This is a genomic window from Streptomyces sp. YKOK-I1, assembly GCF_054660435.1.
On the sequence record NZ_BAAGDR010000001.1, the window covers coordinates 3,116,069 to 3,172,517 of the forward strand.

Consider the following 56,449-nt stretch of genomic DNA (forward strand, 5'->3'; position numbering starts at 1 on the left):
GGAACGTGATCAAGACGCTGTGGGGCAACGCCTGGGACGAGCTGTTCCGGCTCGACACCACCGGCGCGCTGGTACGCCGGCTGCGCGAGGTGCCGGACGCCCAGGTGCAGACGTACCAGACCCGCGACGCGGCCTACATCCGCCAGGACTTCTTCGGCAAGGACCCGGCGCTCGTCGAGATGGCGAAGCTGCTGTCCGACGACAAGATCCTCGAGTGCTTCCACCTCTCGCGCGGTGGTCACGAGGCGCGCAAGGTCTACGCCGCCTACAAGGCCGCCGTCGAGTTCAAGGGCGCGCCGACCGTGATCCTGGCCCAGACGGTCAAGGGCCACACCCTCGGCGAGGGCTTCGCGTCCAAGAACGCCAACCACCAGATGAAGAAGCTGTCGGTGGACGAGTTCAAGGCGATGCGCGACCTGCTCGAACTGCCCATCAGGGACAGCGACTTCACCGACGGCGTGGTGCCCTACGGCCACCCGGGCGCCGACTCCCCCGAGGTCCGCTACCTCCAGGAGCGCCGCGCGGCCCTCGGCGGCCCGGCCCCGGCCCGCCGGGTGCACCCGCTGGCCCCGCTGCCCGCCCCCGCCGAGAAGGCGTTCGCCTCCTTCGACAAGGGTTCCGGCTCCCAGAACGTGGCCACCACCATGGCCTTCGTCCGTCTGATCAAGGACCTGGTCAGGGACAAGGAGACCGGGAAGCGCTGGGTGCCGATCGTCCCGGACGAGGCGCGCACCTTCGGCATGGAGTCGCTGTTCCCCTCGCTGGGCATCTACTCGCCCAAGGGCCAGACGTACGAGCCGGTCGACCGCGACCAGCTGATGTACTACAAGGAGGCCAAGAACGGCCAGATCCTCAACGAGGGGATCACCGAGGCCGGTTCGATGGCCGACTTCATCGCCGCGTCCACCGCGTACTCCACGCACGGTGAGGCGATGATCCCGTTCTACATCTTCTACTCGATGTTCGGCTGGCAGCGCACTGCCGACCAGATGTGGCAGCTCGGCGACCAGCTCGGCCGCGGCTTCCTCGTCGGCGCCACCGCGGGCCGTACGACGCTGACGGGCGAGGGTCTCCAGCACGCCGACGGCCACTCCCCGGTCATCGCCGCGACCAACCCGGCCGCGCTGACCTACGACCCGGCCTTCGCGTACGAGATCGCCGTGATCGTCAAGGACGGTCTGCGCCGGATGTACGGCGAGGCCGCCCCGGGTGAGGACCCGAACGTCTTCTACTACCTCACGGTCTACAACGAGCCGCTGCCGCAGCCCGCGAAGCCGGCCGGTCCCGGCATCGACGAGGGTGTCGTCAAGGGCCTGTACCGCTTCAACACGGCGGAGTCGGCGGGCCTGTCCCCGGCGGCGAACGCCCCGCGCGTCCAGCTGCTGGGCTCCGGTACGGCGATCCACTGGACGCTTCAGGCGCAGCGGCTGCTGGCCGAGGAGTGGGGCGTGGCCGCCGACGTGTGGTCCGCGACCTCCTGGTCCGAGCTGCGCCGGGACGCGCTGGAGGCCGACGCGGCGCTGCTGCGCGGCGAGGAGCGCATCCCGTACCTCCGGCAGGCGCTGCACGGCGCCGAGGGCCCGGTGCTCGCGGTCTCCGACTACATGCGTCAGGTCCCGGACCAGATCGCGCAGTGGGTGGAGCAGGACTGGTCCTCGCTCGGCGCGGACGGCTTCGGTCTCTCCGACACCCGTGAGGGGGCGCGCCGCCACTTCGGCGTGGACGCGCAGTCGGTGGTCGTCGCGGCGCTGGCCCAGCTGGCCCGGCGCGGCGAGGTCAAGGCCACCGCGGTGAAGGAGGCGCGCGAGCGCTACGGCCTGTAGCAGCCGGGGGCCGTCGTAGGTCACGGTTTAGGGAAGGGGTGTGCGGCGACCGCCGTACGCCCCTTTCCGGTGCGCGGGCCCCGGCATCATGACCGTATGCGCGCTGCCCGCCTCATCAAGATGGTGCTGCTCCTGCAGTCCCGCCCCGCCATGACCGGCGCCGAGCTGGCGCGGGAGCTGGAGGTGTCCGAGCGGACCGTCACCCGGGACGCGCAGGCGCTGTCGGAGGCGGGCGTCCCGGTGTACGCGGAGCGGGGGCGGGCCGGCGGCTACCGGCTGGTCGGCGGGTACCGGACGGGGCTGACCGGGCTGGCCCGCAGCGAGGCGGAGGCGCTGTTCCTGAGCGGGGTGCCGGGGGCGCTGCGGGAGATGGGTCTGGAGGACGCCGCCTCGGCGGCCCGGCTGAAGGTGTCCGCCGCACTGCTGCCCTCGCTGCGGGACGCCCCGAAGGCGGCGGCGCAGCGGTTCCATCTGGACGCGCCCGCGTGGTTCCGCGAGCCGGAGACCCCCGGGGCGCTGGCGGTGCTCGCGGAGGCGGTGTGGGACGACCGGTGTGTGCGGGCGCGCTACCGGCGCGGGGAGGGTGAGGTCGAGCGGGAGCTGGAGCCGTACGGGCTCGTGCTGAAGGCGGGGGTCTGGTACCTGTGCGCGCGGGTGGGCGGCACCGGGGCCTTCCGGACGTACCGTATCGACCGGTTCGTCGGGATCGACGATCTGAAGGATCGTTTCAGCCGGGACGAGGACTTCGATCTGCCGGGGTTCTGGGGCGAGCAGGCGGAGCGGTTCGCGCGCTCGATCCTGCGCGCCGAGGTCGTCGTACGGCTGTCGGAGGCCGGACTGCGCGCGCTGACGCACGCCGTGGATCCGGTGGCCGCCCGGGACGCGCTGGCGACGGCCGGGGAACCCGACGCCCGGGGCTGGGTGACGCTGACCCTGCGGGTGGAGTCGGAGCACGTGGCGCACACGCAGCTCACCGGGCTCGGCGCCGAGGCCGAGGTGGTCTCCCCCGATTCCCTGCGGCGGCGGTTCGCCGAGGACGCGGGACGACTGGCGGAGTTGTACGGGCAAGCGTGACAATCCCCGGCACTCCGGGTGCGCCACACCCCCGCAGGCACGATGCTTGGACCCGTGATGGACGAGTTGGAGTTCTGGGAGCTGGTGGACGCCTCCCGTACGGCCGCGGAGGGCGACCCCGAGGAGCAGGCCGACCTGCTCGTGGAGCGGCTGGTCCGGCTGGACCCGGAGTCCGTGCTCGACTTCGCCCGGCACTTCGAGTCCCGCTACAACCGCGCCTACACCTGGGACCTGTGGGGCGCCGCGTGGGTGCTGCTCGACGGGGCGAGCGACGACGCCTTCGACTTCTTCCGGTGCTGGCTGATCGGGCAGGGCCGGGAGACCTTCGAGGGCGCGGTGCACGATCCGGACACCCTGGCGGAGCTGCTGGAGGAGTTCGACGAGGAGATCGACGGGGACGGGGAGGAGCTCGGGTACGCGGCCGACGAGGCCTACGAGCAGCTCACCGGGACCGTCGCGCCGGACCTCGGCATCGAGCCCGCGCCGTCCGAACCCGAGGGCACGCCCGTCGACTTCGAGAACGAGGGGGCGCTCGCCGAGCGCTATCCCCGGCTGTGGGGCCGCTTCAAGGAGTGAGGGACCGGTCCGTCGGCCGGTGTCACACGCCCGTCCTGCGGCGGGTGCTGTCCGTCGGGATGTACGCCTGCGTCTGGTCGGCGCGCACCGCGTGGTGCAGCGGGGCCTTGTTGGCCTGTTCGAGGGCGGACGCGGTGACGGCGGCCGGGCCCAGGACCACGGCGGTGACGGCGCACAGGACCGCCCAGGGACCGCGGGCCTTCCTGGTCCAGCCGGCGGTGGTGTGCTCGCTCGCGTGACTGCTGTTCATCGTCCCCGCCTCCGGTCGGTCTCTCTTGTGTTGTCCATGACGGTAGGCGGCGGGGATGGGAGAACCCTGAATCCTGCCTAAGGCGTTCCTGTGAGCGTCCCCGAGGGTGCTGTGACGGCCGCCCGGCCCTGGAGCCGCGCGGCCGCGGCCCGGATCTCGGGCAGGCGGGCGGTGAGGGCGGCGCCGGGACAGCTCGTCATGTAGCCGTCGTTGTGGCCGGCCAGGGCGGGCAGGGTGGCGGTGGTGCCGGCCGCGTACCGGCTGAGGCTGTTGCTGGAGGTGAGGCGGGCCATGGTGCGCGGGTCGACGTCGGCGAGGCCGAGCTTCCAGGCGGCCAGTGCGGCGATCGCGTCGACCATCGGCTGCGGGACGGGCACCCCGGCGGTGAACGTGCCGAGGGCGGCGATCCCGGCGGTGCGGTGGTTGAAGCCCTGGGTGTGGGCGCCGGTGACGGGGCGGTCGATCCCGCCCGCGCGGCCCTCGTAGATGGTGCCGCAGCGGTCGACGAGGAAGTTGTAGCCGATGTCGTCCCAGTCGCGGGCGCCGGTCTGGCCCGTGTACAGGTAGCGGATGATGCGGGGCGCGTCGGCGCAGTCGTAGCCGTTGGGCGAGTCGGTGTGGTGGACGAAGACCGCGACGACCTTGTCGTCGTAGCGCGGCGGCGGCTGCGGGCGCAGGGTGCGGGCGTCGAGCCAGGCGGTGCGGGGCACGATCGGCGGCCGGACCGCGGTGTGCGCGGGCTCCGCCGTGCTGCGGGCCGGGGTGGGCAGCCCGGCCCGGGCGGCCGGCCGGGCCGTGGTGAGGTGGTCGGCGCCGCCCGTGCACAGCACCAGGGCGGTGACGGCGGCGAACCCCGGCAGACAGCCCAGCAGCGCGAGGAGCGACCCCGGTATCCGCGCCGGGCGCCGTCCTCGTCGCGTTCCCCGGCCCCCGCGCGGGGCCGGTCGAAGGGCGCACATGGACCCACTGTCGGCCGGTTCCGTCCCGCCCGCGATGTGTGCTGTGCCACCTGGTGGAACCATCGTCCCCGTCCACGGCGTTTTCCGGGGTGCACGCACGCGGGGCCGATCGTGTTCAGCCACGCTCGCGTGCGGCTGATCACTGGGCCCGTCCCCCACGTACTGAAGGGTCCTAGAGAAAGGCGGCCCCGTGGACCTGCTCGACATCCTGCTGGCGTTGGTGATCCTCGCCTACGCCGGCTCCGGCTATCGGCGCGGACTGGTGGCGGGCTGTGTCTCGCTCGCCGGGTTCGTCGGCGGGGCGGTGGTCGGTGTGTGGGTGCTGCCATGGGTGATGAAGCTGGTGACGCCGGGGACCACGGCGGCGACGGTGGCCGCGGTGTTCACGGTCCTGGTGCCGGCGGCGTTCGGGCACGAGCTGGCGGGGCGGCTCGCGCTGCGGCTGCGGCGCGAGCTGGACCGGGGGCCGCTGAGGGTGGCGGACGGGATCGGCGGGGCCGTCGCGAACGCGGTGGCGGTGCTGATCGTGGCGTGGGTGGCGGCGAGCGTGCTGGGCGCGTCGCCCTCCTCGCCGGTGGTGACGTCGTCGATCCGGGACTCCAAGCTGCTGGGCGCGGTGCAGGACGCCATGCCGGACACCACCCCGGCCTGGTTCTCCAACGCCACGTCCGCGCTCACCCAGGCGGGCTTCCCGCAGGTCTTCAACCCGTTCGAGAACGAGTCGACGGCCGAGGTGGCCAAGCCCAGCGGCGACAGCGTGACGGCGAGCGCGACCAACGCGGCGAAGCTGAGCACGGTGAAGATCGAGGGGTCCGCGGGCGACCAGGGCCGCGAGGGCAGCGGGTTCGTGTACGCGCACGAGCATGTGATGACCAACGCGCACGTGGTGGCCGGCATCGACCACCCGAGCGTGCGGGTGGGCGGGGTGGGTGCCTCGTACGACGCGACGGTAGTGCTCTTCGACGCGAACAAGGACGTGGCCGTGCTGTACGTGCCGCAGCTGCGCGCCCCCGTGCTGCGCTTCGACGACTCGGCGGAGCGGGGCGACGAGGCGGTCGTGGCGGGCTATCCGCAGGACGGCGACCTCAATCTCCAGGCGGCGACGGTCGCGAACCGGGTGAAGGCGACCGGCCGGAACATCTACAACGACTCGACCGTGACCCGTGAGATCTACTCGATCCGCTCGACGGTCCGCCCCGGCAACTCCGGCGGGCCGCTGCTCACCACCTCCGGCGAGGTGTACGGGGTGGTCTTCGCGCAGTCCACGTCCGACAAGGAGACGGGGTATGTGCTGACGGCGGCGGAGGTGTCCGAGGACGCGGCGCGGGCCGCGAAGGCCACGGCGGCGGTGGACACGGGTGAGCTGACGAGCTGATTGCGTGTTCGGGTGCGGCGCCGTGGGGGCTGGTCGCGCCCCGCGGCGGAGCCGCATATCAGATACAGCCCCGCCGCCCCTGGGAGGGCGGCGGGCGCCTGCACGGCGGGACTCGTCGGCGACGGCGAGGCCCTGTATCTGCCGTTCGTGCGCGGTGTCAGCGAGCAAGGTCGGCGGCACCAGGCGGATTTGACGCCCTCACCTGCCCGAGGTCGGTCTTACACGGCCTCCGCAGGCCTGACTTCCCGCCCGTCCGGCGGTAGGTCCCACAACTCCGCTGTCGGACAAGGCGATCCTCACCATGCCGCTGCACCCCTCCGGGCCACTACCGACAGGATGCCCTACACCTCCACCCTGAAGGGCGGAGCACTGGGCAAGTGTTCGGTAGCTGAGGACACGGTCGCCGTGTTCGGCCACCAGATGGTCCTCGGGGCGGTGGCGGGCCCCAGGCCACGCATGGCGGGGCCCGACGGGGGTTTTACGCCGTTGCCCGGCAGGATGACTCCATGCAGAAGGAACGTGTGCGAATCGCGGTGGCCGGCGCTTCCGGTCTCATCGGAAGCGCCCTGGTGCGGTCCCTGACGGCCGACGGGCACGAGGTGGTCCGGCTGGTGCGGCACGCGCCCCGGGGCGCGGACGAGGTGCGCTGGGACCCCGAGCGGGGGCAGGTGGACGCGGCGGGGCTCACCGGGTGCGCGGCCGTGGTCAACCTGGCGGGCGCCGGGGTCGGGGACCGGCGGTGGACGGAGGACTACAAGCGGCGCATCCACGACAGCCGGGTGCACGCCACGGCGGGGCTCGCCCGCGCGATCGCCTCGCTCGACGAGCCGCCGCGGGTGTTCGTCAACGGCAGCGCGATGGGCATCTACGGCGAGACCGGCGAGCGGGTCGTGGACGAGGACGCGCCCGCCGGCACGGGCTTCCTGCCGGAGCTGTGCGTGGAGTGGGAGGCCGCCGCGGCGCCCGCCGGACAGGCCGGGGTACGGACGGTCTTCACCCGGACCGGGCTGGTCGTGGCGCGCGGCGGCGGGGCCTGGGGGAAGCTGTTCCCGCTGTTCCGGGCGGGCCTCGGCGGGCGGATGGGCGACGGCCGGCAGTACTGGTCCTTCATCGCGCTGCACGACGAGGTCGCGGCGATCCGGTACCTGATGGACCGTGACGAGCTGTCGGGTCCGTTCAATCTGACCGCGCCCGAGCCGCTGACGAACCGTGAGATCACCGAGGCGATGGGGCGGGTGCTGCGGCGGCCGACGCTGTTCCCGGTGCCGGCGCCGGTGCTGCGCACGGTGCTGGGCGAGATGGCCGGGGACGTCCTGGGCAGCGCACGGGTGGTGCCGAAGCGGCTGCTGGAGTCCGGGTTCACCTTCGCGTTCCCGGGGATCGAGGACGCCGTGCGTGCGGCGTGAGAGGGCTCGTACGGCGGTGTGCGACCGGGTGTGCCCACCTGCGACGACCGTATGCGACCGCCGTGCGACCGTGCCCTGTCCATGCGCGACTGTCCCTGACCGTTCCCGGCCCTAACCTCGATCCGAACTCGGGCATCCCGGAAGCCAGTTGGGGGCATGACGTCTCCACCGGCCGCGCAAACCTCGAGGAGGGGCACGTGCTTGAGCCCGCGTACCAGGCAGACGTCGTCGTCGTGGGAGCCGGAGTCGCCGGACTCTCCGCCGCACATCGGCTGACCAGCGCAGGAATTACGACCGCGGTCCTGGAGGCCGCCGATTGCGTCGGCGGCCGCATGTCGACCGAGAAGGTCGACGGCTTCCGGCTCGACCGCATCGGCCAGCTGCTGTCCACGGCCTACCCCGAACTGGGCCTGACCCCGGGGCTCGACGCGCTCGTGCTGCGTCCCTTCGCCCCCGGAGTCCTGCTGCACAGCGACGGGCGCCATCACCGGGCCGGCGCGCAGGCGGGCGCGGGGAGCGCGAGGGGCGCACTCCATGCTGTACGCGCCCTGGCGAGCGCCCCTCGGCCCGGTGCGCTGCCCCGGCCGCGCACGGCCGCCGCCCGGTCGGTGCCGCTGCCCGGCGGACGGGGCGTGCCGTTGCCCGGCTCCCGCTCGGGCGGGCCCTGGCAGTCCGTCCCGCCGCCCCGGGTGCGGCCCGGCGCTCCGCTGGGCACGGCCGTGGACCAGGCCCGGCTGGGCGCCGCCCTCACCCGGATCGCGGCCACCCCCGCCGAACGGCTGCTGCGCCGCCCGGAGTCGGCGGCGGCCGAGGCCCTCGCCGCGCGCGGGCTGCCCGCCCGCACGATCGACGGGTTCCTGCGCCCGCTGCTCGCCGCACTGCTGTGCGACCCGGACCTCACCACCTCCAGCCGCTGTGCGGACCTCGCGCTGCGCGCATTCGCGGCGGGCCGGCTCTGTGTGCCGGAGGGCGGCGCCGAGGTGCTGCCGGAGCTGCTCGCCCGGACGCTGCCGCCGGGCGTGGTGCACACCGGGGTGCGGGTCACCTCGGTCTCCACGACCTCGGTGACCACCGCCGAACACGGCGTGTTCCGCTGCCGCGCGGTCCTGGTGGCCACCGACGCGCGCACCGCGGCCGAGCTGCTGCCCGGTCTGCGGGTGCCGGACTTCCACCCGGTGACGGTGGTCCACCACACCACGGACGAGCCCCCGGCGACCGGCGGGTCCCTGCTGCTGGACGCCGACCGCGGCGGCCCGGTCGCGCACACGACGGTGACCAGCGCGGTCGACCCCTCGCGGGCGCCCGAGGGCCGCGCCCTGATCTCCTCCACCGTCCTCGGCACCCCGCCCGACGGCGTCGACACCGCCGTACGGATGCATCTCGCACGGCTGTACGGCGCCTCGACCGCGCGGTGGGAGACGCTCGCCGTCCACCACACGGCCGAGGCCGTGCCCGCGATGCGCCCGCCGCACGATCTGCGGCGGGCGGTACGGCTCCTGGCGGGGCTGTACGTGTGCGGGGACCACCGGGACACCAGCACGGTCCAGGGGGCGCTGCACTCCGCCCATCGGGCGGCTGCGGCGATTCTGTCCGATCTGGGGGCGGGTGGGTCCATACACCGGGCTGATCCGGTGCGGGGCGCTGCCGCTGAGGCTGCTTGAGGTCGTTGTTCGAGTGCGGCAGCGTGGGGGCTCATCGCGCAGTTCCCCGCGCCCCCAAAAGGCAGTTCCGCGCGCCCCCGAAAAACGGGCGCGTCAGCCCAGCGCTGACACCTTGTCGCGGTAGGTCCTCGCCGGGGCCGCGTCGCGGTACGGCTCCAGTCTGCGTTCGAAGTCCCTGACGTACTCCAGCGCGCGGACCGAGCGCATCTCCGCCGCCTGGATCGCCGCCTCGGCGGCCAGGTGGCAGGCCTGGTCGAGTTCACCGAGGCCCAGGCGGGCGGTGGCGAGGACGACGCGGCAGAACAGGCGGCTCCGGGCGTAGGCGGCGGGGCGCAGCTGGAGGGAGCGTTCGGCGTGCTGCGCCGCGGCCCGGAACTGCTGGAGGTCGCGGTGGCAGTGCCCGAACTCGTCGGCCAGCTGGCCCTCGTCGAAGTACCGCGCCCAGTGCGGCACCTCGTCGCCCGGGCGGGCCGCCTCCAGGGCCCGCTCGGCCCGCACCAGCGCGGCCGTGCCGGCCCGCACCTCGCCGAGCACCCCGTGTCCGCGCGCCTCGGCCGCGTGCAGCAGGGCCTGGACGGTCGGCGGGGCTCCGCCGCCGATGCCCTGCTGGGCGACCCGGGCGAGCTGGACGGCCTCCCGGCCGTGCCCGAGGTAGACGGCCTGGCGGCTCATGGTGACCAGGACGTAGGAGCCGTAGGCGCGGTCCCCGGCCGCCTGGGCCAGGCGCAGGGACTGCACGAAGTAGCGCTGGGCGAGGCCGTGCGCGGCGATGTCGAAGGAGGTCCAGCCGGCCAGCCGGGTGAGGTCGGCGGCGGCGCCGAAGAGCCGGCGGCCGGTCTGCTCGCCGTAGGTCCCGCGCAGCATGGGCTCGCACTCGTGCTCCAGGTAGCGCACGAGGGCCTGGCGGGCGTGACCGCCGCCGTACATGTCGTCGAGGGTGCGGAACAGCTCGCCGACCGAGCGCAGGGCGGAGATGTCGCCACCGGTGACCCGCTGGCCGGGGCCGCGTTCGGCGCCCTGCCCGCGCTGGCGGGGGACGGCGATCTGCGGGACGGCGGGCAGCAGCGGCCCGCCGGGTTTCGTCACCGCCGCCCGGGGGAGTGCCGGGCGGCTCTGGACCGGTACCCGGGGGGCCGTCTCGGCACAGCGGGCCACCTTCTCGTCGGCCCGGCCGATCAGCCAGTCTCGGCTCGGGACGACGAGTCCGGCCGGGGTGAAGGCGATCTTGCGGAGTTCGGCGTGGCTGCCGGAGTCCTTGCGCCACAGGCCGCCGACGATGTCGATGGCCTCCTCGGGGGTGCCGGCGAACTCCAGCCCCGCGTACACCGGGGCGCACGCGTCCAGGCCGAGGTCCTGGGCGGTGAGGCGGCGGCCGAGGCGGCGGGTGAACACCTCGGCGATCAGGGCCGGGGTGGTGCCCCGGGGCTGCTGGCCGCGCAGCCACCGGGTGACGGAGGTCTTGTCGTATCTGAGGTCCAGTCCGTGTTCGAGGCCCAGCTGATCGACGCGACGGGCCAGACCCGCGTTGGAGAACCCTGCTTCTGCGATGAGCGCGGCGAGCTGGCGGTTGGGAGTGCGCTGCGCGGGTCGTTCCGTCATCTGCGGTGCGGTCTCCTGCCTCCCGGGCCTCCGACGTGCCCGGATGAAGTGCCCTGAGGGCTGTGATCAGGTCTGATGCCTCGTGAACGGCGCGAATGTAGCGGAGCGTAAGCAGCCGGTCGCACATCTCGACCCGCATTCATCCGATCGTGTGAGGATTGGCCGTGCGGCTGACGCGGGGGGCGCGGACGTACAGTGGCGTGGGCGCGTTTCGTGCCTTACGACCTTCCAGGGAGGCGCTTGCCGTGAGTGAGTTGCGGTTCGTCCGTATGGGTTTCGGGGCCGAGGCCGTGGAGTACCGGGAGGCCTGGGACGAGCAGCGCCGGGTGCACGCGGCCCGGTTCGCCGGCGAGATCCCCGACACCGTGCTGCTTCTCGAACACCCGCCCGTCTACACGGCCGGCCGGCGCACGGCCGACAACGAGCGCCCCCTCGACGGCACCCCGGTCGTCGACGTGGACCGCGGCGGCAAGATCACCTGGCACGGCCCCGGCCAGCTGGTCGGCTACCCCATCCAGCAGCTCCCCCGCCCGGTGGACGTGGTGGCGCACCTGCGCCGGCTGGAGGAGGCGATGATCCGCGTCTGCGCGGAGTTCGGCGTCGAGACCAGCCGGGTGGAGGGCCGCGCCGGCGTCTGGGTGCTGGGCGACCCGGTGGAACAGCGCCCCGCGGTGGGCGGGCTCTCCCTCGACTTCGACCCCCGGCTGACCGACGACGAGTTCGACCCCCGGCTCAACGGCCCGGAGTACGCCCCCTCCAACGCCGGCCAGCGCCGTGAGGACCGCAAGATCTGCGCCATGGGCGTCCGGGTCGCCAAGGGCGTGACCATGCACGGCTTCGCCCTGAACGTGAACCCGGACACGTCCAGCTTCGACAAGATCATCCCCTGCGGCATCCGGGACGCCGGTGTCACCTCCCTGGCGTACGAACTGGGCCGCGAGGTCACCATCGACGAGGTCCTGCCGGTCGCCGAGCGCCATCTGGCGGAGGTCCTGGGCCACGCGGACCTGAAGCCGCGCGTCGTCGAGCCGGCGACCGCCTGAGGCGTGTAGGCCGGAATGGACCCGGGGTCCGTCGGGTTGGCCTGACGGCAGGGCTCAGTAAACACGGGCGTACCCTGGTGTGCGCCGAGGAATCGAAGTCACAGGGAGCCGGTCGTGTCCGCAGTCACCCCCGACGGACGCAAGATGCTGCGCCTGGAGGTCCGCAACAGCCAGACCCCCATCGAGCGCAAGCCCGAGTGGATCAAGACCCGGGCGAAAATGGGCCCCGAGTACACCGCCATGCAGAAGCTCGTGAAGAGCGAGGGACTGCACACCGTGTGCCAGGAGGCCGGCTGCCCCAACATCTACGAGTGCTGGGAGGACCGCGAGGCGACCTTCCTCATCGGCGGCGACCAGTGCACGCGGCGCTGCGACTTCTGCCAGATCGACACCGGCAAGCCCGAGGCGCTGGACCGTGACGAGCCCCGCCGGGTCGGTGAGTCCGTGGTCACCATGGACCTGAACTACGCCACCATCACGGGTGTCGCCCGCGACGACCTGGAGGACGGCGGGGCCTGGCTGTACGCCGAGACGGTCCGCCAGATCCACGAGCAGACGGCGTCCCGTGAGGCCGGCCGCACCAAGGTCGAGCTGCTCGCCCCCGACTTCAACGCCGTGCCGGAGCTGCTGGCGGAGGTCTTCGCCTCCCGCCCCGAGGTCTTCGCGCACAACGTCGAGACGGTCCCGCGGATCTTCAAGCGGATCCGCCCCGGCTTCCGCTACGAGCGCTCGCTGCAGGTCATCACCGCGGCCCGCGACTACGGCCTGGTCACCAAGTCGAACCTGATCCTCGGCATGGGCGAGACCCGCGAGGAGGTCAGCGAGGCGCTGAAGCAGCTGCACGAGGCGGGCTGCGAGCTGATCACCATCACGCAGTACCTGCGCCCCTCCGTGCGCCACCACCCCGTGGAGCGCTGGGTCAAGCCGCAGGAGTTCGTGGAGCTGAAGGAGGAGGCCGAGCAGCTCGGTTTCTCCGGGGTGATGTCGGGTCCGCTGGTGCGCTCCTCGTACCGCGCGGGCCGGCTGTACCAGATGGCCGTCGAGAAGCGTGGCGCCTACATCGCCTCGCAGGCCGTGTGACCTGGGCGACAGTCGCCGACCGCCTTGCGCCGTACGGGCGTCGGGCAAGCGTGTGAACTCGCGCACAAGGTACTACTGGCCGGTAACGGCCGAAACGACGCGGTCCCGACCGTCCTCGCAGCTGAGGGCCCCGGTCGGGACCGCGTCGGCGTTCCCCGGCCGCGCAAGGCCCCGCATCAAGGCTTCATTGGCGTTTGACCGGTCGGTCACGCCCTGGTAACACCGAACAGTGACGCTGGTGTCACACCTCGTAGATTCCCACCCCAACCTGCCCGAGGGGGACCTTCCCATGCAGGCCGCGCCCGTTCGCGCCACAGCGATCCCGTCCTTCACCACCGCCCTGCGCGCCGTCGAGTCGCTGCTCCTGAGCAGCGGACAGCGCACCGCCCGCCGCAACGCCTGGACCTCCGTGCTCGAGGACCGCCGCCGCGCCAAGGACCGGGTCGAGGCGCAGCGCGTCCTCGAAGCGGTCACCTCCGCCCGCACCTCCTGACCCACCGCTCCACCGACTCCCCACCCCACATCCCCTCCCGGACACTGCCGTCGTCGGCACTTCCGGGGCCACGTAGACTTCCTGGCATGGCGAGAAGTGACAGCGCGGCGGACGCCGCGAACCCCGGGCGACTGAAGCAGATCGCCCTGACGTACAAGATGACCCGCAAGGCCGACAAGACGATCGGTCTGGTGCTCGCGGGCGTCTTCATCCTCATCCTCGGTGTCTTTCTCGCGATCGGTTTCCTGATCGGCCACCCGGTCTACCTGGGCATCCTCGGCTTCCTGCTCGCCTTCCTCGGGACGGCGATCGTGTTCGGCCGACGGGCCGAGCGGGCCGCGTTCGGCCAGATGGAGGGCCAGCCGGGCGCTGCGGCGGCCGTGCTCGACAACGTCGGCCGCGGCTGGACGACGACCCCCGCGGTGGCGATGAACCGCAGCCAGGACGTGGTGCACCGGGCCGTCGGCAAGGCCGGCATCGTCCTGGTCGCCGAGGGCAACCCGAACCGGGTGAAGAGCCTCCTGGCCGCCGAGAAGAAGAAGATGAACCGCATCGTCGCGGACGTCCCGGTGCACGACGTGATCGTCGGCACGGGCGAGGGCCAGACCGAGCTGAAGAAGCTGCGGACCACCCTGCTGAAGTACCCGCGCGTCCTCTCCGGACCGCAGGTCACCGCGACCAACGACCGGCTGCGCGCCATGGGCGACCTGATGAGCAACATGCCGCTCCCGAAGGGGCCCATGCCCAAGGGGATGCGCCTGCCGAAGGGCGGAAAGGCCCGCTGAGCCGACTCCGGCTCATCCTTCCTGTACGACGAGGGGGGCGCCCGGTGATCACCGGGCGCCCCCCTCGTCCTCGTCGTATGCCTGCCGCCGTTCCCGCCGGATCTAGATCCGCACCTCGACCGTGCGGGCCAGCCGGTCGTGCAGGCCCCGGCCGTCGCGGTCCCAGATCAGGGCCGGGAGGGCGAGGCAGAGCAGCAGCGTGCGGATCGCCGAGCGCAGCGGCTTGACGGTGCCGGTGTCCAGCGACACCACCCGCAGACCGAAGATCCGCTTGCCCGGAGTGAAGCCGAGCGTACCCACCGTGAGCAGGCTCACCACCAGGAAGACCAGCAGGGTCCAGTTGCTGGTGGAGGGGGTGTAGCCGTCGGTGATCAAGCTGTATGCGATCAGCAGGCACAGACCCCAGTCCACGGCGAGTGCGCCGAGACGCCGGCCGGGGCGGGCGATCGAACCCGGTCCCTCCTCCGGGAGGCCCAGTTGTTCGCCCCTGTATCCGAAGTCGACACCGGCTTCCTCCGCGGCCGCGCGAGGGCCCGAGAGCCACGATCCGATTGCTTCCCTCTTGTCCACGCGTCCACGGTACTGCCCCCGTTTCGCGATGCGGACAGGTGGGTGATTCGGACGGAGTCCGGTTAACTTGTGCGAAACAAATGGGTCACGCCCGAGAAATCACGCGTCCCTAGGGTCGAGGACAGCGTGTGCCACCGCACTGGCCGCACGAACGAACTACCACCCCGGCTCGACGGCCGGGAGTAGGAGGAGCTGGATGTTCCAGAACGCCGACGAGGCCAAGAAGTTCATCGCGGACGAGGACGTCAAGTTCGTCGACGTCCGCTTCTGCGACCTGCCGGGCGTCATGCAGCACTTCACGCTGCCCGTCGAGGCGTTCGACCCGGACGAGGAGCTGGCGTTCGACGGTTCGTCGATCCGCGGCTTCCAGGCCATCCACGAGTCCGACATGGCCCTGCGCGCCGACCTGTCGACCGCGCGGGTGGACCCCTTCCGCCGCGACAAGACGGTCAACATCAACTTCTTCATCCACGACCCGATCACGGGCGAGCAGTACTCCCGTGACCCGCGCAACGTGGCGAAGAAGGCGGAGGCCTACCTGGCGTCGACCGGGATCGCCGACACCGCCTACTTCGGTCCCGAGGCCGAGTTCTACGTGTTCGACAGCGTGCGCTTCAAGACCTCGGAGAACGAGTCCTTCTACCACATCGACTCCGAGGCCGGCGCCTGGAACACCGGTGCGATCGAGGACAACCGCGGGTACAAGGTCCGCTACAAGGGCGGCTACTTCCCGACCCCGCCGGTCGACCACTTCGCCGACCTGCGTGCCGAGATCTCCCTGGAGCTGGCCGCCTCCGGCCTCCAGGTCGAGCGCCAGCACCACGAGGTGGGCACCGCCGGCCAGGCCGAGATCAACTACAAGTTCAACACGCTGCTCGCCGCCGCCGACGACCTCCAGCTCTTCAAGTACATCGTGAAGAACGTGGCCTGGCGCAACGGCAAGACCGCGACCTTCATGCCGAAGCCGATCTTCGGCGACAACGGCTCGGGCATGCACGTCCACCAGTCGCTGTGGAGCAACGGCACCCCGCTGTTCTACGACGAGGCCGGCTACGCGGGTCTGTCGGACACCGCCCGCTACTACATCGGCGGCATCCTCAAGCACGCCCCGTCGCTGCTCGCCTTCACCAACCCGACGGTGAACTCCTACCACCGTCTGGTCCCGGGCTTCGAGGCCCCGGTCAACCTGGTGTACTCGCAGCGCAACCGCTCCGCCGCGATGCGTATCCCGATCACGGGTTCGAACCCGAAGGCCAAGCGTGTCGAGTTCCGCGCGCCCGACTCCTCCGGCAACCCGTACCTCGCCTTCTCGGCCCTGCTGCTCGCGGGTCTCGACGGCATCAAGAACAAGATCGAGCCGGCCGAGCCGATCGACAAGGACCTCTACGAGCTGGCCCCCGAGGAGCACGCGGGCGTCCCGCAGGTCCCGACCTCGCTCCCGGCCGTCCTCGACTCGCTCGAGCGCGACCACGAGTTCCTGCTCGCCGGTGACGTCTTCACGTCCGACCTGATCGAGACGTGGATCGACTACAAGCGCGCCAACGAGATCGCCCCGCTGCAGCTGCGCCCGCACCCGCACGAGTTCGAGCTGTACTTCGACGTGTGATCGAGCCTCTGTCGTAGGCCGGCGCCCCCGTTTCCTGTTTCTCAGGGCGGGGGCGCCGTCGTATGGTTTCTGGCACTGCCGTTCGAACAGGGGGATACGGGGATGTCCGAACAGGACGACGACCAGCGCGAGTTCGACATCAGGTGGGCCGACCGGGCCGAGCACAAGGAGCCCTCGGCACGGGCCCGGATGCTGGCGGCCCGCTGGAAGGAGAACCCGCCGGAGCCGGTGCCGTTCCGGGGGGAGCCGGAGCATGGGGGACCGCGCCGGTCGTCCTGGGTGTCGACGGTGATCGTGCTGGGGTGTGTGGCGGCGGTGATCCTGCTGCTGGGGTGGGCCCGGTTCCAGGCGCCGTACTAGGCATGGGCACGATCAGCGTCGCGGGCGGGCAGGCGGCGGCGGTGCGGCTCGCGGAGGGGGAGCCGCTCGGCGCGGTGCTGCCGGGCGACGACCCGGAGGCCTGGATCGCGCTGGACACCGGCACCCGCGAGAGCGTCTGGTACGCGGACGAGGGTGTATGGCTCCACCCCTGGGCCGTCACCGAGGGCGGACGGGCGCTGCTCGCCGCCGTGCGCCGTCACCAGGGACGCGGCCTCACCGCGCGCCTGCGGCCCGCGAAACCCCTCACCGAGTCACAGCTCGCGGTAGCGCTGTGCCACTGGGACGGCAGGATCCGGCAGGCGGCCCACGAACAGGTCACCGACCGGCCCGGGCTGCTGCCGCTGCTGGTCGTGCGCTGCTCCGACTGGGCCCCACGGGTGCGGGAGGACGCCCGGCGGCGGCTGGCGGAGATCCTCGACGAGCGGACCGCCGTACGGCTGCTGCCCCTGGTCCTGCGCATCGGACGGCGGGGCCGGGGCGACTTCGCCACCGATCTCGCGGACCGGTTGCTGCGCGCTGCCCCACCCGACACCCTCGCGCCGCTCTACACCGCCCCCGACCGTGCCGTACGCCGGTACGCGTACCGTCTCGCCGTCGAGCACCTGTTCCTCTCCCCCGCCGAACTCGCCCGTACCGCCGCCCGGGACCCCGACACGGTCGTCCAGAACCTCTGCGCCGACGCCGCCCTGGCCGCCCTCGCGGAGGGCGGCGACGGCGACGACGTCCTCGAACCGCTGCTCACGGCCCGCAGCCCGCGGGCCCGGTCGGCCGGGGTCACCGCCCTGCGGCGGGCCGGGCGGCCGGAGCGGGCCGCGGGGTTCCTCGCCGACCGGTCGGGGGTGGTGCGGGCCTGTGCGCGGTACGTCGTACGGCAGGGCGGGAGCGATCCGCTGCCCTGGTACCGGGAGAGGTGCGCCGAGCCCGAGGGGCTGCCGCCGGGGGCCGTGATCGGGCTCGCGGAGTGCGGGGAGCGGGCCGACGCCGAGGTGCTCTGGGCGCTGCTCGGGCATCCGGTCGCGGGGGTGCGGGCGCGGGCCGTGGCCGGGCTGCGGATCCTGGACGTGACGGACGTACGACGGCTGTGGCCGTTGCTGGACGATCCGGCGCCCGGGGTGGTGCGGGAGGTGACCGCCGCGCTGCTGCCGTCGGCGGAGGCCTTGCCCGAGGAGCAGCTGACCGGGCGGCTCACCGGTGAGCGGCCCCGGTATGTGCGGGTCGCCGCGTTCCGGCTGCTGGAGGCGCGCGGCGGGGTGGTGCGGCTGCGGGCGGCCGTCGCGGCGCTCGACGACCCGGACGACTGGATCCGGCACCGGGCCCGGCAGACGCTCCAGGGCCCGCACGCGACGGCCGACGTGCCGCGCGAGGCGTTCGCCGAGGCGCGTGAGCTGCTGGAGCGGTCGCGGAAGCTGCTCGGCGTCCCGATGTCCTGAGCCTTTGCTGCTCCTAGGCCTGATCAGGAGCGCTTCATGGGAGTGCGCGGGTGCACACTGGCTGTGGGGGCGAGTGCCTGACTGCCTGCGGGGTGATGCAGATGCGGAGCCGTTTCCGGAGCGACCGGGGGCTGACCGTGCGAATGACGGTCACCATGTTTCTGCTGGGGCTGCTGTACGTGGCGTTCGTCGCCGCGCTGATCGTGTTGCTGAAGTCGTGGCTGCTGGTGGTCGTGCTGGTGGCGGCCATGTTCGTGGCGCAGTTCTGGTTCTCCGACCGGATCGCGATGTTCGCCATGCGCGGGCGGGTCGTGGAGCGCGAGGAGTATCCCGAGCTGCACGCCGTGGTGGACCGGCTGTGCGCCCTGTCCGACATGCCGAAGCCGGTCGTCGCCGTGTCCGACCTGGACATGCCGAACGCGTTCGCCACCGGCCGCAATCCCGACAACGCGGTGGTGTGCGTGACGACCGGGCTGCTGCGCCGGCTGGAGCCGGCCGAGCTGGAGGGCGTCCTCGCCCACGAGCTGTCGCACGTGGCGCACAAGGACGTCGCCGTGATCACGATCGCGTCGTTCCTCGGTGTGATCGCCGGGCTGATCGTGCGGTTCGCGTTCTACTCGCAGCTGTTCGGCGGGCGCCGGGACCAGAACACCGCCGTGGTCTTCGCGGCCGTGATGGGCGTGTCGGCGGCCGTGTACGCGATCAGCTTCCTGCTGATCAGGGCACTGTCCCGGTACCGGGAGCTGGCCGCGGACCGGGCGGCAGCGCTGCTGACCGGTCGGCCCTCGGCACTGGCCTCCGCGCTCACCAAGGTCTCCGGGGACATCGCCCGGATCCCCACCAAGGACCTGCGCACGGCCCAGGCCTTCAACGCCTTCTACTTCACCCCTGCGACCGGCAAGGAGCCCGGCATCGAACGCTACTTCTCCACCCACCCGAGCCTTGAGCAGCGGCTCGACCAGCTGGGCCGGATCTCCGCCGAGCTGGGTGAGGCGGCCACCCCCGGGAAGGCAGGCTGACGCATGGGGCTGCTCGACATCCTGCTCGGCCGGAGCAAGCCGGTCGTCCCCGACCTCGATCAGCTGTTCGCGCTGCCTTCGGCGGCGATCACACTGGAGGCGGCGGCCGGCTTCACACCGACCGGGCAGGGCGCCGTCTGTTTCGCCACGGTGGAGGGCTCGGCCTTCGAACAGACGCACCGCGAGGTCCAGGCACTCCTCGACGCCGACACCGAGCGCACCGGCCCCCCGGTCCAGCTCCTGCGCGACGACTACGGCTACTCCTGGCTCCTCTCCCACCGCTCCCCCGACGATCTCTCCGCCCTGGTCAACGACCTGCACGCGGTCAACAGCGCCATGGAGATCAACGGCTTCGGCCCCCAGCTGCTCTGCTCCCTGGCCGCCTTCGAGAACCCCTCGGGACGGTCGCTCGCGCTCGTGTACCTCTACAAGCGAGGCACGTTCTACCCGTTCGCGCCGCTGCCCGAGCGGGGGCAGCGGCGCGACAACGCGCTCGAACTCCAGGTGAAGGCCGTTCTGGCGAACGACCTGCGGATCGAGCAGGACCTCAGCCGCTGGTTCCCGGTGTGGGGCGCCCCCGGCCTGTGAGCCGGTCCACGGGTCCTGCCGGTCCCACGGGTCCTACTTGCCGCGCTCGCGTTCGTAGCGGCGCTCCCACTTGGCCTGGAGGTCGCGGCGGGCGCGGTAGGCCTTGTAGGTGGTCGGGGCGGGGCCCGGGGCCGGGGTGGAGGGAGGGGCGGACGACGAGGAGCCGGTGGTGTCCCTGCCGTACTGGACGTAGACGTAGAGCAGGGCGACGGCGGCGAGCCAGTAGAGGGGGTTTCCGAATCCCAGGACGACCAGGACGAAGGTCCCGGTGATGATGACGGTGCCCATGTCGTCCAGCGTAGGGAGGCCGTCACTCACCGTGCATCTCGTTTTTCGTGCGCCGCGGGGGCGTCTCATACGTCGGGGGCCGCCGTGACCACCCCCGCCGCGATGGCCGCGCGCAGGGACGCGTGGTCGGTGGCGGTCCGGTCGGCGTAGGCCTCGGCGAAGTCGGCGATCGCGTGGTCGAAGGTGGCGCCGGTGCCGAGGTAGCCGGCGAGGGCTATCCGGTCGCCGGAGCGGGCGTGGGCGCGGGCCAGGGCGGTGCCGCAGAGCCGGGCGTACGCCGTGAGGTCGGCGGGGGTCATGCCGGCCACGTCGGCGGAGCCCTTCATGTCCCGCAGCTGGCGCCAGTAGTAGGCGCGGCCCTGGGGGCCGGTCATCCAGCCGAGGAAGATGTCGCTCGCCGCCTGCAGCAGCCGCTGTCCGGCGACGACCCGGTGGCCGGGGTGGGGCTGGGGCCCGCCCGGCAGATGGGCCTCCAGGACGGAGGCGCGGGCCTCCTTGATCTGGAGGAACAGCGGGTCGTCGGCGTCCCGTCCGGTCAGCAGGACGATGAAGCAGCGCAGGCCGACGCTGCCGACGCCGACGACCTTGCGGGCGGCGTCGACGAAGCGGTAGCGGTCGAGGAGCAGCCGGCGCTCCTCGGAGAGGGTGGAGCGGTAGTCGCTGAAGATCTTGCGCAGGGCGGCGGAGTCGGAGACGCCGGCGGGTTCGAGGAGTGGCGGGTCGTGGACGATGCGGTGGCGTCCGTCGACGCGTTCGGTGAGTTTGCCGAGGGCCTGGAGGCTGGTGCGGCGGCGGGCCCGGGTGAGGCTGGCCTCGGCGCGCCGGCGGTGGCGGGCGGAGCGCAGCAGGGGCAGCAGCCGGTCGGCGTCGATGCGTTCGTACCAGACGTCCAGTTCGCCGAGCCGGGCCAGCCGCAGCATGGCGGTGCGGTAGGCGGCGACGGCCTCGACGGTGGCGGCGCGCGCCCGGGGCCCGGCGTGGCCGTTCTCGCGGGCGGCGACGGTGACGGAGGCGGCGAGGCGTTGCACGTCCCATTCGAAGGGGCCGGGGAACGTCTCGTCGAAGTCGTTCAGATCGAACAGCAGGGCGCGCTCCGGGGAGGCGTACAGCCCGAAGTTGAGCAGATGGGCGTCCCCGCAGAGCTGGACGGCGAGTCCGGTGTGCGGCCGGGCGGCGAGGTCCGCGGCCATCACGGCGGCGGCGCCGCGCAGGAAGGCGAAGGGCGAGGCGGCCATCCGCCCGTACCGGACGGGCAGTAGTTCGGGCAGCCGGTCGCGGCCCTGCCGTTCCAGGACGACGACGGGGTCGGGCCGGTCGACCGGGGGCAGCCAGTCGGCGTGCGCGGAGCGGGGGACCCGCTTGCGGGCCTCCTTGCCGCGCCGGGCCCGCTCCTCGGGGGTGCCGAGGGCGCCGGGGGCACTCATGTTCCTCGTCTCCGCACCACGTCGGCCTCCGTCTCGAACACACCGCCGTCATGCCCTTGTTCGCAGTGAAGAACGCAGGGCCGGGGCGCGCATGCCGGGTCCGGCGAACGGGTGACGCGCGGTGCGGGGGCGGTTGTCGGTGGTGTCGGGGAGGATGCGTGCAGGGACCGGTGACGACGGGGGCGGGGGTCTGGGATGGGTGAGGACATGCGGTACGTCGACGGGGCGGAGCGGCGGGCCCGGCTGGCGCTGCGGCACCGGCTGACCGCGCCGGGGCGGGCGGCGACGCCCGAGGAGGTGGCCGCTTCCCTGGTCGCCCTGCACGGGACGGATCCGGCGACGGTGTATCTCGCGGTCGGGGCGCGGCTCACCGGCCCGGCGGGGACGGTGCCGGCGACGGAGCGGGCGCTGTACGAGGACCGGACGCTGGTGCGGATGCACGGCATGCGGGACACGGTGTTCGTGTTCCCGACGGAGCTGACGGCGCTCGTGCACGCCTCGACCGGCCTCACGGTGGCCGCGCGGGCGCGGGCCTCGCTGGTGGCGGACATGGCGAAGTCGGGTGCCCCGGACGCGGCCTGGCTGAAGGAGGTCGAGGAGTCGGCGCTGGCCGCGCTGGGGCGGCTGGGGCAGGCGACGGCGGCCGAGCTGGCGCGGGAGGAGCCCCGGCTGCGGGAGCAGTTCGTGTACGCGGCGGGGAAGAGCTACGAGGGGGTCCACACCGTCTCGACCCGGCTGCTGCGGCTGCTGGGGGTGGAGGGGAAGGTGGTCCGGGGTCGCCCGCTGGGCTCCTGGACGTCCAGCCAGTTCCGCTGGGCCCTCGCCCCGGCCCATGCCGAGCTGGACCCCGCCCAGGCGCAGACGGAGCTGCTGCGGCGCTGGCTGACGGTGTGCGGTCCGGCCACCGAGGCGGATCTGAAATGGTGGACGGGGTGGAAGGTGACCGACGTCCGGCGGGCGCTGAAGGCGATGGGTGCGCGGGCGGTGACGGTGGACGGGGGCACGGGGTACGTCGTCGAGGGGGACGACGGTCCGGTGGCGGCGCCCGAGGAGCCCTGGGCGGCCCTGCTGCCGGCGCTCGATCCGACGGCGATGGGCTGGCAGGGCCGGGACTGGTATCTGACGCCGGAGCTGCGGCCCGCCCTGTTCGACCGGAGCGGCAACATCGGTCCGACGGTGTGGTGGAACGGCCGGGTGGTGGGGGGCTGGGCCCAGCGGGCGGACGGGGAGATCGTCTGGCGGTTCCTCACCGGGGAGGGGATCGACCGGGACGCGCGGGCCGCGGTGGCCGCCGAGACGGAGCGGCTGGGCGGCCTGCTGGGCGGTGCCCGGGTGACGCCCCGGTTCCGCACCCCGCTGGAGAAGGAACTGGCGGGATGACGGGGCTGGCGGGATGAGGGACGCCGGGTGCCGTGCCCACGGACGGCACCCGGCACCCGGCTCACCGGTTGTAGCGCAGGTAGGCCCTGACCATGTGGCACGTGGTGTCCGACGGCGGGTGGACGCCGATCAGCTCCGCCGTGCTGCGGATCTTCTCGTTGCGGGCCTGGTTCGGCAGGTAGACACCGAGGTCGAGCAGCGCGATGGCGAGGCGCATCGCCTTGAGCCGGCGGTTGTGCGCCACGTACCACTCCCGGGGCCGTCCGGCCGGCAACGGCCGCTTCGCCACGGGCACATAGGGCAGGTCGAGCTGGACGGAACGCTTCGCGGTGGACTGGGTCGGCAGCGGCTTCGGCTTCAGTGCGGCAGCGGGCACGAACATCCTCCTGTCGCGGTCGGAACCCCGCCGGGATCTCCGGCGGAACTCTCGAACACTGCATCCAGTCTACTGCCCCCCACTGACATTCAGCAGGCCGCAATCGCTCTCAAATGCCCAGGTGAGCAAGGAAATTGGTGTGGTGTCACACCAGGTTCAAGAGGTACGCGAGAGACACCAAGTATTCGAACAGATCGGTCGCTCGGACACCCCCTGCGGCAGGCCGTTACCGTGGGCCCCATGGAGATCTGGATCAACCCGGCCTGCTCGAAGTGCCGCAGCGCGCTGACGCTGCTCGACTCGGAGGGCGCCGACTACACCGTCCGCCGGTATCTGGAGGAGGTGCCGAGCGCGGACGAGATCAGGGACGTACTGGACCGGCTCGGCCTGGAGCCGTGGGACATCACCCGGACCCAGGAGGCCGTGGCGAAGGAGCTGGGGCTGAAGGAGTGGGCGCGGGACGCGGCCTCGCGCGAGCGCTGGATCGCGGCGCTGGCCGGGCACCCCAGGCTGATCCAGCGGCCGATCATCACGGCCGACGACGGTACGGCCGTGGTGGCGCGCACGGACGAGGCCGTACGGGACGCACTGTCCCGTTAGCGCCGTGTGACGCGCGCCACTTCAATCGACTCCCGCGACTCCTGAGTAACTTCGTTCGGGATCTCGTACATAGCGGCGTACGCTCCCCTAGCCCTTCAGGAGGCGCGCATGTCGCGCAGGAGAACACTCGGCACGAAGAAGACGATCGCCCTGCTCGTCGGGGCGGCGGCGGTGGCGGGCGGTGGGGCCTTCGCCATGGCGGGCAGCTCGAACGCCTCGCAGACGCCGCAGACCCTGTCCGCCGCGAACTCGACCGTCTGCCAGGGACTCGCCACCGCCCTCGGCAACAACCAGAAGTTCATCGACGGCCAGCGGGCCGCTCCGGACGCGCAGTCGGCGGCCCGGATCGCCAACCGCGAGGCGGTCATCGCGCAGATCAAGGTCCAGCAGAAGGCGTCGGGGTGCACCGTTGGGGAGTCGGCTCAGGACTCCCAGGCGGCGCAGCCGACCCAGCCTTCGCAGGCGGCCTCGACCCCCGCGGCGAACAACGGGAACGCCGGAAACACGGGGAACGCGGGGAACACCGGCAACGCGGGCAACGGCGGTGCCGCGGCCTCCGGTCAGCAGGTCTGCAACGGCTCGACCGTCACCCTCTCGGGAGAGGGCGGCGCGCCGGCCGCGTCCAGCAACCAGTTCCCGGCGGGAACGAAGCTGAAGGTCACCAACCTGGACAACAACAAGTCCATCACCGTCCAGGTGACCTCGGTCTCCGGCAGCTGTGTGCTGCTGAACAACGCCGCTTTCGAACAGGTCCGTGAGCCCGGCAAGTTCCTGATCCGCCGGGCCGTGATCGAGAAGGTGGGGTGAGGTTCAGCCGCCGAGAAACGAGCTGAGGCGGCGGACCCCTCCGGAGGGCAGGGCGACGGGCAGCTGATGGTGGGACACGTCCGGCAGGACGGCGGTCTCCACGTACGGCAGCACGTCACCCGCCCGGGCCGTTACCTCGTACGGGTCATGGGTCCTGCTGTTCGCGGCCACGAGCAGCAGGACCCGCGTACGCAGGGCCCGCAGCTCCTCGGGCGCCGGACGCGGGCCGGTCACCGGCCGCCCGGCGGGGAAGCCGGCGGCGGCCTCCTGGAGCAGGAGCCAGTCGGGGTCCATGACCGCTCCCCCGCTCTCCCAGTCCAGGAAGGCCCGCACCCGGCGCGGGGTGGGCCGCAGCAGCATCGGCAGGGCGCGCAGCAGATACGCCGTCTCGAACCCGGCGAAGCACCGGGTCGGGTCGAGGAGGAACAGACGGCGTACCCGGCCGGGGGCGCGCAGGGCGTAGTGCAGGGCGATCCACCCCCCGTAGGAGTGCCCGCCCAGGTCCACCGGCACCTCGGGACCGATCCCCAGCCCCGTCAGTACCGCGTCCAGCCAGTCCCGCAGATCGTCGACGGTCCGCGCCCCGCGCGCCTCGGTGCGTCCCGCCGCGCCGATCAGGTCGACGGCGTGAACCCGCCGGGTCCGGGCGAGGTCGGCCGCCTGCGCGAACCAGGACGCGGAGGTCGCCCCGCCACCCCCGGGCAGGAGCAGCAGCGGGGGCGCGGCCCTCGGGCCGCACACGTTCACGTACGTCTCGCCGAACGGCGTGGGGACGGTGACCGCCTCCCGGTCGGCGGGCCACTTGGCGAGGACCCTGTCGTAGGCGGTCCGGAAGGCGTCGCCGTCATGGATGCCCATGTACTCCACTCCCCCTGTGCTCCACTGCCCGGCACTCCACTGCCCTATTATCTCGCCCAGCAAGATACTTGCCGGGCGAGACGAAGACCACAGGGGGCACGGATGCCGACCGAGGGACCGGAGCTGGAGACCGTCCATCTGCTGCGCGCGGCGGCGGTCGAACTCGGGCTGCACAGCGCGCGGTTCGCGAGCCGCAACGGTATGCATCCGACGGACGTACGGGCCCTGATCGTCCTCATGGACGCGCGGCGGGCGGGCGAGGAGACGACGGCGGGGCGGCTCGGTGCGGCGCTCGGGCTGAACTCGGCGGGGACGACGGCCCTGGTGGACCGGCTGGAGCGGGCGGGTCATGTGCGCCGGGTGCGCGGCGCAGGCGACCGCCGCAAGGTCGTGATCGAGGTGGACGAGCACGCGGTGGCCCTGGGGCAGGCGTTCTTCGGCCCGCTCATCGGCCGGGTGGTGGAGCTGCTCCAGGGCTACGACGAGCGGGAGCGGGCCGCGATCCGGGGCTTCCTGGAGGGGGTGCGGCGGGCGGCGGAAGCGGCCGAATGACCTCTCACACCGTGACCCGCGCCACAGAACCACCAGGTAACACGGGGTTCACATTCGAGCAATGACCGGGAAATCGCCTGTTGACAAGCTGCCCGTCAACACCGAAGGCGCCCCAGTGCCGCAGCGCCGCAGCGTCAAAGCACCCGCAAGTGCGTCAGACACACCCCCGAAGGAAGTGGCTCGTGACCTTCAAGGCTGAGTACATCTGGATCGACGGCACCCAGCCGACGGCGAAGCTCCGTTCCAAGACGAAGATCATCGCGGGTGAGCCCGTCGGTCTGGACGCGCTGCCGATCTGGGGCTTCGACGGGTCCTCCACGAACCAGGCCGAGGGTCACGCCTCGGACCGCGTGCTCAAGCCGGTCTTCGTCTGCCCCGACCCGATCCGCGGCGGCGACGACATCCTCGTCATGTGCGAGGTCCTCAACATCGACATGACGCCGCACGAGTCCAACACCCGTGCCGCGCTGGTCGAGGTCGAGGCGAAGTACGGCGCCCAGGAGCCGATCTTCGGCATCGAGCAGGAGTACACGTTCTTCCAGGACGGTTACCCGCTCGGCTTCCCCAAGGGCGGCTTCCCGGCCCCGCAGGGCGGCTACTACTGCGGTGTCGGCGCCGACGAGATCTTCGGCCGTGAGGTCGTCGAGGCCCACCTGGAGAACTGCCTGGCCGCCGGTCTCGGCATCTCCGGCATCAACGCCGAGGTCATGCCCGGCCAGTGGGAGTTCCAGGTCGGCCCGCTCGCCCCGCTCGAGGTCTCGGACCAGCTGTGGGTCGCCCGCTGGCTGCTCTACCGCACCGCCGAGGACTTCGGTGTCTCCGCCACCCTCGACCCCAAGCCGGTCAAGGGCGACTGGAACGGCGCCGGCGCGCACACCAACTTCTCCACCAAGGCGATGCGCGAGGGCTACGACGCGATCATCACCGCCGCAGAGTCGCTCGGTGAGGGCTCCAAGCCGCTCGACCACGTCAAGAACTACGGCGCCGGCATCGACGACCGTCTGACCGGTCTGCACGAGACCGCCCCGTGGAACGAGTACTCCTACGGTGTCTCCAACCGCGGCGCCTCGGTCCGCATCCCGTGGCAGGTCGAGAAGGACGGCAAGGGCTACATCGAGGACCGCCGCCCGAACGCCAACGTCGACCCCTACACGGTGACCCGCCTCCTGGTGGACACCTGCTGCGCCGCCCTGGAGAAGGCCGGCCAGGTCTGATCCGCCGCACGGCTTCGTGAAGGGGCGCCCCGCCGATCCGGCGGGGCGCCCCTTCCACGTCCCCCGCCCGTGACGTCAACTCCGCGTCAGGGAAAGCGTCCAAGCTGTGAGAGGAGGGTCCTGTTGCGGGCGTGTGTCTGCTTCAATGGGGGCATGGCCAGCTTCCAGAAGTACACCGCGACGGGTCGCCATGACCTCGAGCCCTTCTGGCCTTCCCGTCAGCACCACGACTTCGACCGGGTGTGTTGCCGCGCGACGAACGCGCCGGCCCTCTAAAGCCGTACACCCCGGCCTTCGGCCAGCGCGCACGACGTACGTCCCCGACGAACTTCTCGCGCGAAAAGAGCTGACCTCTCATGGCGACCACCCGTTCCCTCTCCACCGCCACGCTCCCCCACCCCGTCCAGAACGCGCCCCGGCACCGGCTGCGGGCCGTCGGCCCCGACGAGGTGGCCGACGTCACCGATCTCCTGCCGCCCGGCGCCACCTGGCTGCCCGCGCCTCAGCACTCCCTGCCCGACCTGCCCGGCCACCCCGCGATGGTCGGCTACCTCGTGCTGATCCCGGCGGACCAGCAGCAACCGTTCCAGCCCGCCCCCGTGCCGGCGACGGAGACGGAGACCGCCGCGGGCGACCCGCTCGTGCGCGTCGACCCCGTCCAGCGCACCGCCGCGGTCGGCGGACGTGAACTCGACCTGACCTACCTGGAGTTCGAGCTGCTCGCGCATCTCGTGGCGCACCCGAACCGGGTGCACACCCGCGACCAGCTCGTCACCACGGTGTGGGGGTACGGCCATGTCGGCGACGGCCGCACGGTCGACGTCCATGTCGCCCGGCTGCGCCGCAAGCTGGGCGCGGAGCACCGCGGCACCATCCAGACCGTGCGCCGCGTCGGCTACAAGTACACCCCGCCGACCGGCCGTTGACGCTCTGCCCTCGGCAGAGGACGGTTCCGTCCCGCGGACCGGCCGGGCACAGTCACCCGCATGAGACTTCTGGTGCTGGGCGGTACGGAGTTCGTGGGACGGGCCGTCGTGGAGGCGGCCCTCGGGCGGGGCTGGGACGTGACGGTCCTGAACCGGGGACGGCACGCGCCCGACTCCGGTGTACGGGCGCTGACCGGGGACCGCACCGCGCCCGGGGGCCTGGACGCCCTGGCCGCGCACCCGGGGGACTGGGACGCCGTGGTCGACACCTGGTCGTCGGCGCCTCGTCCGGTGCACGAGGCGGCGCGGCTGCTGCGGGGCCGCGCCGGCCGGTACGTGTACGTGTCGAGCTGCTCGGTGTACACCTGGGCCCCGCCCGCCGGGTACACGGAGGACGCGCCCGTGGTCGAGGGCGCGGCGCCCGACGCCGGCCCGACCGACTACGCCCGCGACAAGCGGGGCGGCGAGCTGGCCGCCGTCGACGCCTTCGGCACGCGGGACTCGGTGCTCGTACGGGCGGGCCTGATCCTCGGCCCGTACGAGAACGTCGGCCGGCTGCCCTGGTGGCTGGGCCGGATCGCGCGCGGCGGCCCGGTCCTCGCCCCCGGGCCCCGGGACCTCCCCCTCCAGTACGTCGACGCCCGCGACCTCGCCGCCTGGATCCTCGGCGCCGTCGAGCGGGAGCTGAGCGGCCCGTTCAACCTGATGAGCCCCCAAGGGCACGCCACCATGGGCGAGTTCCTCGACGCGTGCGTCCGCGCGAGCGGGTCGGACGCCGAACTGCGCTGGACCGCCCCGCAGACCGTCCTCGACGCGGGCATCGAGCCCTGGGTGCAGTTGCCGGTGTGGGTGCCGCCGGGCACCGACCTGCACGACGCGCTGCACGCCGCCGACGTCTCGCGGGCGGTGGCGACGGGGCTGTCCTGCCGTCCGGTCGGGGAGACCGTCGCCGACACCTGGGCCTGGCTGGAGGCGATCGGCGGGACGGCGCCGCACCGCTCGGACCGGGCGGTGAAGGGGCTGGATCCGGAGGTGGAGGCACGGGTGCTGGCCGGGGCGGGAGGTGTACCTGGCACCACCCCCTGACCGGGGGCTTCGGCCCCGTGACCGGCATCGGGCGGTCGGACAGACTGACCGTATGAACACCGACACGAAGCGCGGCCGGCACGGTTCGAGGACGCGGGAGACAGTGCTCGCCGCGGTACGGGGGCTCGTGCTGGCCCTGGCGGTGTGGCCCTGGACGGTGGTGGTCTCCTGCCTGGCCCTCGTCTCCCTGGCGCTGATCCCCGTCGGCGTGGGTCTGGTCACCACCCCCTGGGTGCTGACCGCGGCGCGGGCCCTCGCGGACACCCGGCGCGACCTCGCGCGGAGATGGTGCGGGATCCACATCCCGGCCGCGTACCGTCCGCTACCGGCGACCGCCAAACCCTGGGGAGGGACACGCACCTACGCGCTGCTGCGGGACCCCGCGACCTGGCGGGACCTGCGCTGGCTGATGACGGACACGGTCACGGGGCTGGTGACCGCGCTGCTTCCCACGTTCCTCCTCTTCTACCCGCTGCTGGGAATCGCGCTGGCGGCGGGGCTGTGGCGGGTCGTCGTGGGCGGGCCGAGCGACGAGTACTGGCTCGGTTTCCTGCCGGTCGGTGAGCAGAGCAGCGGGCTGGCAGCCGGTGTCGTAGGAGCCGCTGCTCTGTTCGGGGCCCGCCGATTCACCGTTCCCCTGCTCCACGCCCACTTCCGGTTCACCCAGACCCTCCTCGCCCCCGGGCAGGCCGAACTGACCGAACGGGTGCGGGTGTTGACGGCCACCCGGCGGGACGCCGTGGACACCTCCGCCGCCGAACTGCGGCGCATCGAGCGGGATCTGCACGACGGGGCGCAGGCCCGGCTGGTGGCCGTGGGCATGGACCTGGGCACGATCGAGCAGCTCCTCGACAAGGACCCCGAGAAGGCCAGGCGCCTGCTCGCGCAGGCCCGGCAGTCGTCGGCCGAGGCCCTCGCCGAACTGCGCGACCTGGTGCGCGGGATCCATCCGCCGGTGCTGGCCGAGCGCGGACTGGGCGACGCCGTAAGGGCGTTGGCGCTACGGCTGCCGGTGCCGACGGAGGTGGTGGTGGAGCTGCCCGGGCGGGTCGAGGCGCCGGTCGAGTCGGCCGCGTACTTCGCGGTCAGCGAGGTCCTCACCAACACGGTCAAGCACTCCGGCGCCGACCGGATCTGGGCCGACCTGCACTACGCGGAGGGCCGTCTGCGGATCTCCGTCACCGACAACGGCCGCGGCGGCGCGGCGATCGGGGCGGGCTCGGGCCTGGCCGGGGTCGAGCGGCGGCTGGGTACATTCGACGGCGTCCTGGCCGTCAGCTCCCCGGCGGGCGGTCCCACCATGGTGACCATGGAGATCCCTTGCGCGTTGTCCTAGCCGAAGACCTGTTCCTGCTGCGGGACGGGCTGGTGCGGCTGCTGGAGGCCTACGACTTCGAGATCGCCGCCGCCGTGGAGAGCGGGCCCGAGCTGGAGCGGGCCCTCGCCGAACTGGAGCCGGACGTCGCCGTGGTGGACGTCCGGCTCCCGCCCACGCACACGGACGAGGGCCTCCAGTGCGCGCTCGCCGCCCGCCGCCGCAGCCCCGGCCTCCCGGTGCTCGTCCTCTCCCAGCACGTCGAGCAGCTGTACGCGCGCGAGCTGCTCGCCGACGGCAGCGGAGGGGTCGGCTATCTGCTGAAGGACCGGGTCTTCGACGCGGAGCAGTTCGTGGACGCCGTACGGCGGGTCGCGGCCGGCGGTACGGCGATGGACCCCCAGGTGATCCAGCAGCTGCTGGCCCGCCGCTCGGGCGACGGGCGGGGTCCGGTGGAGCGGCTCACTCCGCGCGAACGGGAGGTTCTGGAGCTGATGGCGCAGGGCCGGTCGAACGCGGCGATCGCCGGCAAACTGGTCGTCACCGAGCGGGCCGTCGCCAAGCACACCGCGAATATCTTCGTGAAGCTCGGTTTGGAGGTCTCGGACGACGACAACCGCAGGGTACTGGCGGTGCTGGCCTATCTGGACCGGGCTCGGTAGGGAAACAACTACCGCGAGATGTGGGGCCGTTGGGGACGGTTTGTCGTACGGACCTCTCATCAATTTCTGAGACCGCTGAACACCTCTGGGGCGGGATGCGTATGGGAGGGGGCAGCTTCACTCCTGTCGGGCGCCTCGATGCGACCCCGTTCAAGGAAGTCAGAGGAGTTCCATGGGACGCAACATTCGTAAACGCCAGTCGTCGATGGCCACGAAGGCCGTGGCAGCATCGGCGGCCCTAGCGCTCGGCGGGGGCGGGCTGATCTGGGCGAACTTCTATGCTTCGGCAGACGAGTCCGGCAACTCGGGTCAGAACACGACCAAGGCCGCCACCGCGGCAGCGCAGGTCGCCACCATCTCCTGCCCGGACGTGGGGCAGAAGCTGACGAACGTGCCGGACAAGGCGAAGCAGGGCGTCGCCACCGAGCTGGCGAACCTCGACAAGCAGATCACCGAGGCCTACGCCCGGCTCGCCTCCACCCGTCAGGCGCAGGCGAACGACGCGGGCTTCGTGCAGAACGCGATCGTCGGCCCCCTGAAGGAGAAGCGGGCGGCCACGATCGACCGGATCCGCATCGACATCCAGCGGGTCGGCGGCCAGTTCAACACCCAGCTCAGCCAGCTCGCGGCCTGCACCACGCAGGCGGCCACCGCCAACACCAACGCGGGCCAGGCGGGCAACGGTCAGAACAACAACGGCCAGCAGAACAACAACAATGGCCAGCAGAACAACGGCCAGAACAACAATGGCCAGCAGAACAACGGTCAGAACAACGGCCAGCAGCAGGCGGGCGCCAACGGCCAGGGCGGCAACGGCCCGACCGCGGCCGACTTCGTGGACATCACGAAGGTCCAGGCGAACGCGCAGCTGGGCGTCGGCGCCAACGGCCTCGCGGCCAACGGCAACTCCGGCTCCCGCGGCACCTTCACCACCAAGTGCGGCACCAACGGCAACGACAACCACAACACGGACAACGTGATCGTGGCCCCCGGTGTCAGCAACGGTGCCCACCACCTGCACGACTACGTCGGCAACCAGTCCAACGACGCTTTCGCGAGCGACCAGGAGCTGGCGGCGGCGCAGACCAGCTGCCAGAACCAGGGCGACAAGTCCTCGTACTTCTGGCCGGTGCTGCGTACCCAGGACGGCACGCAGGACTTCGACCAGAACGCGGACGGCGGTGGCAAGGAGGGCAACGTCGGCAAGATCCTCCAGCCCGCCCAGGCGCAGCTGACGTTCGTCGGCAACAAGAAGGGCAACGTCGTCGCGATGCCGACGGCGCTGCGCATCATCACCGGTGACGCGAAGGCCTTCGTCAACGGCAACGCGAACGCCAACGTGAACTGGTCCTGCACCGGCTTCGAGAACAAGGTGCAGCTGGAGACCCAGTACCCGATCTGCCCGCAGGGCAGCCAGGTGGTGCGCACGACGTTCTTCCAGAGCTGCTGGGACGGCAAGAACATCGACTCCGCCAACCACCGCACGCACGTGGCGTTCGTCCAGGCGGACGGCACCTGCGCCAACGGCTTCAAGGCGATCCCGCAGCTGAAGGTCCGGCTGGTCTACAACGTCACCCGGCCGACGATCCAGAACGGCGTCGTGAAGAACGCCTACGCGGTCGACAGCTTCCCGGAGAACCTGCACAAGCCGATCACCGACCACAACGACTTCATCAACTTCTTCTCCACGAACACGATGAACCAGATGGTCAACTGCATCAACACCGGCAAGAAGTGCCAGTAGTCGACACGGTCGACACCGGTCGCTGACTGAGAAGGCCGGCGGTGAGGATTCCTCACCGCCGGCCTTCTCGTGTGCCGTGCCGCCGTGCTCAGTGGCCGGAGTGCGTCGCGCTCCCCGACGGCTCGCCCGACTCGTGCGCCGAGTGGTCCGTACCCTCCTCGATGTCGCCGCCGAGCGTCTTGCGCAGCGACGTCACCGTGCTGGTCTCCTCGCCCACGGCCACCCACTTGCGGCCGACCAGATAGTGGCCGCCGTAGTCCTTGGCGCCGTTGAGCCACTCGCGCTGCCCCCGGTCGGTGGCGAAGGTCAGCAGGAGGAACTTCCCCGCGGAGGTCTTGCAGATGGCCTGGCGGAGTTCGTCGGCATCGGTCTGCATGTTCGGCTTGCAGTCCACCTCGGCGGCCAGGTGCTCCAGGCTGCCGGTCGCGGCCGTCGGGACGGCCACCTCGGCCTTCCCCGAGCTTCCGGACGCACACCCCGCCAGCACCAGCGCCGCCGCGGCGGTCGCCGCCGCGAGGATCGGTCGGGTCACCTTCATCTGTCCTCCCTGCGTGAGCCTGGTCCTGGATACGGCTCCCGCGTACGGTCCGCTCAAAATACGCTGCCGGCCTGGCACACGCGTGCGAGAGTGGGCCGGTGAACCACGACTGGGAAGAGCGCGTGACGGCCGCCTGGGCCACCCTCGACCACTATCCGCAGGCGCGGGCCGCCGACTTCCGGGCGGTGATCGACGAACTCGTCGCGGAACTGCCCGGGGACAGCCCCCTCGGTCCCTTCGAGCGGGCCTGCGCCTGGGACTCCACCGGCCACAGCGACCGGGCCGTACCGCTCTACCGGGAGGCCCTCGCCCTCGGTCTGACCGGGTACAAGGGCCGCCGCGCCAGGATCCAGCTCGCCAGCTCGCTGCGGAACACGGGGCAGGCCGAGGAGGGCGTCGCCCTGCTCACACCCGAACTGGACGCCCCCTGCGACGAGCTGGACGACGCCGTGCGCGCCACGCTCGCCCTGTGTCTGTCCAGCCTCGGCCGCGACCGCGAGGGCCTGTCCCTGGTCCTCGGCGCCCTCGCTCCCCATCTGCCGCGCTACCAGAGGTCGATGGCGCACTACGCCCGGGCGCTCGTCGAGTCGTAGACCGGGCGCGACCCGTGCGGCGGTGACCATCCCCCGTGCCGCTCGTTGCGCTGGGCGTGCAGTCACAGGATGTCGCCCCGAGCCCCGCACCCGGTTCCGTCACCGACCGGGCCGTCGACGTCGAGCAGGCCGAGGCCGCGCTCGTCGAGCACTATCCGCGTCTCGTCCGGCTCGCCTATCTGGTGCTGCCGCCGGGCCTGGGCCGGGGCCGCCGGGTCCTGACCGCCCACGCCCTCGTCCAGCGCGCCCTGCCCCGCCGCCGCGCCTCGGCCCCGGTGATCCCGGCCCAGGCGCAGGCCGGCGGCCGCGACGGCGACCCCGGGTACGCGTACGTCCGCCTGCAGGTGGTGCGGACCGCCCTGGAGGCGGGTCTGCCGCTCGCGCGCCCGGCCTGGCCCAAGCGGGCGCAACTGCCGCCGCTGCTCCCCCGGGTGCGCGGCCTGAGGCTGTTCCCGCACTCCGGCGGCGCCGACGAACTCGCTCTGGACCAGCGGCTGTCCGCCCTGAGCGGCCCGGCCCGCGCCGCCTATGTGCTGCGCGGCCTGGAGAAGCTCGCGGACGTCGAGGTGCGCAAGGTCCTCGCCGAGGCGGGCGCGGCGGACACCGACGCGGCGCTGGAGGAGGCCGACGCGGTGCCCGACCGGTACGCGCTGCTCGACTCCCCCGAGTTCGACCCCTGCTCCCTGCAGGCCCGGCCCACCGATCTGCTGCGCCGCCGCCGGCACACCACGGCCGCGCTGGCCGCCGCCGCGGCCCTCGCGGTGTGCGGCGCGCTGGCCGCGCTGCCCGGCGACGGCTGGGGCCCGGACGGCGCGGCCGCCCCGGTGTACGCGCGGAACCCGGCCGCCGAGGCCGCGCTCGACCCGGGCCGGCTGCTGCGGGTCTCCCCCGTCGCCTGGAAGACGTCGGCGCGCACCGACTTCTCCGTCTGGCCGGCCCGCGGCGCCCTGGTCCGCGACACCGCGCTGCTGCGCCGCGCCCTCGCGGTATGGGCCCGCCCCGGCGCGGCGGTGCAGGTCTCGGCGACCCCCGACACCCCCACCGGCGGCCCGTCCGGTCCGCCGCAGCTGCTGTACGCGGCCGCGGTCGGCAACGCGCGTGTGGTGCTCCTCTACGACGGTCTGCGCATCGCCCGCTACGCCGAGCCGAAGGACGGCACGGCCGGGGCCGCCCTGGACTTCGCGCGGGTCGACGGCGCGACCGGCACCGAGGCGTCCGCGATCGTCCTGGACCGGGCCGACGGCAACGTCCGCTGGCTGACGGCGCCCTGGGTGACCGCGGCGGGCGAGCGGGACCTCGGCAAGCCGGGCGCCGGGGTGATGGCCCTGACCCTCACCGACGGCATCACCTCGCCGCTGGCCAGTCCGGCGACCCGGACCGGCGCCTGCACCGGCTGGAACGTCCTCCAGCTCACGGATATCTCGGGCACCCATCTCCTCACCGACCTCGGCGAGCTGGTGCCCGCCCGGCTGACCGGCGGCCGGCCCACCGCGCCGAAGGAGGCCACGGGAGCGGAGGCGCTCGGCACCTGGGCACCGTACGCCTGCTCGCTGGCCGATGTGCGCGGGCAGGGCGTGCGGACGGTGAACCTGTGGTCGTACGCGCGTCAGCCGCTGCCCGACGCGAGCGGCTCGGCGGAATGGGTGTGCACCCGGGCGGAGACCTGGCGCGGCGACGGAAGCCGGGTGCTGGCCCAGTTCCGTACCCCGGGCGGGCTGTTCGGGGCGGCCGTGGCGAAGGCCGGGGACGTCCCGGCGTGCGGCCCGCGCGATCCGCATGTGCTGGCCGGGGTGCTGTGGAAGTCCCAGGGCGGCCACTGGTACCTCCTCGCGGCCGGTGACTCCAAGACGCGGAACGTACGGGCGACCGGCGGGGTGCGGGACTCCGCGCCGGGCCATCTGCTCACCGCCGCCGCCGAGAAGGGGGCGAAGGCGGACCTGAAGGGCACCCTGGCGGACGGACGGTCGGTGAACGGGCTCAACTGATCGCAACTGATCGCCGCACAGGGGTTCACCCCGGCCCTACCCATCAGTACATTGACGTCATGTCTAACAAGGACCGGTTCGACGGGGACCGGGTGCCGCTCAAGGCCCGCAAGGTGTCCTTCTCCTGGGCGGACACCCCGCTGCACTGGGTGCCGGGGGATCCGTTCACCACGCACACCATCAATGTGCTGCATCTGCTGCTGCCGGCCGGTGAGCGCTGGTTCGTGCACGTCTACCGGCAGGTGCTGCCGTACATCCGGGACGAGCGGCTGCGCGAGGACGTGATCGGGTTCATCGGGCAGGAGGCGATGCACTCCCAGGCCCATGACGAGGTGCTGCCCCACCTCAAGGAGCAGGGGCTCGACCCGACGCCGTACACCGCGCAGGTCGACTGGTTCTTCGAGAAGCTGCTCGGCGACCGCACCCTGCCCCCGGGCCGGCCCCGCCGCTGGTGGCTGAAGGAGCGGGTGGCGCTGATCGCGGCCATCGAGCACTACACCGCCTTCCTCGGCGACTGGGTGCTGAACGCGCACGAGCTGGACCGCAGGGGCGCCGACCCGACCATGCTGGACCTGCTGCGCTGGCACGGCGCCGAGGAGGTCGAGCACCGGTCCGTGGCCTTCGAGCTGTTCCAGCACCTCGACGGCTCCTACCGCCGCCGGGTGCGGACCTGGGCCACCGCCTTCGCCGCGCTGGTCTTCCTCTGGCAGCGCGGGGTGCGCTTCTTCATGGCGAACGACCCGACGCTCACCGACCGGAAGGCGAGCCTGCGGGCCTTCCACGTCCGCGGGCGGCGCGGCACGCTGCCCGCCACCGGCGCCCTGCTGCGGTCGGTCCCCCGCTATCTCAGCCGGAGTTACCACCCCTCCCAGGAGGGCTCCACCGAGCAGGCGGTCGCCTATCTCGCCTCCTCCCCCGCCGCGCTGGCGGCGCTCGCCGCGGAGCGGGGGGCGTCCTGATGACCCACGCCCTGCGCAAGGCCGCCCTCGTCGCCGGTACGGCCTGGCTGGCGCGGCGGGCGATGCGGCGCCGGATCCAGGACTCGCCGCTGTGGCCGCTGCCTGCGCTGGAGGAGCCGGTCTCCGGGCGGCCCCGGTCGCGGTCCCTGCGGCTGCGGGTGGCCGCGCGGGAGACGGTCGCGGAGGGGGTCGTACGACTGCGGCTCGAAGGGCGGGAGCTGCCGCGCTGGGAGCCGGGGGCGCACATCGATCTGGTGCTGCCGTCGGGGCTGGTGCGGCAGTACTCGCTGTGCGGGGACCCGGCGGACCGCTCCGCGTACACCGTCGCCACGCGGCTCGTCGAGGACGGCCGGGGCGGATCGCGCGAGGTGCACGAACGGCTCCCGGAGGGCACGGAGATCGAGGTGCGCGGGCCGCGGAACCGCTTCCCGCTCACCGAGGCCCCGGCGTACGTCTTCGTCGCCGGCGGGATCGGTATCACCCCGCTGCTGCCGATGGTCCGGGCACTCCCCGAGGGCGCCGACTGGCGGCTGCTGTACGCCGGCCGGTCGCGGGCGTCGATGCCGTTCCTCGCGGAGGTCGAGCGGTTCGGCGGGGACCGGGTGTCGGTGGTGGAGGGACGGCCGGACCTCGACCGGGAGTTGGCGGATCTGCCGGCCGGGGCCGTCGTCCACTGCTGCGGGCCGGAGGGGCTGATGGCGGCCGTGGCGGAGCGGGTGCCGTCCGTACGGGTCGAGCGGTTCGCGCCGCGGACGGTGAGCGGCCGGGCCTTCGAGGTCGAACTGCGCCGCAGCGGAAGGACGTTGACGGTGCCTGCCGACTCCTCGGTGCTCGCCGCCGTGCGCGCCGAGCTCCCCGGCACCCTGTACTCCTGTGCGCAGGGGTTCTGCGGGACCTGTGTGCAGCGGGTGCTGGCGGGCGAGGTGGACCACCGGGACGAACTGCTCACCGACGCCGAGCGCGCCGACTCGATGCTGATCTGTGTGTCCCGGGCGCGCGGCGCCCGCCTGGTGCTCGATATGTGAACACCCGAGGCCGATCCGGTCCGTTCGCGGCCGGATCCGATCGGTAAGGTGGGCGCATGACTACCGGGGTTCGTCGAAGGATGGGAGTCGAGGAGCGTCGGCAGCAGTTGATCGGCGTCGCCCTCGACCTGTTCGCCCAGCGCTCGCCCGACGAGGTCTCCATCGACGAGATAGCGGCCGCCGCCGGAATCTCGCGCCCCCTCGTCTACCACTACTTCCCCGGCAAACTCAGCCTGTACGAGGCCGCGTTGAAGCGGGCCTCGGAGGATCTCGCCGCCCGTTTCGTCGAGCCCGCCGAAGGTCCGCTCGGCGCGCGGCTGCTGCGGGTGATGCGCCGCTACTTCGACTTCGTCGACGAGCACGGCCCGGGTTTCTCCGCCCTGATGCGCGGCGGCCCGGCCGTCGGCTCGTCCACGACGAACGCCCTGATCGACTCCGTACGCCAGGCCGCCTACGAGCAGATCCTGTCCCACCTGGGCATCACGGACCCGCCGGCCCGGCTGGAGCTGGTGGTGCGCTCCTGGATCTCGCTGGCCGAGTCGACCGCGCTGATCTGGCTGGACGGGCGGCGGATCCCGCGCGGGGAGCTGGAGGTGCAGCTGGTGCACGACTTCGCCGCGCTCACCGCGGTCAGCGCGGCCTACGACGACGAGATGCGCACGCTGCTGCACCCCATGCTGGCCGGCGAGCCGGCCGAGGGCCCCTTCGGGAACCTGGCGGCCCGGCTCATCGCGCTGGCGTCCTGAGGATCACCTGTCGAACTTGCGGTACGACGGGTCGAGGTCACGGATCTCGGCGGAGGCGTGCAGGGTGATCCCCTCGTCGGCGATGTGCTCGCGCAGCAGCTCCAGGACCGCCTCGGTCAGCCGGGCCTTGGTGTCGTCGGTGCGGCCGGCGAGCAGGCCGAGGGAGACATGGACGATCCCGTGCTGCTGCTCGAGCGGGTCCTCGTAGCCGTACGCGGTGTCGTCGGCCTTGCGGAACAGGGTCTTGCAGGCCTCCGGCTTGGCGGCCGCGATCTCGACGACCGTGGTGTGCAGGGCCAGGGCGAAGGCCTCCCTGTCGAAGGCGTGGGACACGGCGGCCGAGTAGTCGACGGTGATGTTCGGCATGAGCACTCCTGTTCCAGGACGACGGCGTCACGTCACCCTAGTCGCAGCGCCAGCATCGCGATGTCGTCGTCCTGATCGTGGGCGAAGTGGCCGAGCAGCAGGTCGCAGAGGGCGTCCAGGCCCGGTGGGGCGGTCTCGGCGGCGGTGCGGAGATGGTCCAGGCTGACGCCGAGGTCCGTGCCGCGGGTCTCGATCAGACCGTCGGTGACCATGAGCAGCCGGTCGCCGCGGCCCAGCAGCGTCTCGGTCGGGGCCGGGCGGTCCAGGCCGAGGCCGAGGAGCGGGCCGTCCACGTCGACGTAGGCGGCGGTCCCGGCGGCGGAGACGACCAGCGGGGGGAGGTGCCCGGCGTTGGCCACCCGCAGCCGTCCGGTCGTGGGCTCCAGCAGGGCCAGGCACACGGTCGCGGTGACATCGGGATGGTAGTGCTGGAGCATCCGGTCGAGCCGGGCGGCCAGCACCGCCGGGTCGGGGTCCTCCACGCAGTAGGCGCGCAGCGCGTGCCGGATCTCCACCATCACCGTGGCGGCCTCCAGGGAGTGCCCGACGACGTCCCCGACGGCGGTGAGCACCCCCGAGCCGCTGGAGACGGCCGCGTAGAAGTCGCCGCCGATCTCGGTCTCCCGGGACGCGGGCACGTACCGCACCACCAGATCCACGCCGGGCAGCCGGGACGGCCGGTCGGGACGGGGCAGGAAGCTGTGCTGGAGGGTGAGCGCGACATGCCGTTCGACCTGGTACATCAGCAGCGGCTCGGCGGCCAGCGCGGTGACCTGCGCGAGCCGGGAGAGCAGTCCGTCGTCGACGACGGGGGCGGCGGCCGGGACCGCCACGCAGACGGGCGTGCGCCGGCCCGCGGTCACGGCCGGCACCAGCCGGGCGGCCTCCCGGCGGCCCGGCCGGAAGAACCCGGCCGGCCACACCGTCGCCGGCACGAGCACACCCGGCGCCCCGCCGGGCCCCGCCGCGAGCCGGGAGAGCAGCCGGGCGACCGTCTCGTGCGCGGCGGCGTCCGGCAGCCCGAGGGTGCCGCGGTCGAGGGAGGTCCCCCGGTGCAGTCCGCCGTCCGGGCCGATCACGAAGACCACCGCGGGGGACCCGGCGAGCCGGGCGGCGCCCTCCGCGGCCGCCTCGGCCAGTTCGCCCGGGCAGCGCGCGGTCTGCACGGCGACGGTCGCCTCCGCGAGGAGCGTCAGCCGCCGCGCCCGCGCCTCCGCGTCGCCCCTGCGCCGCGCCCCGCGCAGGGCGGCCCGGACGGCGGACTGCGTCTGCAGCGGATCGGCGGGCACCGTGGGACTCCCGGCCCTCTAGGGAACGACGTGGTGGGGCGGCCCCGCGCCGGGACCGCCCCACCAAGCTAGTCCTGTATCAGGAGACCCGGGAGAAGACCGCGACAGTACGACCCGGAACGGCGAACGTGCCCGATTCCCGCACGTAGGACGAGGTCTTGACGGTAGAGTCCGCGCCCGACGCCTGCACCGGGTGCAGTCGGTAGCCCCGGCCGGCGAGAGAAACGATCCGCTGCTTCTGCTCGTCCGGCGTCGCGTTGAAGACGACGACCAGATCGCCCAGCTCCATGGTGATCACCCCGGGCGTCTCGTCCGTGCCGGACAGCGGGAAGGACAGCGCCGACTGCACCCGCGCGGCCGTGCCGAGGGAGAACGCCTTCTCCGTCGTACGGATCCTCAGCAGGTCCCGGTACGCGGCGGAGGCGCCGGTGATCTGCGGGCAGCCCACCGCGACGCTCGTCAACAGGGGCTTGGCGTAGGACCACTTGGAGGCGTTGTCGGCGGCCGGGGGCAGCCCGCGGCCGAAGCCGTTGCCGTCGGCGCAGTTCCAGTGGACCGCGTTGAACCAGTCGCCGCTGTCGTAGGAGTTGCGGTCCAGGGACTTGGAGCGCAGCAGGTCGGAGCCGGCCTGGGAGAGCGACGGTCCCTGCGAGAGGGTGGTCGTCGCCATCGCCAGGACCTGCATCCGGGCCCGGTCGGCGGCGCTCGTCGACGACGGCAGCTTGTAGGCGAGGGCGTCGAACAGGGACTCGTTGTCGTGCGCGTCGGCGTAGGCGAGGGCGTCGCCGGGCGCGGCCGCGTAACCGGCGGGCTGCCCGTTGTAGTCGACCTCGGCGCCGGTGACCTCCTTGCCGTCGGTGCCGGTGAACCGGTAGGCGGCGAGGTTGCCGGACAGACCGACCTTGATCAGGTCCTGGTAGTGCAGGAGGCGGGCCTTCTGCTCGGCCGTCGTCCCGTTGGCCGTGGAGGAGTTGGGGTCGGTGTACAGACCGGACGCGAAGCCCTGGATCCCGGGGTCGGAGTCGAAGGGCCCGCCGCCGCGCACCGCGTCCCGCGCCCGGTCGGAGAAGGTCGCGATGCCGGTGCCGGCCATGTTCTGCTGGGTGGCCTGCACGAACCGGGCGTCGTCGGCGACCTCGCCGAAGTTCCAGCCCTCGCCGTACAGGATGATCTTCTTGCCGTCCACGCCGTCCTTGGCGGGGGTCAGCGCGTCGAGCGCCTTGCGGACGGCCAGGATGTTGGCCTTCGGGTGGTGGCCCATGAGGTCGAAGCGGAAGCCGTCGACCTTGTACTCCTTGGCCCAGGTGACGACCGAGTCCACGACGAGCTTGCCCATCATGGCGTTCTCGGTCGCGGTGTTGGCGCAGCAGGTGCTGGTGGCGACCGACCCGTCGGCGAGGAGGCGCTGGTAGTAGCCGGGGACGATCCGGTCCAGGACGGAGGTGTCCGCCTGGCCGCTCGCCGCGGTGTGGTTGTAGACGACGTCCATCACGACCCGGAGGCCGTCCTCGTTCAGGGACTTGACCATCTTCCGGAACTGGACCGTGCGGGCGGTGCCGTCCGGGTCGGTGGCGTACGAGCCCTCGGGGACCGTGTAGTGGTACGGGTCGTAGCCCCAGTTGTAGGCGTCCTCTGCGGCGGTCTTCGCCACGCACTCCTGCTGCCGCTCGGAGTCGGCCGGGTAGGAGGCCAGGTCGCAGTCGGGGGTCTTCTGATCGGCCTTCTTCTCGGGGACGGTGGCGAGGTCGAAGGCCGGCAGCAGATGGACGTACGACGTGCCCGACTCCGCGAGGGCGCGCAGATGCTTCGAGCCGTCGCCGCCGCGGTCGGTGAAGGCGAGGTAGGTGCCCCGGTCCTTCGCCGGCACGGTCGGGTCCGCGACGGAGAAGTCCCGGATGTGCAGCTCCTGGATCTCGGCGTCCTTGAGCGGCACCGCCTCGGGCTTGGTGTACGAGGACCAGCCGCCCGGCGCCAGGGACTTGTCGTCGAGGTCGATCACGAGGCTCCGCTCGGAGTTCGCCGTCAGGGCGACCGAGTAGGGGTCGGTGACCTTGTTGGTGACGACCTTGCGGACGCCGGGCGCCCAGACCTTGACGACGTACCGGTAGGGCTTGCCCTTCCAGGACCGGGGACCGGTGACGGACCAGACGCCGGTGCGGGCGTCACGCCGCATCTTCACCAGGGAGCCGTCGAGTTCCAGGGACACCCGTTGCGCGGTCGGCGCCCAGACGGCCAGGGTGGGGCGGCCGTCCCGGAAGGTCGGGCCCAGCGCGGCCTTCGTCGCCTTCGGATACAGATCGTCGAGCACGCCCGCGATCTGGACACCCGTAGCCGCGAGGACCGCCCCGTTGACGGCCCGCTGGGAGGCGACGAGCTGGCCGCCGAGCGCCTCCCGCACCCGGTCGCGGTCGCGCGGGTCGACGGACCAGGCGGTGTAGCCCTTCAGATGCGGGAGCCTCGCCTTCTGGGCGTCGGTGAGCGTGGTCTTCGACAGCCGCAGCCAGCGCTCGTCGTCGCTGGTCAGCGTGCCCTTGTCGACGGTGATCGAGCCGTCGCGGGAGTACAGCAGCTGGGTGGAGGCGGCGGCCTCGGAGCCGTTCCAGGCGACGGTGTCCCGGTCGATCCAGACCGCCTTGGAGGTGGTCAGGTCGAGCGCGGCGGCGGATCCGGCCGGCTGCGGCAGGAGGTACTTCTCCTGCCCGTTCAGCAGCCACACCTCGTGGCCGTTCGCGGTGAGGTCGAGGGACTGGTCGGCGGGCAGGTCCTTGTCGTCGCCCTTGTGGAGGATGTAGCTGAGGCTGGTGGCCCCGTCGGTGAGCGGCACCTCGAAGACGGCCCCGTAGGCGTCGGTGCGCACCGGCTTCAGGGGGCCGGACCACTCGGTGGGCTGCGCGGCGCCCGTCCAGACGTGCAGGCCCCAGCCGTCGTAGTCGCCGTCGGCGCGGTGGTAGTGGAGAACCGCCTTGGTCTCGTCCTGGGCCGGGTGGTCGGGCCGATCCGTGAGCACGGTCTCCTTGCCCTGCTCGATCCAGATCTCACCGGTCTTCGTCACGTCGATCGTGCGGTCGGCCGAGACGTCCTTGTTCCCGTCCTCGTCGATGACGAGGAAGCCCACGTTCGACGCGCCGGGCTTGAGCCTGACGTAGGCGAAGGCGCCGTACGCGTCGCGGCCGGTGAAGGGGTGGCTGGCCGGCCAGTTCGTGGCCTCGCCGTCGGCGAGGTCGCCCCAGGCGTACAGGCCCCAGTCGGCGTAGTCGCCGTCCGTGCGCTTGTAGTGGACGATCGCGTAGTCGCGGGAGGAGGCGGTGGGGGTCTCCTCGGCGGGCGGGGTGCCGGTGGTGCTCGTGGCGGTCGCCGACGCCGTGCGGCCCGCCGAGTCGACGACAACCGCCTTGTAGCGCAGGGCCGTTCCGGCCGGTACGTCCTCGGCGATGCTCTGGGTCACCTTGTAGGGGGCGTGGTCGGCTGAACCGAGCGTCCGCCACTTCCCGTTGCCGACCTGCGCGGCGAAGACGACCCGGTTGAGCTGCCCGCCGTCGACGCCTGCGGTGAGCTCGACGGTGCCGGTGGTGCCGGTGTCGGGCGCCTCGAGGGTGATCGTCGGCCCGGTGGTTGGCTTGGCGAGCCGGCCGGCCGCCTTGAGGACGATCACCGACCCGGCCGGGACCGTAACGGTGATCTTCTTGTCGGCGCCGGACGTCAGGGTGCTGGAAGTCCCGTAGACGCCATGGAACTTCATGTCCGCCGAACCGGTCGCGAAGGTCGCCGACTTCGCCGTGTCCGCGTTGTTGAAGGCGACGACGTACTCGGTCGTGTCCTTGCCGGTCCCGGTGCGGGAGAAGGCGTAGACGCCGGGCCCGTCGGCGGCGTACCGCTCGGTCTGGACGCCGTCCGTCAGCGCCGGGTTGGCCTTGCGGAGCCGGGCGAGGGCCGCGATCTGCCGGTACAGCGGGGCGCTCGTGTCGTAGGCGTCGCTCGCGTGGGTGCGGTCGGTGCCGATCTCGTCGTCGTCCAGGTAGTCGGCGACTTTGGAGGCGAACATGGTCTGGCGGGCGTCCTTGTCGCCGCCGGAGCCGGTGAAGCCCTGCTCGTCGCCGTAGTAGACCACCGGGTTGCCACGGCTGAGGAACATCAGCTCGTTGGCGAGCCGGTCCTTCTTCAGCAGCTCGGCATCCGTCGCCTTCGGGTTGTCCTGGTTCAGGAAGTACCCGATGCGGCCCATGTCGTGGTTGCCGAGGAAGGTGACCTGCTCGTACGCGTTGGCCTTGCCGGTCGTGTACCTGTAGTCGTCGGCGAAGACGCCCGCGAGCTTCTGCGCGCTGCCGCCCTGGGAGGCGTACTGGCGGGCCGCCTCCTGGAAGGGGAAGTCGAGGGTGGCGTCGAGGCGGCCCTGGGTGACGTACGGGGAGGTGATCGACGTGTCGGCGGAGTAGACCTCGCCGAACATGAAGAAGTCCTTGCGGCCCTGCTTCGCCGCGTACGCGTCGAGAGCGGTCGCCCACTGGGTCCAGAACTCCATGTTCACGTGCTTCACGGTGTCGATCCGGAAGCCGTCGATGGCGAAGTCCCTGACCCAGCGCTGATAGATCCTCTCCATGCCGCTGACGACCTCGGGGCGCTCGGTCCACAGGTCGTCGAGGCCCGAGAAGTCGCCGTAGGTCGTGGACTCGCCGGCGTAGGTGGAGTCGCCGCGGTTGTGGTACATCGTCGGGTCGTTGAGCCAGGACGGCACCTTGGACTTCGACGTGACCTTCGGGGTGCGCGGGAAGGAGTCGGCGTCGACGGCCGGGAACGTCTTTCCGGCGGCCGCGTAGTCGGCGTCGTCGAAGGGCTCGCCGTTCTTGGTCAGATAGGGGAAGGCGCCCTTGGAGAGGTAGTCGTAGGACTTCTCCTCGTAGTCGACGACGTCGGCGGTGTGGTTGGTGATGACGTCGAAGAACACCTTCATACCCTTGGCGTGCGCCTTGGCGATGAGGGTCTCGAGGTCCTTGTTGGTGCCGAAGTGCGGGTCGACCCGGGTGAAGTCGGTGATCCAGTAGCCGTGGTAACCGGCGGAGGCGTTGCTGCCGGTGCCCTGCACGGGACGGTTCCTGAAGATCGGGGCCATCCAGATGGCGGTGGTGCCGAGGCCCTTGATGTAGTCGAGGCGCCGGGTCAGGCCCTTGAGGTCGCCGCCCTGGTAGAAGCCCTTGTCGGTGGGGTCGTAGCCGGTGGTGAGGCGTGAACCGGTCAGGCCGCCCTTGTCGTTGGCGGTGTCCCCGTTGGCGAAACGGTCCGGCATGACGAAGTAGAACTGCTCGCGGGTGTCGTCGTGCCGGGCGGGCTCGGCGGCGAGCTTCGCGTCGGAGGGCGGCGGGGGCGGGCTGTCCGCGTGGGCGGCGAGCGGCTGGACGAGCGCGGCGGCGAGGGTCGCGACGGCGACGGCCGCGACCCGTCTGACGTGTTTCACCGGTGTGAACTCCTAGCGATGGCGGCTGGCTTGGGTCCGACCCCGCGCGACCGTATCGCTGCCGAAAGGTTTACAGCAAGAGTCTTGCAATTAACAGCAAGAACTTTCACCGAAGCCTTGACGCGCCCTCTTCAACTGCCCCACCCTCACGGGTTGTTGAAACCCGAAACCCCTTACCGGAGCCGCACATGACCACCAGACACCACCCCCCGGGTGTCCTCCGGCGCGCCGCCACCGCCGCGGCCGCCGCCACCCTCGCCCTCGCCGGCGCCGTCGCGCTGCCCGCCACCGCCGCCCACGCGGACACCACCGCGCAGGGCGATGTCATCGCCAACCTGTGGGAATGGAACTGGGACTCCATCGCCGACGAGTGCACCGACGTCCTCGGCCCGGCCGGGTACGGCGCGGTCCAGGTCGCCCCGCCCGCCGAGTCCCTCAAGCAGTCCTCGTTCTACTGGTGGGACGTCTACCAGCCGTACTCCTACAACCTGAACAGCCGCTTCGGTACGGCGGCGAAGTTCGCCTCGATGGTGACGGCCTGCCATGACGCGGGCGTCAAGGTCTACACGGACGCGGTGATCAACCACACCGCCGCCCAGACCGGCACCGGCTACAACGGCACGACGCTCACCAGCAAGTACGACACCCCGGACTGGGACCCGGGCGACTACCACCAGTCCGACGACTGCAACGACTCCGACCTGGTCATCGACGACTGGTCGAACCTCTCCGAGGTGCAGAACTGCGAACTGCTCGGCCTGCCCGACCTGGAGACGGAGAACGACAACGTCCGCTCCGGCATCGCGGCCTTCCTCAACAAGCAGATCGCGCTCGGGGTGGACGGCTTCCGGGTGGACGCGGCCAAGCACATCCCCGAGGCCGACCTCGCGGCGATCGAGGCCAAACTGACCACCACGACCTCGGGAGCGGCGCCGTACGTCTTCCAGGAGATCTACCCGGGCTCCACCCCGCAGCCGGCCGACTACTACGCCTCCGGTGACGTCCTGGACTTCACGTACGCCGGCAAACTGAAGTCGGCGTTCCAGGGCAACGTCAGCGATCTGGAGTCGCTGTCCTCCTCCGGCATCCTCCCGGCCGCGAACTCGGTGTCCTTCGTGACCAACCACGACACCGAGCGCAACGGACTGCACATGAGCTACAAGGACGGCGACTCCTACAAACTCGCCAACCTCTTCCAGCTCGCCTACAAGTGGTCCACGCCGACCGTGTACGCGAGCTGGGAGTGGACCCAGAGCGACCAGGCACCGCCGAACTCCGCAGGTTTCGTCACCGACACCGACTGCTCGAACGGCTCCTGGTACTGCCTGGACCGCGACACCGCCGTCGTCGGCATGGTGGCCTGGCACAACGCGACCGACACGGCCGCCGTCTCCAACTGGCAGACCAAGTCGTCGAGCGTCATCGGCTTCGGCCGCAGCGGTGCGGGCTTCTTCGCCCTCAACAACGGGTCCGGCAGCGCCACTTACACCTTCGCGACCGGCATGGCCGACGGCACGTACAAGAACGTGATCGACGGCGGCGCGAGCACGGTGACGGTGTCCGGCGGCAGCGCCTCCCTCACGGTCCCGGCGAAGAGCGCGATCGCCTTCTACGACGGCTCCTACACCTGCACGGTCGGTTGCGAGGACCCGGGCGGCGGTGACGACGGCGGCTCCACCTCGACGGTGAGCACCACCTTCAACGCGTACGCGTCGACGACCACCGGCACGAACGTCTACGTCGTCGGCTCGATCGCGGCCCTCGGCGGCTGGGACACCTCCAAGGCGGTCGCCCTGTCCTCCTCGGGCTACCCGATCTGGTCGGGCGAGGTGAGTGTGCCGATCAACACGTCGTTCGAGTTCAAGTACATCAAGAAGGACGCGTCCGGGAACGTGACCTGGGAGTCCAACGCCAACCGGACGGCGGCCACGACGACTTCGGCCCTCACGGTGAACAGTTCCTGGAACGTGGCCGCCGCGAGCGCCACCGACGTCACCTTCAACGTCAACGCGACGACGACCTGGGGCACCAACGTCTACGTGGTCGGCTCGATCGCCTCCCTGGGCTCGTGGAACACCGCCGACGCGATCCCGCTGTCCTCGGCGTCCTACCCGACGTGGAGCAGGACCGTGATCGTCCCGAAGAGCACGGCCTTCGCGTACAAGTTCCTCAAGAAGGACGCGTCGGGAACCGTGACCTGGGAGTCCGGGACGAACCGCTCGTACACGACGGGCAGTTCGTCCGGATACACCACGAGCGACACCTGGAAGTAGGCCTCAGCAGTTCGAGTTCGTCTGGGTGAGCAGACCCAGTCGCCACGGGAGGGTGTTGTACGGGCCCGTGGCGGCCGGGTCCAGGCCCTGGTAGAGGTACTGGAGCCGGCAGGGGTTGACGGTGAGGGTCTGGTCGTTGCCGGCCCGGATCATCTCGCCGTGGCTGATGTCCTGGCTCCAGGCGGTGCCGGTGAAGGTGACGTTGGTGGAGCGGGCGAAGGGGTTGGCCTCGGTGTTCGCGAGCGGGGTCCAGGTGCCGGTGAGGCTGTTCGTCGTCCAGGACCGGAAGTAGCGCTTGCCGTTGCTGCCGATCGCCTCCACGAGCAGCAGATACGTCTGGGAGTCGGAGAGCTTGTAGACGTTCGCGGCCTCCCACAGCGCGTACTTGTTGGAGTCCTGCATGACGATGGCGGTGTCGGTGAAGCCGTTCGGGAAGTCCGCGATGCCGGTGCGCGAGCGGTACAGGTGTCCGTTGTCGTCGGAGGAGAACAGATAGCAGTTCACGGTGCCGCAGATGGTCCAGAAGTCCACCCAGTAGCCGCTGCCGATGTTGTCCCTGATGATCTGCGGCATCCCGTCGGCGTAGAACTTCTTCGGCGCGCTCCAGGAGGACGGGTCCGAGAGGCTCGTCGTGGTGGAGTACGCCGCGTTGTCCCCGGTCTGGTACACGAGGTACCACAGCCCCTGCGGGGCGAAGTAGAAGACCTGCGGAGCCGCTTTGTACCCGCTGCCGATCGCCGTCTGGTCCAGGTAGTACTGCTGGGCGTTGGCGGCCTGCGACCAGTCGGTGAAGTTCAGGTACACCATGTTGTATCCGCCGCTGGTGCTCGCCGTGGACGCGAACACATGCCAGCGCCCGCCCGAGTACACGACCGACGGGTCCTTGACGGCGGCGATGCTGTGGGTGGCGTCCGACTTCGCCGAGACGAGCGGGGCGCTGGAGCTCCACTGGAAGCTGGTGGGCAGCGCGGCGGCCGAGGGGGACGCCGCGACCCCGAGCAGGAGACCGAAGGCACCGGCCAGGATCGCGAGCAGTCTCATGAGGCGCACGACGACTCCTATCGCTTGACGGTGTAGGTGACGAGAGAGCGGGCCGGGACCGTCGCGGTCAGCGCTCCCCCGCTGACGGCCACGTCCGGCTGCCGGGCCATGCTGCTGGAGCCGTTGGTGAGATACGGGGTCGCGGTGCCGGTGGTGATCCCGGTGTTCTGGAGGCTGTACGACACCTGCTGGGCGCTGCTCGACGCGTTGAGGACGACGACGGTGAGCGTGCCGTCGGTGTTGCGGAACGCCGAGAGCCCGAGGTCGGTGTCGGGGGTGGTGGCGGCGATACGGACGGCACCCGGCCGGATGAAACGGCTGTAGCCGGCGAGCGCCCACAGCCGCTTGGACACGTGGTAGTCGGCGCCGTCCATCTGGATCAGCCCGCGGGTGGCGCCGAGCGAGGCCCCGTACCAGAAGACGTAACCGCTGGTGTTGCCCTTGGTGAGGGCGTCATGGACGGCGGAGGCCACGGTGAAGCCGTCGTAGCCGCTGCCGTCGTCCCAGTTCTCGTTCCAGGTGGTGCCGTTGGGCGACCACTCCGACATCCAGGTGCGCCGGGTCGTCGGCAGCGGGCCGTCGACGGCGCTGGCGTAGCTGTGGCCCGTGTGCGTGGCGACGAGGTTCCGGGCCGTCGCGTCGGCCTCGATGGCGCTGGTGTAGGCCTTCTGCTGAGTCCAGCCGAAGGAGTCGCAGCAGGCCACCTTGTACCCGGCCGGGTTGGCGATCGGCCCGAACACCTTCGTGAACTCGACGGCCTGGGCGGGCGTGAGCCGCATGGAGTCGTACGTCGCCGTCCAGTCCGGCTCGTTGGTGAACCCGAGGTCGGTGATGCCGATGCCCTCCTGGGCGTAGAACCGCGCGTACTGGACCAGGTAGTTCGCGTACGCCGTACGCCAGTCCCCGCTCGCGCAGGTCGCGCCGGCGAGGCCGCACAGGGTGCCGCCATTGGCGTCCGTCCCGTTGGTCTTCATATAGCCGGGGGCGGTCCAGGCGTCGGCGTAGAAGCGGTTCACTCCGTATGCCTTCGCCTCCTTGGCCAGCCACACCTGCCCCTTGTCGACGCCGTCCCACACGTACTTCGGGGTGGCGTTCGGGCCGCCGGGGTCGGTGGGCTGGATGCCGGAGTCGATGCCGAGGCGCAGGATGCTGAGCCCCGCTCCGGTGGTGCGGTCGAGGAGGAGGTCGAGGATCTCGCGTTGCTTGGCGGCCGGCAGCCCCTGCGAGCCGTTCATGACGGCGGCCCGTCCGAAGTGCTCGGAGAAGCCGAAGCCGTCGATGGGCTGGTAGGTGGTGGCGCCGTTGACGGTGGCCGTGGTGGCGGCATAGGCGTTCGGGGTGCCGACGGCGGTGAAGCCGGCGGCGGTCAGGAGGACGGATAATGATGTCACCGTCCATTTTCTGAGTCTGCGAGTCATGATCCGCCCAATCCTGTGGGAGCGCTCCCATTCGCGTGACGGAACGTAGGACAGTGTCCTGAACGCGTCAACCCCGCGCGCATCACACGGTGCGCGCGGGGTTGCCGGGCGGGTCGGCTCAGCAGCTCGACTTGCCGGCGTGGATCGCCAGGGCGGTGTTGGCGCCGAGGGTGGCGGTGAACCGGCCACTGGAGTCCACGGTCACGGGGGTGTTGTTCTGGACGTTGCAGTACGTCCCCGCGGCCAAGGAGGTCTGGTAGGTCCGGGTCAGGGAGCCGCTCTCGTGGTTGATGGCGACGTACCCCTTGCTGCCGCGTCCGAAGGCGATGGCGTCACCCCCGTTGTCCCACCAGTCGGTGACGGCCTGTCCCCGGGTGGTGTTGCGGAAGGCGACCATGCGGAGGATCTCCGGCCAGGCGTGCTGACACTTCCAGCCGTCCTGCCAGCAGGCGTTGACCGTACCGCCGTTGGGCGGACCCGCGTCCGTGTCGGACCACTCGTAGCCGGAGTTGACGTCCGGGGCGCCGTACGGGTACGCCAGCATGAAGACGTTGGCGAGGGTGTAGTTCGCGCCGTCCTTGTAGTTGAGGGTGGAGCCGTTGCGTTCGGTGTCGTGGTTGTCCACGAACACGCCCGCCACCGAGCTGCTCATGTACCCCCAGCCCTCTCCGTAGTTCTTCAGGTACGCGAGGTTCTCGTTGTTGAAGACCCGCTTGAGGTCGTAGGCGTAACGGAACTCCTGCACATCCCCGTTGCCGGTGTACTCGGTGGGCTGGACGGCCTCGCCGGAGCCGTAGATGACCTCCTGCTTCCAGTACGCGTTCGGGTTCGTCAGCCGGGACTTGATGTTGGCCAGGTCGGCGGTGTCGATGTGCTTGGCCGCGTCGATGCGGAAGCCGTCGACGCCGAGGGTGAGCAGGTCGTTCATGTAGCCGGCGACGGTCTTGCGGACGTACTCCTCGCCCGTGTCCAGGTCGGCGAGGTTCACGAGCTCGCAGTGCTGGACGTTCCAGCGGTCCTGGTAGTTGGTCACCGGGGAGGTGCAGTCGTCGAAGTCGTAGGAGGAGTACAGGCCCGGGTAGGCGTACTTCGTGTACGAGGAGCCGCCGGTGCCGGTGCCGCTGCCCGCCGACATGTGGTTGACGACGGTGTCGACGACGACCTTCACACCCGCCGCGTGACAGGTGTTCACCATGCTCTGGAACGCGGCGCGGTCACCGAGGCGACCGGCGATCCGGTAGCTGACCGGCTGGTACGACGTCCACCACTGCGAGCCCTGTATGTGCTCGGCGGGCGGGGAGACCTGGACGTATCCGTAGCCGGCCGGGCCGAGGGTGTTGGTGCACTCCTTCGCGACGGAGGCGAAGTTCCACTCGAAGAGGACGGCGGTGACGTCCTTGGTACCGGGCGGGGTGGCGTGGGCGACGGGGCCGAGGAACATCAGACCGGCGGCCAGGGCGACGGCGCCCGAAAGGGTTCTGCTGCGTGCCATGTGGGGGTTCCTTCTCCGTTGAAGGTTCTTGCTGAAATCTTTCAGAAACCTTGCGGTGGCGTGATGTTAAGGGTGCGATGGCCGAGAAGGGCAGAGGGTGGCGTGAAAGAAGTGCAAGAAGTTATCGGGCACGACGAAGGCCCGCCGCTCCCCCAAGAGCGGCGGGCCCGGTGTGGGGGCTGTCAGGCCGTGGTCCACCACACGGTCGTGTCGGCCGGGAGCTTGATCTCGCCGTCCGTCTCGGCGATCTCGCCGCTGGTGAGGAGGACGCGGCCGTACGACGGGACGCGCACCGACTCGCCGGAGGTGTTCGTCACGCACACGAACTCGCCGCGGCGGAGGGCGAGGACGCCCTCCGGGGCCTTCAGCCACTCCACCGCGTCACCCGCGCCCAGGTCGGGCTGGGTGCGACGCAGGTGCAGGGCGGAGCGGTAGAGCTCCAGGGTGGAGCCGGCCACGCCCTGCTGGGCCTCGACGCTCAGGTCCGCCCACTCCGCGGGCTGGGGCAGCCAGCTGCCGCCCGTGCCGAAGCCGTACGACGTCCCCTCGCGGGTCCACGGGATCGGCACCCGGCAGCCGTCGCGGAAGCCGTCCTGGCCGGCGCCGCGGAAGTAGGCCGGGTCCTGGCGGACCTCGTCGGGGAGGTCGACGACGTCGGGCAGGCCGAGTTCCTCGCCCTGGTAGACGTAGGCCGAGCCGGGCAGGGCCAGCATGAGGAGGGTGGCCGCGCGGGCGCGGCGCAGGCCGAGCTCGCGGTCGCCGGCCGTGCGGATCTGGGTGCCGAGGCCGGGCGGGTTGGCGAAGCGGGTGGCGTGCCGGGTCACGTCGTGGTTGGACAGGACCCAGGTCGCCGGGGCGCCGACCGGGCGCATCGCCTCCAGGGTGCGGTCGACGACCGCGCGGAGTTCCTCCGCGTCCCATTCCGTCGACAGGTACTGGAAGTTGAAGGCCTGGTGGAGCTCGTCCGGGCGGACGTAGTTCGCGGTGCGCTCGACGGTGGGGGTCCAGGCCTCGGCGACAAAAATGCGCTCGCCGGAGTACTCGTCGAGGATCAGCCGCCACTGGCGGTAGATGTCGTGGACGCCGTCCTGGTCGAAGAACGGCATGACATCGTTGCCCAGCAGTTTGAGCTGGTCGTGGGAGCCGAGGTCGGGGAGACCGGCCGCCTTCACCAGTCCGTGGGCGACATCGATGCGGAAGCCGTCCACGCCCATGTCCAGCCAGAAGCGCAGGATCGAGCGGAACTCGTCGCCGACCGCCGGGTGTTCCCAGTTGAAGTCGGGCTGCTCGGGCGCGAAGAGGTGCAGGTACCACTCGCCGTCCACCACACGTGTCCAGGCCGGGCCACCGAAGATGGACTCCCAGTCGTTGGGCGGGAGCTCGCCGTCCTTCCCCTTGCCGGGGCGGAAGTGGTAGCGGTCCCTCAGAGGTGATCCGGGGCCTTCCGCCACCGCCCGCTTGAACCACTCGTGCTGGTCGGACGAGTGGTTGGGGACCAGGTCGACGATGATCCGCAGGCCGAGTTCACGGGCGTCACGGATCAGGGCGTCGGCGTCGAGCAGGTTGCCGAACATCGGGTCGACGGCGCGGTAGTCGGCGACGTCGTAGCCGGCGTCGGCCTGCGGGGAGGCGTAGAAGGGGCTGAGCCACACGGCGTCCACGCCGAGGTCGCGCAGGTACGTCAGGCGGGAGCGTACGCCTTCCAGGTCGCCCATGCCGTCGCCGTTGCTGTCGGCGAAACTGCGCGGGTACACCTGGTAGATCACCGCGTCCCGCCACCAGTCACGGCGCTTGCCGACCGTGACGACGGCCGCTGCGGAGGTGGGGGTCGGGGCCGGGGCTGCGGAGTGCTGCTGGCTCATGGCGTCCTTGGTACGTAACGGGATGGAGTTCATGGGTTTGTTGGGGGGTGCGGACGGCTGGTGGGGTGGTGCGGGTGGTGACGAGGCGGCCGCGGTCACAGCGGGGTCGGATGGAGACCGCGGCCGCCACCCGCGCTCCAAAGGGGCGCGGGACTCTATCGATATGCGGCTCCGCCGCGTGGGCGCGACCAGCCACGACGGAGCCGCAGACAGCGACGGCCCCTCGCGGCTCAACCGGCGGTCAGCCCTTCGTGCCGCCCGCCGTGAGCCCGGTGACCAGGTTCTTCTGCACGAGGTAGAAGAACGCGGCGGCGGGCAGCGCGATCAGCACCGCCGTGGCGGCCATCAGGTTGCGCTGGGCGTCGTGCTCGCTGACGAAGGACTGCAGGCCGACGGCCAGCGTGTACTTGTCGTCGCTGAGCATGAACGTCGAGGCGAAGGCGACCTCGCTGAAGGCCGTGAGGAAGTTGTAGAACGCGGCCACCGCGAGGCCGGGCTTGGCCAGCGGCAGGATCAGCCGGAAGAACGTGCCGAACGGGGTGAGCCCGTCGACGCGTCCCGCCTCGTCGATCTCGAAGGGGATGGTGTCGAAGTATCCCTTGAGCAGCCACGCGCTGTACGGGATGACCGTCGTGCAGTAGACGAGGATCAGGCCGAAGTAGTTGTCGATGAGGTCGAGGTCCGAGAGGATCTGGTACATCGGGACCATCAGGACGGCGACCGGGAACATCTGGGTCACCAGCAGCACCCACATGAACTTCTTGTAGCCGGGGAAGCGCATCCGGGAGACGGCGTAGCCGGTGGTGGCGGCGATGAGCACGCCGATGGCGGTGGTGCCGAGGGTGACGATGAGCGAGCTCTTCAGCCAGTCGAAGAACTTGGTGTGCTCGAGGACGAACGTGTAGTTGGCGAACGTCATCTTGTCCCAGATGCCGCCCGGGTGGAGGTAGTCGTCCTTGTCCGGGCCGAGGGACAGATAGACCAGCCAGAGGATCGGGAACAGCGCGATCAGGCTCGCGACGGTCAGGACGCCGTGGGAGGCGAGGGAGCCGGCGAGGCCCGTCTCGCCGCGGCGGCGGACCCGGCGGGGTGCCTTCGGTGCCTGCACGGGGTTCTCCTTGTTCACCGGGGCCGAGGCGGGGGTGGGAGCGGTGGTCGTACTCATCGGGACTCCTGCCTCAGATCGCGAGCTGCTGCTCGTTGCGGCCCAGCCAGCGGCGGTAGAAGGAGGTGAAGACGATCAGGATCGCCAGCAGCAGGATGCCGTAGGCGGCGGACTGGGCGAAGTCGCGCGGCTGCTGTCCGAAGCCGAGGTAGTAGGCCCAGGTGACGAGGATCTGCGCGTCGGGGGCGGTGTTGCCGAACAGCAGGAAGATCACGGCGAACTGGTTGAAGGTCCAGATGATGCCGAGCAGGACGACGGTGGAGCTGACGGTCCTGAGGCCGGGGACGGTGACGTACCGGAACCGCTGCCAGGCGCTCGCGCCGTCCATCTCGGCCGCCTCGTAGAGGGAGGCGTCGATCGACTGCAGTCCGCCGAGCAGGGAGACCATCATGAACGGCACACCGCACCAGGTGTTGACCGTGATCGCGGCGAACCGCTGCCAGAAGGTGTCCTCCAGCCAGGAGGGCGACGGCAGATGGAGGGCGTCGAGGGCGGAGTTGATGATGCCGCCGTCGGCGAGCATGAAGCGCCAGCCGAAGACCGTGACGAAGGTGGGCACCGCCCAGGGCAGCACCAGGATCAGCCGGTACAGGGTGCGGCCGCGCAGCTTCTGGTTGAGCAGCAGGGCGAGGCCCAGGCCGACGGTGTAGTGCAGGGCGACACAGACGGCCGTCCAGACGATCGTCCAGACGAAGTGCGACCAGAAGCGGTCGTACGCGGTGGGACCCCAGAGGATGTCGGCGTAGTTGTCGAGGCCGATGAACTTGTAGGTGGCGTCGATGTGGTTGACGCCGATCGTGCGCGCGGTGTTGAGGCTGTTGGCGTCGGTGAGGGTCAGATAGAGGCCGTACACCAGGGGGTAGAGCACGAGGACGCCGAGGACGACCGCCACCGGGGCGATCATGGCGTAGGCGTACCAGTGCTTGTGGTAGCCCCGCTTCAGGCGCCCGCCCAGGCCGGGCCCTGGCTCACGGTCACCGCGGCGCTTGCCGGTCGCGCGGTCGATGGCGACTGTCATGGTTCGACACCTTCTGGGTCTGACGCTGGGTCTTCGAGGGGGGTGTACGGCTCACAGGCCGGTGGCCGCCGGATCCCTCCCCCGTGCTGCGGGGGATCCGGCGGCCACGCGGGGCTCACTTGCTGAAGTCCGGCACCAGCTTGGCGATGGCGGTCTCGGCGGTGCTCAGGCCCTTGTCGAGGGTCTCCTTGCCGCCCGCGATCTTGGGCAGTTCGGTGTCGAGCGGACCCCACAGGGAGCTGTACTCCGGCAGCGCGGGGCGCGGCTGGGCGGCGGCGAG

At 71.5% G+C, this 56,449-nt stretch carries 48 protein-coding genes and 2 pseudogenes (2 of these 50 cut by a window edge); 31 read left to right on the top strand and 19 right to left on the bottom strand.

Going from position 1 to position 56,449, the window contains the following annotated elements; genetic code table 11:
* The 3 genes from aceE to ACYQ8Q_RS13470 all read left to right on the top strand — a co-directional run.
* Positions 1–1,823 carry the 3' portion of a pyruvate dehydrogenase (acetyl-transferring), homodimeric type gene (aceE, locus tag ACYQ8Q_RS13460; protein ID WP_460064762.1) on the top strand. The gene continues 880 nt to the left of window position 1, outside the view, so 1,823 of the gene's 2,703 nt are visible here — the last part of the coding sequence; the start codon falls outside the window, past its left edge; its stop codon occupies positions 1,821–1,823.
* A gap of 96 nt (positions 1,824–1,919) precedes the next feature.
* Positions 1,920–2,897 carry a helix-turn-helix transcriptional regulator gene (locus ACYQ8Q_RS13465; protein ID WP_460064765.1) on the top strand — a complete coding sequence of 326 codons (978 nt, stop codon included), beginning with the start codon at positions 1,920–1,922 and terminating at the stop codon, positions 2,895–2,897.
* Between the two features lie 57 nt (positions 2,898–2,954).
* Complete coding sequence (locus ACYQ8Q_RS13470) at positions 2,955–3,473, top strand: DUF4240 domain-containing protein (RefSeq protein ID WP_460073301.1); 519 nt, start codon at positions 2,955–2,957, stop codon at positions 3,471–3,473.
* 22 nt (positions 3,474–3,495) lie between these two features.
* On the opposite strand, the gene ACYQ8Q_RS13475 is transcribed toward ACYQ8Q_RS13470, so the two are convergent.
* Together ACYQ8Q_RS13475 and ACYQ8Q_RS13480 are read right to left on the bottom strand one after the other, a co-directional pair.
* A complete protein-coding gene (locus ACYQ8Q_RS13475; protein ID WP_460064766.1) occupies positions 3,496–3,723 on the bottom strand; it encodes a hypothetical protein in 228 nt (75 codons plus the stop codon).
* Positions 3,724–3,800: 77 nt separating this feature from the next.
* Positions 3,801–4,682, bottom strand: a complete 882-nt coding sequence (locus tag ACYQ8Q_RS13480; protein WP_460064768.1) for a peptidoglycan recognition protein family protein — start codon at positions 4,680–4,682, stop codon at positions 3,801–3,803.
* Positions 4,683–4,872: 190 nt separating this feature from the next.
* Between ACYQ8Q_RS13480 and ACYQ8Q_RS13485 the strand changes: the two genes are divergently transcribed.
* The 3 genes from ACYQ8Q_RS13485 to ACYQ8Q_RS13495 all read left to right on the top strand — a co-directional run bounded on the left by ACYQ8Q_RS13485 (position 4,873) and on the right by ACYQ8Q_RS13495 (position 9,124).
* Positions 4,873–6,057 (top strand): MarP family serine protease, encoded by a 1,185-nt coding sequence (locus tag ACYQ8Q_RS13485; protein WP_460064770.1) that lies wholly within the window; start codon positions 4,873–4,875, stop codon positions 6,055–6,057.
* Positions 6,058–6,563: 506 nt separating this feature from the next.
* Positions 6,564–7,463, top strand: a complete 900-nt coding sequence (locus tag ACYQ8Q_RS13490) for a TIGR01777 family oxidoreductase (RefSeq protein WP_460064772.1) — start codon at positions 6,564–6,566, stop codon at positions 7,461–7,463.
* A gap of 197 nt (positions 7,464–7,660) precedes the next feature.
* Positions 7,661–9,124, top strand: a complete 1,464-nt coding sequence (locus ACYQ8Q_RS13495; RefSeq protein WP_460064774.1) for an NAD(P)/FAD-dependent oxidoreductase — start codon at positions 7,661–7,663, stop codon at positions 9,122–9,124.
* A 93-nt stretch (positions 9,125–9,217) separates the two neighbouring features.
* Here ACYQ8Q_RS13495 and ACYQ8Q_RS13500 read toward each other — a convergent pair whose 3' ends face one another.
* On the bottom strand, positions 9,218–10,723 hold the full coding sequence (locus ACYQ8Q_RS13500) for a regulator (RefSeq protein WP_460064776.1): 1,506 nt from the start codon (positions 10,721–10,723) through the stop codon (positions 9,218–9,220).
* 245 nt (positions 10,724–10,968) lie between these two features.
* Here ACYQ8Q_RS13500 and lipB point away from each other — a divergent pair, with 245 nt between their 5' ends.
* From lipB to ACYQ8Q_RS13520, 4 genes are all read left to right on the top strand, one after another.
* Entirely contained in the window at positions 10,969–11,766 is a 798-nt protein-coding gene (gene lipB, locus ACYQ8Q_RS13505; protein ID WP_460064777.1) for a lipoyl(octanoyl) transferase LipB, read from the top strand.
* Between the two features lie 114 nt (positions 11,767–11,880).
* Positions 11,881–12,846 carry a lipoyl synthase gene (gene lipA / locus ACYQ8Q_RS13510; protein WP_460064779.1) on the top strand — a complete coding sequence of 322 codons (966 nt, stop codon included), beginning with the start codon at positions 11,881–11,883 and terminating at the stop codon, positions 12,844–12,846.
* 289 nt (positions 12,847–13,135) lie between these two features.
* Positions 13,136–13,339 carry an SCO2195 family GlnR-regulated protein gene (locus ACYQ8Q_RS13515; protein ID WP_067245807.1) on the top strand — a complete coding sequence of 68 codons (204 nt, stop codon included), beginning with the start codon at positions 13,136–13,138 and terminating at the stop codon, positions 13,337–13,339.
* An 86-nt stretch (positions 13,340–13,425) separates the two neighbouring features.
* Positions 13,426–14,124: a DUF4191 domain-containing protein gene (locus tag ACYQ8Q_RS13520; RefSeq protein WP_460064780.1), complete on the top strand. Its 699-nt coding sequence runs from the start codon at positions 13,426–13,428 to the stop codon at positions 14,122–14,124.
* Between the two features lie 102 nt (positions 14,125–14,226).
* On the opposite strand, the gene ACYQ8Q_RS13525 is transcribed toward ACYQ8Q_RS13520, so the two are convergent.
* On the bottom strand, positions 14,227–14,694 hold the full coding sequence (locus ACYQ8Q_RS13525; RefSeq protein WP_460064781.1) for an RDD family protein: 468 nt from the start codon (positions 14,692–14,694) through the stop codon (positions 14,227–14,229).
* 196 nt (positions 14,695–14,890) lie between these two features.
* On the opposite strand from ACYQ8Q_RS13525, the gene glnA reads away from it, so the two are divergent.
* The 5 genes from glnA to pspAB all read left to right on the top strand — a co-directional run bounded on the left by glnA (position 14,891) and on the right by pspAB (position 19,718).
* Positions 14,891–16,300, top strand: a complete 1,410-nt coding sequence (gene glnA / locus ACYQ8Q_RS13530; protein WP_460064782.1) for a type I glutamate--ammonia ligase — start codon at positions 14,891–14,893, stop codon at positions 16,298–16,300.
* Positions 16,301–16,402: 102 nt separating this feature from the next.
* Positions 16,403–16,660: an SCO2583/SCO2584 N-terminal domain-containing protein gene (locus ACYQ8Q_RS13535; protein ID WP_460064784.1), complete on the top strand. Its 258-nt coding sequence runs from the start codon at positions 16,403–16,405 to the stop codon at positions 16,658–16,660.
* Positions 16,661–16,662: 2 nt separating this feature from the next.
* Positions 16,663–18,111, top strand: coding sequence for a hypothetical protein (locus ACYQ8Q_RS13540; protein WP_460064785.1), 1,449 nt, complete (start codon positions 16,663–16,665; stop codon positions 18,109–18,111).
* A gap of 101 nt (positions 18,112–18,212) precedes the next feature.
* Entirely contained in the window at positions 18,213–19,130 is a 918-nt protein-coding gene (gene htpX, locus ACYQ8Q_RS13545; RefSeq protein WP_460064786.1) for a zinc metalloprotease HtpX, read from the top strand.
* Positions 19,131–19,133: 3 nt separating this feature from the next.
* Positions 19,134–19,718, top strand: a complete 585-nt coding sequence (gene pspAB / locus ACYQ8Q_RS13550; RefSeq protein WP_460064788.1) for a PspA-associated protein PspAB — start codon at positions 19,134–19,136, stop codon at positions 19,716–19,718.
* Between the two features lie 33 nt (positions 19,719–19,751).
* Here pspAB and ACYQ8Q_RS13555 read toward each other — a convergent pair whose 3' ends face one another.
* Both ACYQ8Q_RS13555 and ACYQ8Q_RS13560 read right to left on the bottom strand, forming a co-directional pair.
* Complete coding sequence (locus tag ACYQ8Q_RS13555) at positions 19,752–20,006, bottom strand: hypothetical protein (RefSeq protein WP_460064790.1); 255 nt, start codon at positions 20,004–20,006, stop codon at positions 19,752–19,754.
* A 65-nt stretch (positions 20,007–20,071) separates the two neighbouring features.
* Entirely contained in the window at positions 20,072–21,430 is a 1,359-nt protein-coding gene (locus ACYQ8Q_RS13560) for a DUF2252 domain-containing protein (protein WP_460064792.1), read from the bottom strand.
* A gap of 195 nt (positions 21,431–21,625) precedes the next feature.
* On the opposite strand from ACYQ8Q_RS13560, the gene ACYQ8Q_RS13565 reads away from it, so the two are divergent.
* Positions 21,626–22,810: a winged helix DNA-binding domain-containing protein gene (locus ACYQ8Q_RS13565; protein WP_460064794.1), complete on the top strand. Its 1,185-nt coding sequence runs from the start codon at positions 21,626–21,628 to the stop codon at positions 22,808–22,810.
* A gap of 61 nt (positions 22,811–22,871) precedes the next feature.
* Here ACYQ8Q_RS13565 and ACYQ8Q_RS13570 read toward each other — a convergent pair whose 3' ends face one another.
* Positions 22,872–23,186: a hypothetical protein gene (locus tag ACYQ8Q_RS13570; RefSeq protein ID WP_055639121.1), complete on the bottom strand. Its 315-nt coding sequence runs from the start codon at positions 23,184–23,186 to the stop codon at positions 22,872–22,874.
* 240 nt (positions 23,187–23,426) lie between these two features.
* On the opposite strand from ACYQ8Q_RS13570, the gene ACYQ8Q_RS13575 reads away from it, so the two are divergent.
* Both ACYQ8Q_RS13575 and ACYQ8Q_RS13580 read left to right on the top strand, forming a co-directional pair.
* Positions 23,427–23,786, top strand: a complete 360-nt coding sequence (locus ACYQ8Q_RS13575) for an arsenate reductase family protein (RefSeq protein WP_460064795.1) — start codon at positions 23,427–23,429, stop codon at positions 23,784–23,786.
* A 108-nt stretch (positions 23,787–23,894) separates the two neighbouring features.
* Entirely contained in the window at positions 23,895–24,593 is a 699-nt protein-coding gene (locus tag ACYQ8Q_RS13580) for an RlpA-like double-psi beta-barrel domain-containing protein (protein WP_460064796.1), read from the top strand.
* A 3-nt stretch (positions 24,594–24,596) separates the two neighbouring features.
* On the opposite strand, the gene ACYQ8Q_RS13585 is transcribed toward ACYQ8Q_RS13580, so the two are convergent.
* Positions 24,597–25,451 (bottom strand): alpha/beta fold hydrolase, encoded by an 855-nt coding sequence (locus ACYQ8Q_RS13585; protein WP_460064799.1) that lies wholly within the window; start codon positions 25,449–25,451, stop codon positions 24,597–24,599.
* A gap of 102 nt (positions 25,452–25,553) precedes the next feature.
* Between ACYQ8Q_RS13585 and ACYQ8Q_RS13590 the strand changes: the two genes are divergently transcribed.
* The 7 genes from ACYQ8Q_RS13590 (at position 25,554) to ACYQ8Q_RS13620 (ending at position 32,950) form a co-directional block, all read left to right on the top strand.
* Complete coding sequence (locus ACYQ8Q_RS13590; protein WP_460064800.1) at positions 25,554–26,003, top strand: MarR family winged helix-turn-helix transcriptional regulator; 450 nt, start codon at positions 25,554–25,556, stop codon at positions 26,001–26,003.
* 182 nt (positions 26,004–26,185) lie between these two features.
* Positions 26,186–27,217, top strand: a complete 1,032-nt coding sequence (glnII, locus tag ACYQ8Q_RS13595) for a glutamine synthetase (RefSeq protein ID WP_460064801.1) — start codon at positions 26,186–26,188, stop codon at positions 27,215–27,217.
* A 356-nt stretch (positions 27,218–27,573) separates the two neighbouring features.
* Positions 27,574–28,143, top strand: a complete 570-nt coding sequence (locus tag ACYQ8Q_RS13600; protein ID WP_460064803.1) for a winged helix-turn-helix domain-containing protein — start codon at positions 27,574–27,576, stop codon at positions 28,141–28,143.
* Positions 28,144–28,203: 60 nt separating this feature from the next.
* Positions 28,204–29,229 (top strand): NAD-dependent epimerase/dehydratase family protein, encoded by a 1,026-nt coding sequence (locus ACYQ8Q_RS13605; protein WP_460064806.1) that lies wholly within the window; start codon positions 28,204–28,206, stop codon positions 29,227–29,229.
* 52 nt (positions 29,230–29,281) lie between these two features.
* Positions 29,282–30,565, top strand: a complete 1,284-nt coding sequence (locus tag ACYQ8Q_RS13610; RefSeq protein ID WP_460064809.1) for a sensor histidine kinase — start codon at positions 29,282–29,284, stop codon at positions 30,563–30,565.
* On the top strand, positions 30,550–31,206 hold the full coding sequence (locus ACYQ8Q_RS13615; RefSeq protein ID WP_460064810.1) for a LuxR C-terminal-related transcriptional regulator: 657 nt from the start codon (positions 30,550–30,552) through the stop codon (positions 31,204–31,206). Before ACYQ8Q_RS13610 ends, ACYQ8Q_RS13615 begins: the two co-directional genes overlap by 16 nt.
* Positions 31,207–31,378: 172 nt before the next feature.
* Positions 31,379–32,950 carry a DUF1996 domain-containing protein gene (locus ACYQ8Q_RS13620; protein WP_460064813.1) on the top strand — a complete coding sequence of 524 codons (1,572 nt, stop codon included), beginning with the start codon at positions 31,379–31,381 and terminating at the stop codon, positions 32,948–32,950.
* Between the two features lie 88 nt (positions 32,951–33,038).
* Here the strand turns inward: ACYQ8Q_RS13620 and ACYQ8Q_RS13625 are convergent, their stop codons facing one another.
* Positions 33,039–33,488, bottom strand: coding sequence for a hypothetical protein (locus ACYQ8Q_RS13625; RefSeq protein WP_460064816.1), 450 nt, complete (start codon positions 33,486–33,488; stop codon positions 33,039–33,041).
* Positions 33,489–33,586: 98 nt separating this feature from the next.
* Between ACYQ8Q_RS13625 and ACYQ8Q_RS13630 the strand changes: the two genes are divergently transcribed.
* Genes ACYQ8Q_RS13630 through ACYQ8Q_RS13650 form a run of 5 tightly spaced genes read left to right on the top strand, consistent with a single transcriptional unit; the run spans position 33,587 to position 38,796 of the window.
* Positions 33,587–34,081: a tetratricopeptide repeat protein gene (locus ACYQ8Q_RS13630; RefSeq protein WP_460064819.1), complete on the top strand. Its 495-nt coding sequence runs from the start codon at positions 33,587–33,589 to the stop codon at positions 34,079–34,081.
* A gap of 56 nt (positions 34,082–34,137) precedes the next feature.
* Positions 34,138–36,066 carry a hypothetical protein gene (locus ACYQ8Q_RS13635; protein ID WP_460073303.1) on the top strand — a complete coding sequence of 643 codons (1,929 nt, stop codon included), beginning with the start codon at positions 34,138–34,140 and terminating at the stop codon, positions 36,064–36,066.
* A 59-nt stretch (positions 36,067–36,125) separates the two neighbouring features.
* Positions 36,126–37,025, top strand: a complete 900-nt coding sequence (locus ACYQ8Q_RS13640; protein WP_460064821.1) for a metal-dependent hydrolase — start codon at positions 36,126–36,128, stop codon at positions 37,023–37,025.
* Positions 37,025–38,050, top strand: coding sequence for a PDR/VanB family oxidoreductase (locus ACYQ8Q_RS13645; RefSeq protein ID WP_460064822.1), 1,026 nt, complete (start codon positions 37,025–37,027; stop codon positions 38,048–38,050). The genes ACYQ8Q_RS13640 and ACYQ8Q_RS13645 overlap by 1 nt, the downstream gene beginning before the upstream one ends.
* 56 nt (positions 38,051–38,106) lie before the next feature.
* Positions 38,107–38,796 carry a TetR/AcrR family transcriptional regulator gene (locus tag ACYQ8Q_RS13650; protein WP_460064823.1) on the top strand — a complete coding sequence of 230 codons (690 nt, stop codon included), beginning with the start codon at positions 38,107–38,109 and terminating at the stop codon, positions 38,794–38,796.
* Positions 38,797–38,799: 3 nt separating this feature from the next.
* Here the strand turns inward: ACYQ8Q_RS13650 and ACYQ8Q_RS13655 are convergent, their stop codons facing one another.
* The 3 genes and pseudogenes from ACYQ8Q_RS13655 to pulA all read right to left on the bottom strand — a co-directional run bounded on the left by ACYQ8Q_RS13655 (position 38,800) and on the right by pulA (position 45,900).
* A complete protein-coding gene (locus ACYQ8Q_RS13655) occupies positions 38,800–39,162 on the bottom strand; it encodes a 5-carboxymethyl-2-hydroxymuconate Delta-isomerase (RefSeq protein ID WP_460064825.1) in 363 nt (120 codons plus the stop codon).
* A 32-nt stretch (positions 39,163–39,194) separates the two neighbouring features.
* A pseudogene (locus tag ACYQ8Q_RS13660) lies at positions 39,195–40,454 on the bottom strand (PP2C family protein-serine/threonine phosphatase); the annotation flags it as partial.
* Between the two features lie 76 nt (positions 40,455–40,530).
* Positions 40,531–45,900: a pullulanase-type alpha-1,6-glucosidase gene (pulA, locus tag ACYQ8Q_RS13665; protein WP_460064826.1), complete on the bottom strand. Its 5,370-nt coding sequence runs from the start codon at positions 45,898–45,900 to the stop codon at positions 40,531–40,533.
* Positions 45,901–46,088: 188 nt separating this feature from the next.
* Between pulA and ACYQ8Q_RS13670 the strand changes: the two genes are divergently transcribed.
* Complete coding sequence (locus ACYQ8Q_RS13670; protein ID WP_460064828.1) at positions 46,089–48,173, top strand: carbohydrate-binding module family 20 domain-containing protein; 2,085 nt, start codon at positions 46,089–46,091, stop codon at positions 48,171–48,173.
* Between the two features lie 3 nt (positions 48,174–48,176).
* Here ACYQ8Q_RS13670 and ACYQ8Q_RS13675 read toward each other — a convergent pair.
* The 7 genes and pseudogenes from ACYQ8Q_RS13675 to ACYQ8Q_RS13705 all read right to left on the bottom strand — a co-directional run.
* Positions 48,177–49,151: pseudogene (locus tag ACYQ8Q_RS13675) on the bottom strand (non-reducing end alpha-L-arabinofuranosidase family hydrolase); the annotation flags it as partial.
* Between the two features lie 80 nt (positions 49,152–49,231).
* Positions 49,232–50,605 (bottom strand): glycoside hydrolase family 30 protein, encoded by a 1,374-nt coding sequence (locus ACYQ8Q_RS13680; RefSeq protein ID WP_460064830.1) that lies wholly within the window; start codon positions 50,603–50,605, stop codon positions 49,232–49,234.
* Positions 50,606–50,750: 145 nt separating this feature from the next.
* Positions 50,751–52,124, bottom strand: coding sequence for an alpha-amylase (locus ACYQ8Q_RS13685; RefSeq protein WP_460064831.1), 1,374 nt, complete (start codon positions 52,122–52,124; stop codon positions 50,751–50,753).
* A 182-nt stretch (positions 52,125–52,306) separates the two neighbouring features.
* Positions 52,307–53,986, bottom strand: coding sequence for a glycoside hydrolase family 13 protein (locus tag ACYQ8Q_RS13690; protein ID WP_460064833.1), 1,680 nt, complete (start codon positions 53,984–53,986; stop codon positions 52,307–52,309).
* Between the two features lie 241 nt (positions 53,987–54,227).
* On the bottom strand, positions 54,228–55,151 hold the full coding sequence (locus ACYQ8Q_RS13695) for a sugar ABC transporter permease (protein ID WP_460064835.1): 924 nt from the start codon (positions 55,149–55,151) through the stop codon (positions 54,228–54,230).
* Between the two features lie 13 nt (positions 55,152–55,164).
* The gene (locus ACYQ8Q_RS13700; RefSeq protein ID WP_460064836.1) at positions 55,165–56,169 is read right to left on the bottom strand and encodes a carbohydrate ABC transporter permease; all 1,005 of its coding nucleotides are present in this window, start codon (positions 56,167–56,169) and stop codon (positions 55,165–55,167) included.
* Positions 56,170–56,284: 115 nt separating this feature from the next.
* Positions 56,285–56,449: the end of an extracellular solute-binding protein gene (locus tag ACYQ8Q_RS13705; RefSeq protein WP_460064838.1), read on the bottom strand. It continues 1,110 nt past the right edge of the window; the window shows 165 of its 1,275 coding nt (coding positions 1,111–1,275); its start codon lies off the right edge, out of view; the stop codon is at positions 56,285–56,287.

Excerpts from the sequence above, each read along its gene's own strand:
- ACYQ8Q_RS13640 (WP_460064821.1), top strand. The coding sequence starts at position 36,126 with ATGTCTAACAAGGACCGGTTCGACGGGGACCGGGTGCCGCTCAAGGCC.
- glnA (WP_460064782.1), top strand. The coding sequence starts at position 14,891 with ATGTTCCAGAACGCCGACGAGGCCAAGAAGTTCATCGCGGACGAGGAC.
- ACYQ8Q_RS13520 (WP_460064780.1), top strand. The coding sequence starts at position 13,426 with ATGGCGAGAAGTGACAGCGCGGCGGACGCCGCGAACCCCGGGCGACTG.
- ACYQ8Q_RS13685 (WP_460064831.1), bottom strand. The coding sequence starts at position 52,124 with ATGGCACGCAGCAGAACCCTTTCGGGCGCCGTCGCCCTGGCCGCCGGT.
- ACYQ8Q_RS13575 (WP_460064795.1), top strand. The coding sequence starts at position 23,427 with ATGGAGATCTGGATCAACCCGGCCTGCTCGAAGTGCCGCAGCGCGCTG.
- ACYQ8Q_RS13605 (WP_460064806.1), top strand. The coding sequence starts at position 28,204 with ATGAGACTTCTGGTGCTGGGCGGTACGGAGTTCGTGGGACGGGCCGTC.
- ACYQ8Q_RS13535 (WP_460064784.1), top strand. The coding sequence starts at position 16,403 with ATGTCCGAACAGGACGACGACCAGCGCGAGTTCGACATCAGGTGGGCC.
- ACYQ8Q_RS13475 (WP_460064766.1), bottom strand. The coding sequence starts at position 3,723 with ATGAACAGCAGTCACGCGAGCGAGCACACCACCGCCGGCTGGACCAGG.
- ACYQ8Q_RS13480 (WP_460064768.1), bottom strand. The coding sequence starts at position 4,682 with ATGTGCGCCCTTCGACCGGCCCCGCGCGGGGGCCGGGGAACGCGACGA.
- htpX (WP_460064786.1), top strand. The coding sequence starts at position 18,213 with ATGCGGAGCCGTTTCCGGAGCGACCGGGGGCTGACCGTGCGAATGACG.
- ACYQ8Q_RS13500 (WP_460064776.1), bottom strand. The coding sequence starts at position 10,723 with ATGACGGAACGACCCGCGCAGCGCACTCCCAACCGCCAGCTCGCCGCG.
- ACYQ8Q_RS13490 (WP_460064772.1), top strand. The coding sequence starts at position 6,564 with ATGCAGAAGGAACGTGTGCGAATCGCGGTGGCCGGCGCTTCCGGTCTC.
- ACYQ8Q_RS13585 (WP_460064799.1), bottom strand. The coding sequence starts at position 25,451 with ATGGGCATCCATGACGGCGACGCCTTCCGGACCGCCTACGACAGGGTC.
- ACYQ8Q_RS13610 (WP_460064809.1), top strand. The coding sequence starts at position 29,282 with ATGAACACCGACACGAAGCGCGGCCGGCACGGTTCGAGGACGCGGGAG.
- pspAB (WP_460064788.1), top strand. The coding sequence starts at position 19,134 with ATGGGGCTGCTCGACATCCTGCTCGGCCGGAGCAAGCCGGTCGTCCCC.
- ACYQ8Q_RS13465 (WP_460064765.1), top strand. The coding sequence starts at position 1,920 with ATGCGCGCTGCCCGCCTCATCAAGATGGTGCTGCTCCTGCAGTCCCGC.
- ACYQ8Q_RS13600 (WP_460064803.1), top strand. The coding sequence starts at position 27,574 with ATGGCGACCACCCGTTCCCTCTCCACCGCCACGCTCCCCCACCCCGTC.
- ACYQ8Q_RS13560 (WP_460064792.1), bottom strand. The coding sequence starts at position 21,430 with ATGAGTGCCCCCGGCGCCCTCGGCACCCCCGAGGAGCGGGCCCGGCGC.
- ACYQ8Q_RS13655 (WP_460064825.1), bottom strand. The coding sequence starts at position 39,162 with ATGCCGAACATCACCGTCGACTACTCGGCCGCCGTGTCCCACGCCTTC.
- ACYQ8Q_RS13625 (WP_460064816.1), bottom strand. The coding sequence starts at position 33,488 with ATGAAGGTGACCCGACCGATCCTCGCGGCGGCGACCGCCGCGGCGGCG.
- ACYQ8Q_RS13700 (WP_460064836.1), bottom strand. The coding sequence starts at position 56,169 with ATGACAGTCGCCATCGACCGCGCGACCGGCAAGCGCCGCGGTGACCGT.
- ACYQ8Q_RS13555 (WP_460064790.1), bottom strand. The coding sequence starts at position 20,006 with ATGGGCACCGTCATCATCACCGGGACCTTCGTCCTGGTCGTCCTGGGA.
- ACYQ8Q_RS13620 (WP_460064813.1), top strand. The coding sequence starts at position 31,379 with ATGGGACGCAACATTCGTAAACGCCAGTCGTCGATGGCCACGAAGGCC.
- ACYQ8Q_RS13565 (WP_460064794.1), top strand. The coding sequence starts at position 21,626 with ATGGGTGAGGACATGCGGTACGTCGACGGGGCGGAGCGGCGGGCCCGG.
- ACYQ8Q_RS13515 (WP_067245807.1), top strand. The coding sequence starts at position 13,136 with ATGCAGGCCGCGCCCGTTCGCGCCACAGCGATCCCGTCCTTCACCACC.
- ACYQ8Q_RS13645 (WP_460064822.1), top strand. The coding sequence starts at position 37,025 with ATGACCCACGCCCTGCGCAAGGCCGCCCTCGTCGCCGGTACGGCCTGG.
- ACYQ8Q_RS13695 (WP_460064835.1), bottom strand. The coding sequence starts at position 55,151 with ATGAGTACGACCACCGCTCCCACCCCCGCCTCGGCCCCGGTGAACAAG.
- ACYQ8Q_RS13470 (WP_460073301.1), top strand. The coding sequence starts at position 2,955 with ATGGACGAGTTGGAGTTCTGGGAGCTGGTGGACGCCTCCCGTACGGCC.
- ACYQ8Q_RS13650 (WP_460064823.1), top strand. The coding sequence starts at position 38,107 with ATGACTACCGGGGTTCGTCGAAGGATGGGAGTCGAGGAGCGTCGGCAG.
- ACYQ8Q_RS13590 (WP_460064800.1), top strand. The coding sequence starts at position 25,554 with ATGCCGACCGAGGGACCGGAGCTGGAGACCGTCCATCTGCTGCGCGCG.
- ACYQ8Q_RS13540 (WP_460064785.1), top strand. The coding sequence starts at position 16,663 with ATGGGCACGATCAGCGTCGCGGGCGGGCAGGCGGCGGCGGTGCGGCTC.
- ACYQ8Q_RS13580 (WP_460064796.1), top strand. The coding sequence starts at position 23,895 with ATGTCGCGCAGGAGAACACTCGGCACGAAGAAGACGATCGCCCTGCTC.
- ACYQ8Q_RS13690 (WP_460064833.1), bottom strand. The coding sequence starts at position 53,986 with ATGAGCCAGCAGCACTCCGCAGCCCCGGCCCCGACCCCCACCTCCGCA.
- ACYQ8Q_RS13670 (WP_460064828.1), top strand. The coding sequence starts at position 46,089 with ATGACCACCAGACACCACCCCCCGGGTGTCCTCCGGCGCGCCGCCACC.